The sequence below is a fragment of the Alkalicoccus luteus genome (genome assembly GCF_012034335.1).
GTDB classification, from domain to species: domain Bacteria; phylum Bacillota; class Bacilli; order Bacillales; family Salisediminibacteriaceae; genus Alkalicoccus; species Alkalicoccus luteus_A.
Map to the genome: position 1 here is coordinate 1 of NZ_JAATHJ010000005.1, position 56517 is coordinate 56517.

The window sequence follows — 56517 nt, forward strand, 5'->3', positions numbered from 1 at the left end:
GAGAAGCATGTGTCCGAGTGAAGCCGCGCCATCTTACGTGCCTTTCTTCCCTTCATACAGGGGGTCACCCTGAGAAATAGCTGAAGGCCAGCCCACGGCAGGCTCGGTAAACAGAGGGGAAATACAATCAATCGAATAATCATGTAAGCTGATTGACTTTGTCAACAGCCTGCAAGCCTCTGCCTGACATCAGGCAGAGGCTTTTTTACGATTTCTCATCCTGAAGGAGGAGGAAAAGTTCATGCTGAAAGGTCGTTTAAATGCTACCTGTGAAGAATAGGAAAAAATTCCCGATTATCATATTCTATAAACAGAACATCACACAGCAGCGGGGAGGTGCACAACATGAAGCAGACAGGCAGCTGGATTGTAACAGCCGGAATTTTGGCAGCAGTAATACTAGCGTGGCCGTTCTACATACTGAACGACGATCGAAGCAACCTGTCGTTATTCGGCTATCAGACGCTTACCGTGCTATCAAACAGCATGGAGCCGGAATTTACGACCCAGGATATGATCATTATCAGCGAACAGGAGCAGTATGCGGAAGGTGATATTATCACCGTCAACACCGGATCGGAGCTCGTGACGCACCGGATTGTGGAAACCGTTCCGGAAGGCTTTCACACGATGGGCGATGCAAATGCCACCGTGGATTCCACACTGGCCGAGCCGGGGATGATCGAAGGCGGACATGTTCTGACCATTCCATACGCAGGATTTGTCGTCCATTTCATCACATCACTGCCAGGGTTCCTGCTTCTGATCGTGCTGCCTGTCACCGCTGTCGTGACGATGAGTTTGATGAAGCGGCTCAGCCGCTCAGCTAAAAAGGATGACAATCCGGAAGGAGCCTCATCTACCTAAAAAAACAATACTAGGGGGAAACGAACGTGAACAAAGTACAAAAAGGTCTGATCGGCACAGCCGTCACCGCAACCGTCGTAGCAGCAGTAGGATTTGGGACATATTCAGCATTCAACGATAGTAATGATCTAGGACTCGATTTGATTGAGAGTGAAGCTGCTACAATTAGTGCAGGTATTTATGATGCTGAGGGAAGTAAAATTGAGAGTGGAGCAAGTAGCTCTTTTCAGCTGTTTAGAGACAGAGATGATTTACATTTACTCCCTGGTGAAAGTTGGGAACCTGAAACATTTAGAATTCAAAATGATGGGAACCGTGCGTTTGACATCAAAAACAATCCGTCCGGTAGTCAAACGAATTTCGATTTCGTTAGCTCTTTGTTCGATGGCGTAGATGATTGGGATTATAAACACCCAGATATTAAGTTTGAAAATGTAGAAGTTGAAATTGCTTTAGAATTTTCGGAAGGATCCCTTAACGATGACCAAATCTATACTGCTGATTTTGGTGACAATGGCTTCAAACAAACAGTAACTAAAGGCGGATCAAATCAAGCTTTTAATCTTTTCGGAGCTACATTAAGAGAAGGAGAGTACGTTGACGTATCTCTGAGCCTCGGATTAAACGAAAGCGCAGATAACGAATTTCAGGGACAAACGTTTGGTGCTGGCTTTAATCTATTTGTAGAACAAAACAACGAAGCGGACCGTAACTAATATTCATACCGGGCTGTCTCTTTTAGAGGCAGCCTGTTTGATGCAAAGGGGGCAGGCCAGATGAAAATGGTGACGGCAGTGGTGCTGCTGATTGTAATGATTGCCGCAGCAATTCCGGCTGCTGCAGGCGGTTTTTCTGATTCCTCCTCGACTGCTCTGGGCGGTTTTACGACGGCTTCGTCTGAGGATATCCTCCAAATTGATGTAGAAGAGACGGTATACGAGGAAGACGGTTCAGCTGTCGTTCACGTACTCGTGAAAAACGTCAGTCACGCTTCCGTGCCGGTATCGATTGACGGCGAGAGCGTGCATGCAGAGCCTGGTGAAACGATCGAAACGCTGTTCTCATTTGAAGCGGTGGATAGAACGGAACCGATCGAACAAACCGTAACGATCAAAGCGTTTGATTCGTTCGTGGAAAAGACCGTTTCCTTCACAGTGGACGCCTTCGACGAGCCGGAAGAGAAAGAGCGCGGTAAATCAGAGGAAAAGAAGCCGGATCATGCTGGCGGAGATCGAGGCCGCGAGAAGCGGGAAGAAAACAGTCACCATCACGGCGAAGAGGATGAACCGGAAGAAGATGAAGAAGCGTTAGAAGAAAAAGCAGACAAAGAAGACGAGAAAGAAGAGGCTGCAGCGAAAGAGACTGACTCCAAAGAAAAAGAAAAGACGAAAACGAAGGATGAAACAAAGCAGGAAGCGGAGAGCGAAACAACTTCCGCCTCTGACAAACCATCTGATGAAGAGGAATCCGACGAGCAAGTGGAGGAGGAAGAACCGAAAGAAGAAGCCTCCGATGAACACGAGGAAAAGCTCTCTGATGAAGAAGAGGAAACCGAAGAAGACGTATAGTGCTGCCCGAGCAGAACGCGAAGGCCCTTGGTTAGTATCCATTGCTGATCAAGGGTCCTTCTGTATGGTTTCGCCGTCCGTTCTCTTCTATCTGGGAAATACTCTCCAGTTCTGCTATGCTGAAAGAAAGCGGAAAGGCGGGAGCGCGGATGTACATAGAACAGCTGAATGAAACGCATGCACCGATGCTGGCAGAGGTTATGCATACAGTGGAACACGAAGCAGATTTTATGATGATGGCTCCGGGAGAACGAAACGTGACACCGGAAAAGGTAGCCGATCAGCTGAATCGAATAGAAAAAGAGGCCTCCTCTGCTGTGTTTGCGGCAGTCGGCAATGATCAGTTTGCTGGCTATGGCTTCGTTTTCGGCAGCAGCACAGAGAGAACGAAACACCGTACTTATCTTGTCATGGGTGTAAGAAAAAGCTTTCAGGGACAGGGGATTGGTTCTCGTCTCCTGGAGCGCATGATCAACTGGTGCGGTGAAAACGACGTCATGCGAATCGAATTGACGACCGTCTGCCGGAATAAAGAGGCCATCGGGCTGTATGAGAAGTTCGGTTTCCGGGTGGAAGGAAAGAAGCTAGCTTCCCTTCTGATTGATGGTAAACCGGAGGACGAATATATGATGGCCCGGGTGGAACATGCGGAGAGGAGCGGATTTGAATGATTCTGTGGCCGAGGTTTCAAAAAGGAGATACGATTGCTGTCACCGCACCTTCGTCTGGCGTCCCGGAGGAGCTGCACCATTTACTGACAGATACGAAAAACCGGCAGGAGCAGCGCGGTTATCCGGTGACGATTTATCCGACCGCCTGGAAGCAGGAAAAATCGGTATCTGCCCCGGCAGAGGAACGGGCAGCCGAGTTTAACCGTATCATGCAGGATGAGTCACCGAAAGCGATTATTCCGCCGTGGGGAGGAGAAAGACTGCTCGAAATGCTTCCGCTGCTCGACTACTCTGCTCCAATCCCAAAGTGGATACTGGGCTATTCGGATACGAGCATCCTGTTGTTTGCCTGGACGATCAAAACAGGCATCGCAACGGCCCATGGAACGAACATCGTCGATATAAGAGGGGCGGAGATGGATCCGGTCACAACTGCATGGGAAAACGTGCTCGCCTGGGAAGGCGGAAAGACGATTACTCAGAGCAGCTCGGAGCTTTATCAGCCTGAATGGAAGTTTGATGAGGTTACAGACGTTGTGTTTCATTTAACGGAACCGACAGAATGGAAAACGGTGAGCGGCAAGCCTGAAACAGTGGAAGGAAGGTTACTCGGAGGCTGTATCGATGTGATTACCCACCTTGTCGGTACACCTTATGGGAAAGTACGGGAATTTCAGCGGAACAAGCTGCATGACGAGCCGATCCTCTGGTATTTTGAAAACTGTGACATGAACCCGAATGAAATGAAGCGCTGCTTAAAGCAGATGGAGTATGCTGGATGGTTTGAAAACAGCGCCGGCTTTCTTTTTGGCAGAAGTGCAGCAGTCTCTGAGGCCGACGGATATACCGCAGTCGACGTGTATCAGGACCTTGCCGCAGACATCAGACTGCCGGTGATCTATGATATCGACTGCGGCCACGTGCCGCCGCAGTTGACGTTTGTCAATGGAGCCCGGGCAGCTGCTGCCTGCAGTAACGGAAAGGGTAGACTGACAATGCATGTTCCCGAGGAGGCAGACGATGCTGAAGCATGAAGCAGACTTGATCCGCTTTTTACGATCAGACAGCTGGCTGATGGAGATGCTGGAGGCAGTAGAATCGGAAAGCCTTCCGGATGCCTGGGTGGGTGCAGGCGTGATCCGCAGACTTGTCTCGGACAGACAGACCGGGCGTCACACGACGGAAAGGCTGGATGATGTGGATGTCGTCTGCTTTGATGCATCCGATGTGTCAGAAGAATGGGAAAAAGCTGCTGAACGCCGTCTGTGGCTCAGGCTTCCGCAAGTACCATGGTCGGTTAAAAACCAGGCGCGGATGCATCACAAGAACGGTCTTCCGCCGTTTCGATCGACGCTCGACGGTGTCGCCTCCTTTCCGGAAACATGTACAGCTGTCGCGGTAAGACTCGAACGAGGACAGCTTCGACTGGCTGCGCCCTACGGGGTTGAAGCGCTGCTGAACATGACCATCACGCCGACACCTTTGTATCGAAGCGGGGAGAAGCATCACATATACCGCACGAGGCTGCGGGAGAAAAGCTGGAAATCAGAGTGGCCGGAGGTGAGAGAATGATGCAGGCAGTTTTATTTGATTTAGATGACACACTGCACGACCGGCAAAGAACACTGCAGTACTTTCTGCAGTGGCAGTATGACGAGCACGCGTCCAGTTGGGGAACATTTTCGAAAGAGACCTTTATGCAGCAGTTCGAAGCATATGATCAAGGCGGGATGGTCTGGAAGGATCAAGTATACCGGAAGCTGAAAGAAGAGCTGCATTTTCCGGAGCATCCTGACGTGCTTTTGGAAGAGTATGTGGAGCATGTCGCAGATCACGCTGTTTGGGTGGAAGGTGCAGAAGAAGCACTGGCAGTCTGCAGACGGAAAGGGCTGAAAACGGGATTGATTACGAATGGGAAGAGTGCCTTGCAGCGCCGGGTGATCCGAGAGCTTCAGCTGGAGGAAAGAATGGATGTGATTCTCATCTCTGAGGAAGAGGATATCCGCAAGCCAGAAGCTGCCATCTTTCTCCGGGCGGCGGATCAGCTGCAGCTGGAGCCGGAAGCGTGTCTGTTTATCGGAGATTCTCTTGAAGCAGATGCAAAAGGGGCGGCGTCTGCCGGGATGAGAAGCCTTTGGCTGCACGGGAAAATGAATGGCGGAGTAGAGGTGTTACCTGCTTATGAAAAGCTTATCCCTTATTTAAAGGAGGAACTGCGATGATTTTATCCGGCAAAGAAGTGAAACGACGCGTGGAAAACGGCGAGATGGGTATTACGCCGCTCGTGGACGAGCAAATCCAGCCCGCTTCGATTGATATGCATCTCGGCACGCATTTTTCAGCCATCGAGGAGCACGAACAGCAGCTTATTTCACTGGAAGCGCCGGCGAAAACGAGAGATATTTATACAGAAGACCGGATTGTGCTGCCGCCGCAGTCGTTTCTGCTTGCGACCACCAAAGAAACGATCCGGCTTCCTGCGGACGTAACAGCATTTGTAGAGGGGCGCAGTTCAATCGGCCGGCTCGGCTTGTTCATTCAAAACGCAGGATGGGTAGACCCCGGCTTTCAAGGACAGATTACGCTGGAATTATTCAATGCGAACCGGCTTCCGATCGAACTGATTCCTGGACGCAGGCTGTGCCAGCTTGTGTTTGCTGAAGTCACTCCCGGAGCTGAACCTTACAGCGGCAAATACGTGAACCAAAGGGGAGCTGTCGCCAGTCGCGTTTACGACGACAGCGAAAATATTACTTAAGCTTTTTAAACAGGTCAAAAATGCTGAAGGACGTTTTTTTATACACTTTGTTGTAAACAGCTTTCTTTGGGCTTTTCACGTAGCCCATGCCCTTTTTGCCATATCCGGGAGTGACGGCTTTTTTGACGGTCCGCTTCGCACGTCCGGTCGTTCGCGCCTTTAAAGATCGCTTCAGACTTGGTTTTCGCACACCAAATTTCACAGGAAGGCCCCCTTTTAGTCGTTATAACTGGAAAATGATACCTTATCCCATAGTTTATCATTATTAACGTCGTTTTGATACAGAAGCAGGGAGGTCCATTAATGGATATTCAGCATGTAACAACAGACAAACAGCTGGCTGCCTGCGCTGAACTTGCCGCGAGCTTATATGAACACGAAACGTCAGAAGCGATGAGGACTGAATTTGAGTCACTCACCTCGTCGCACTGCTTGTTTCTTGCAGTAACATCTTCTGAAGCTGCAGGATTTATTCATCTTTCCCTGAGACATGATTATGTCGAGGGCACCGGCTCCTCTCCGGTTCTTTATCTGGAGGGCATTTACGTAAAAGAGCCGTACCGAAAAACCGGCACGGCTTCTGCCCTGCTTAAGGCCGGTGAAGCGTGGGGCCGGGAGCAGAGCTGCAAGGAAATGGGGTCAGATACGGTGCTTACGAATGAGAGCGGCGCTGCCTTTCATGAAAAGGCAGGGTTTACAGAAGTGAATCGCATTATCTGCTTTGCAAAGCGGTTGGACAGGTAAGTTTTTCCGCTGCCGACCAGAGAATAAATCCCGGAGCGGGATGAAGCTCCAGCTTTCGCAAAATCAGGAGCGCCTCAAGCATAAGTTCCTGCCGGACATCTTCGCGGATGGAGCTCCGGCAGTAATGAAGCTGCTGGTCAATCAGCGGCAGAAGCAGTTCAATCGCCTGTTCTTCCGCTTCCCGGCTGCCGGTTTGTATGTCGTACAATCGTTGTTTCCACATGATACCTCCTCCTTTCATTACGAACGAAGCCGCTTCAGCGCTGCCCGATGCGATGCGGAAACAGCCTGCTGCGTGATGCCGAGCCGTTTGCCGGCTTCATGCAAAAGAAGGTCTTCTTCATAGATCAGGCGCAGCACCTGCAGCTGCCGTTTCGTCAGCCGTTTTGCAGCATCCTCAGGAAGCTGAAAGTTCGAATCTGGAATAAGCTCCTGCTCCGGCTCAGGAACGTCAGCAGACGGGATGATGCGCTGTAAATCCCGCCGGTGCTCCTGATCTGCGCGGACGGCCTTCCAGTAAAGGGTTGTTTTCATATAACGGAGGAACTGCCGGTTTTCAACGTGCATACGAAAGGCGTGATCCAGTGCAGCTTCGTGCAAAAAGAGCTCAGAGCAACTACCAAGGTAAAATTGTTCCCGCTGACTGCTGTCCCGAAGAAAGGAAGCAGTCAGCCCGTGACCGAACAGTCGGGGCGAGTCTGTTCTCAGGCTGCGAAGCTTGCTGCAACCGCCCGGAATGAGGCAGAATGGGCATTGATAAGTCATTGTCTCAGCCTCCTTTCATAGAATAGAAAGACAATGTATGTTCGATTATACAACTAAAAAGCGAACATTAGTTCGTATTTACTCATTTTACATGAGAAAGTCCTTTTCTGCGATCATCATTTGTATGAGGCACTCCATTTCTTCTTTCTGTTAACAAGAAAGGAGATGAGGATACCGTGACAGAATGGACTATTTTTGCTGAAAATGTCGGACTGCCGGGCCTTATTGTGATCTATATACTGGCCAGGTTTGAGCGGAAGCTCGACAGGCTGACGAAAGAAGTCCGCAGACAGGGACTATCAAATAAAACGAAATAAGGAGGCGTGATGATGAGCGTAGAGGAGCACAAGAAGCAGGCACCAGATCAGACGACGGTGATGATCGTTACAGTGAGCGATACGAGAACGGAAGCAGAGGATAAAAGCGGAAAGCTGATACGTCAACTGCTGGAACAGGATGGCCACTTAATTGCGAATAAGGTTATCGTAAAGGATGAACAGGAGCAGATCGAACAAGCGGTAGTGGAGGGAATCCACGATCGTTCTGTTGACGCGGTAATCGTAAACGGGGGAACTGGCATTGCGGCGAGAGATGTAACCATTGAAGCGGTTGAACCTCTGTTTGAAAAAGAGATTCTCGGGTTTGGAGAAATCTTTCGCATGCTGAGCTACACGGACGATATAGGATCGGCGGCTATCATGAGTCGGGCTGCTGCAGGCACAGCCAAGGGGACGGCTGTTTTCGCTGTTCCAGGCTCAAGCGGAGCGGTGAAGCTCGCCATGACAAGGCTCATTTGTCCGGAGATCTCCCACATTGTCCGTGAGCTGCGAAAGGATCGTCAATCATGAAGAAGATTCTTCTCTTTGATTTTGATGGAACGCTCGCAGACTCTCTTCCGCTTTGTCTGGATGCATTTGAACACGCATTTTCCGTAACGAATATATCGATCTCCAGAGATCAAATCAAGCAGCTGCTTGGTCCCCCTGAACCGGACGTGATTCGGACACAGACAACCGATCCGCGGGCGATCGAGGCCTACTATACGTATTATGAGGAGCGCCTCGAACAGATGAAAGCTCTTCCCGGCCTGCGCGAAAAATTGCAGGAGCTCAAGCAGGAGGGTTACAAACTGGGGATCGTCAGCGGAAAATCCTCGCACAGTCTGACGATGTCATTAAAGCAGCTTGGTATTGACGAATATATTGATTTTACAGCTGCGGGCGACGTCTACACCCCAAAACCGGATCCAGAATCCCTCTTTGCAGCCGCATCGTATTTTCAAACAGAGCCGGACCGCCTGCTGATGATTGGGGATACGGATGCTGATACAGGAGCGGCGGCTGCAGCAGGATCGATTGGAGCAGCAGTGAAGTGGTTTCCTGATTACGAACCGGAGCCTCTGAAACAGAAACCGGACGTCGTGTTTCATGCATGGGAGGAGCTTACTGAATATTTGAGCGGACATCTATAAAAGAGCACGGTCCGAGGAGACCGTGCTCTTGATTTTTTTGTTTTTTTGCGAACGTTTGTTCTTGTGATAAGGCGGGAATAGCGGTATAGTAGAAGCAGGAGGCATGACAATGAAGAAGACAGAACCGGATATCGTTCATATTGGAGCTTGTTTGTTGAAAAGCCGTGCATTCTCAGTACCGGTCAGGGTGGAACTGAATGAGGGGGGCAGTATTTGCGGAATTGTAGATATGGTCGACCGCCGCAGAGCTGTTTTTGTAATCAACGGCAAGCAGCTAAAGCTTAGGGAAATAACAGGCGTTGAGGAGGAAAAGAGCGATGGATCAGCAGATGAATCAGAACTGCCGCTACTGTGAAGGAAATATGCTGCTTCATAAAAACAAGCGCTATTGCCCGTTTTGTAAAATGTACGCATCCAGTACGGTTGACGAAGCAAAACAGATCAGACCGGTGCGGATGATGGAAACACATCTGACGAAACCGACTCCGGACCTGATGAAGCGGAGCACCTATGAGCTGCTGCAGCTGCTTGCACTTTCACGTAATGAACTTGTAGAGATGGAGCTCTTACTAGAGCAAATCATTCGTTTACAGGAACGGACGGAACTGCCGGAAACCACTGTGCGGACAGCTGTCCGCGAAGAACAGAAAATGGCGAGGAAGGTAAAGGCGGTAGAAACACTGCTGAAGCAGCGCCTCGATTTCGTTCCGGGAATCGTCACCGATGATATGCTCGCTCGTTATGAGGAACGAATTTACCAGGAGGAAACGGCAGCAGCAATTTTGTAGGAAAGGCCCGTCAGGCATGTCTATTTAACCGGGTCCATCAGCTTCCCTGTACCATTGTCCCTGTAAAAAAACAGGGAATGCTTCTATAGTTGAGGCAGGAAGCTGGCTTAGGTAGTCTGTCTTAAGGTCTTTTGAACGCTTTTTTGTTATTCAATTGATATTTCAGAAATGATTCGACAATTTACGACTGAATCTTCGCTGGAAGGATGATTAAAAATAGGAACAATTTTCTAATTTACCTGAAGTGTCTAAATTTTAGGGTGGCGAAAGATGTGGTGCTGTTCCTATAATTAGTATCAGTAGAGCTTTGACTCAGCCTGCGTGCCCGGGACGTGCTGAAGAAGTTCTCATCTTTTCAGGGAGGATGATGCGACATGAGGAAAAAAATCCTGTTAACCTCGATTCTGGTCGGCAGCATGCTTACAGCAGCGACGGCAGCCTATGCACATGATGCGATGGAAGAGGAAGGTATTAATAAAGAGGAAAGAGCTCCTTTTGATCATGAAGCGATCGAACGGCTTGGTGAACCGGAGCAGTCCGGCAGTAAAAATTTGAAGAATCTGCATGAAGTTGCAGCAGAACAAATTGCGGAAATAGACGGAGTCCAGAATAATACTGCCGACGTTTATGCACACCAGGGCTTTGCTTACCTGGGGACGCATACAGCTAACGGCGCAAACGGCGGGGTGCGCATTTTTGATTTGCAGGATCCTACAAATCCGGAGGAAATAGGTCAGATTGCTGCAGATATCCCGTATACGTGGCAGGAGAAAGTAATTGTAAAACGAGTGAATACTCCGGACTTTAAAGGTGATCTGGCGGTGGTCAGTCTGCAGCAGACGTCGCGAAACAATGCCGATCGTCCCGACAGTGTCGGCGGAGCGCTGCTTTATGATGTAACTGACCCTTACAACCCGGAGCGGCTTGGATTTTATGAGCTCGACCGCGCCATCACCGGCACGCACGAGCTGTACTTAACGACGCAAGGTAATCAGGCACTCATGCTGCTCTCCAATCCTTATGCTGATTTTTATACGAACGGTGCGGAAAAAGACTTTCAGATCATTGATGTAAGCAACCCCGCCGAGCCGGAGAAGCTATGGGAGTTTGATCCCCGCATGCTGCCGGAAGTAGACGAGTCGTTTAACGGCTATCACTGGGATGCTCCGGATGGTCACACACGGCCGGTCTTCAACCACAGTGTCATTACAGACAACAATGGCCAGTATGCTTACGTTTCTATGTGGGATCTCGGAACGGTGATCTTTGACATCCGTAACCCGGAAGAGCCTGAATATCTCGGCCGTACCGAATATGCTGATGATCAAAAGGGTGCCGCTCACTCGGCAGCAGTTGCCCGAGGTGGAAATATTCTGATTGAAACCCGAGAGATTGCAAATCCGCATGGTGAAGGATTTGAGGATGCTTACGGATATACAAGAATATTCGATATTTCGGATAAATCGAATCCGGAGCTTCTGAGTGAATTTACGACAGAGCTGACATTCGACTTTATTGGAACAACGTTTGCTAATACAGTGCATGATCCAAAAGTGCACGGTAATACATTGTATCTGTCCTATTATGCAGGCGGGGTTATCGCTGTGGACATCACAAATCCATCAGAACCAGAGGAAATCGCACGATATACGCCGGATGAATCAAACGTATGGGGAGTTTTCGTCGATCGGAATTATGTGCTCGCATCCGATATGGGACAAGGATTGAAAGTTCTGCAGAAAAACAATGGAAACAGTAATCCAGGGAACGCCCAGCGTCAACATTAACAGCATCGTTTACCTGAACCGGTCTTCTATGAAGACCGGTTCTTCACCATGTTAAGTAAGTGAAGTAAATGGTAGTGGCGTTTGATTTTCAGACTTCTTTATGTAAAGGCCGAACAAGGCAGCTGAAAGAGTAAAATAAATTCATAAACATTCTGAATTTTATAAAAAAATAAGTCGATTTATGATAAACTATCTCTACGAGGAGGGAGCTCATGGAAAAGAGATGGGAAATGGAAGCGCGTGATCTGATTGAGCATACCGTACATAATCCGGATAACTGGATGAGAGAGGAAGTCCGTGATCCAGATAAGGCGGCAGCGCTGCTATCTGAAGCGGAAAACCATGTTCCTAAGGATGGAGTCACGGCACTGCTCTGCGCCTCACTGTTAAGAATAAGTGGACGGGCGGAAGAGGCGCTCCCGCTTTTTCATGAGCTTCTCGGCGAGGCACGGCGGCAGGCTTGTCCAAGAAAAGAAAGTGCTGCCCTTATTCGGCTGGGGGAGGCGATGAAATACAGCGGCACGCATGTGGGCGCCGTTACCTGCTTCAAACAGGCTCTTTCATTAAAACGACTGGCTCCTGAGTACGAGGATTTTGCCTGGCAGCACCTCGGGAAGGTACAGTGGGAAATGGGAGAGACGAAATCGGCTGAAAATAGTCTTGAAGAAGCGCTTCGTCTCCGTCGTTTAAAAAAGGATGAGGCACTCATAAAATCAACACTCGCAGCACTCTGTGCACTGCGAAACGACATGTGGTCTCAGGAAGCATAAGCTAAAAAAAAGGTCGCTCCGATTAAATGGAGCGACCTTTTTTTGATACTTATTCCTGCTCGTAGCTGACCATTTCTGCGTCCGGATCTTCTGTTTCCTTTCGCAGTTTTTCTTCAATGAACGAGCGGTCGTTAAACTTATTTTCCGGAATTTCTGTTACAATCACGCCTGGAATGGGGGTGTCCGTTATTTGACCGTCCACTTTTTTACTCGCTTTATAGTCAATTTTTACTCTCATTTGCTACACTCCTTCAATAGTCTTTACGATTCTGATTACCGTTGATCTGCTCTTCTAAACATTTGATTACGAGGCTGTCTGCTGAACGGATTCTTCGTCCGTGCGGGTGTGTGTGCTTCTGACGAGCTTGGCATAACCAGAAAAAGAAAAAACTAACATACATGTGAGAGTAACCAATCTGATCTATGTTTCTTTTACAAACTCGAGGCAGTGAAATAATAATAAGAAAGCTATGTTATGAAGCAAAGCGTTTACCAATCCAAAAAAAGCTTCAGTAGAACGGTGACAGTGGAATATACGAATGCCGCAGACACGAATGTCGGCAGATGAGCCGATTCTTCCGAGGGAAGCTCGTGCTTGATCACGTTAAACATAATGGCGCCAGACACAAAGGAGAAAACAATGGAAAGCGTCACAGCAGAGTAAGGCGTTATCGTCGCAATCAAATAGCCGATAAAGATACCGCCTGCGAGCATAAAACGGCCATATTTTCGGTATTTCGTTTCGTTTTCCCGAAACAGATCATGTGCAACTGTCATGAAGTGAAGACCCACGGCGACGCTGTAAAAGATGAGCTGCTCAAGCGACTGATCTGCAGCAAACATAATGTAGGAAATAAGCATATTGTACATAAAAAACAGACTCGTCTGCACAAAGAAAAAGCGGTCTTCCACGCTCGCTCCCCGTTTGTACCGATCGCGTTCAGCTGCTTTAGTCAGCGTGTAAAAAACAACGATTCCGACAAGACCGAACAAATAGAGCTCCGATTCCATTGCCAGCTCAAACGCTGTATCCCCGAACTCCTCCTGCTCGTGGTGGAGAGACGGCAATATGTAAACGAAGATATACGAAACAGCAATCCCTCCTGCAAGAGAGACCCATTTGATTTTACCGAGTGACGAGCTTGAAATAATTTTATTCGCAAAAACTTGCACAGCAAGAAAAGCGGCAACAACAAACATTGGTCCCAGCATGAGAACACCCCCGTCCCTAGTGTCTATACCCGTAAAGCGGTCTGTTTACAACCATGGATCTGATAGAGCAGCGAACAGCAGAACGAAAACAATAAAGGGCCTATGTTCATGGTACGAAAGTTCTGGTAAAGTCAGCTTATCTGGTAAAAGGAGTGCTGAAGGTGAAACGATTATCGATGAAGTACTGGAAAACAGCTACAAAATTAAATGTGTTAGTATTTACCATTCTGGCCCTCATCACGGGGTTGCTTGCCTTTGTTGTTTATGTTCAAGTCGAGGAAGGAGTGCAGTCTGCGGCAGCTGAAAAAGCTGCTTCTGATCTCCGCACGACCTATGCATATATAGATGCTGCCTATCCTGGAGACTGGGAGCTTACGGATGGAGAACTTCTTAAAGGTGGAAGCGTCATGACGGCCAATCATGAGCTTGTTGACTTAGCTGCGGAATGGACGGATGGGACGGTGACGCTGTTTCAAGGGGATACGCGGACCGCTACCAATGTCATGGCTGATGGAGAACGGGCCGTCGGCACTCAGGCTTCCGATGAAGTGACGCAGGCTGTATTAGAGAATGGTGACGTTTTTTACGGGGAGGCGGATGTACTTGGATCTCGTTATCAAACTGCTTATATGCCGCTTGTAAATGGGAGCGGAGAAGCGGTCGGCATGTGGTATATCGGAGCTTCGGAAGCACTCGTATCTGAAACGATATCGGGTATTATGGTCAGTTTCGGACTTGTCACTGCAGGCGTGGTAGCGGCTGCTGCAATCATGATCAGCTTATTTTCGCGCAGGCTGAAAAAGCAGCTCGGCAGCCTGGAGGAAGTGATGGATGCAGCTGGAAACGGGGATTTTTCCTCAACCGTTGAAACAAAGTCACATGATGAAATAGGCGCTGTTATGAGAAGCTTTAATCAAATGCGTAATCAGTTGAAAGAACTGCTGGAAAATATGCAGACAGCAGCGGAAGAAACGGCAGCAGCGTCCGGTCAACTGTCAGCAAGTTCAAGTGAGACGACCTCCGCGACAGACTTAATATCACAGTCGATTCAGGATATCGCAGCAGATTCCGAAAATCAGCTTGAACTTTCAGAAGAAGCAGCGGAAATGATGAAACAGGTAAAAGAACAGCTTGAAGAAACGGCAGGTCAAGTCATGCAAATGGCAAGTGATTCTGAGGAGATGGGAAAGGCTGCATCAAATGGAACATCGGTAATTGAAACTGGTGTCGTAAAGATGAAGCAGATTGGTACTCAGTCAATAGAAATGGAAGCCCAGCTGGAGGAGCTCGTAGCAAAATCAGAAGAAGCTGGAGAAGTCATCCGCCTGATCACCTCTGTGGCTGAGCAGACTAATTTACTCGCCCTGAACGCCGCAATCGAAGCAGCAAGGGCCGGTGAGCATGGCAAGGGATTCGCGGTTGTCGCTGATGAAGTACGCAAGCTTGCTGAGCAGTCGAGTCAGTCTGCACGGCACATCGAACAGATGATTCATGCCATGCAGGAAAATGTGACGGTTGCAAAATCGAAAATGGACGACACGAAAGAAGTTGTTCTGGAAGGGGAATCATCGATTCAGTCAGCTGGAGAGAGCTTTTCACAAATAGCAGAGCTGATTCAACAGGCAAATGAAAGCACAAAACAGGTGACTGGATCGGTTTACAGTATGGAACAAGCTGTAGAAAAGGGCGCAGCTTCCGTCCGGAAATCTCAGGAGACAGCAGAAGCTTCTGCCGGACACACGCAGAATATTGCAGCCTCCGCAGAAGAACAGCTCGCATCTATGGAGGAAGTATTATCCTCTTCGGAATCTCTCAGCTCAATGGCAGATAAAATGAAAGAAGAAGCAGGCACGTTCCGCTTCAGCCAGGCTTCTGCCACACTGGATCAACATCGAAGAGACTGATACGATATAGAGAAAACAGTTTCCGGGAGGATCTTATGAGAGTAAACGCTTTATACCGGCATCCGGTTAAATCAATGCAGGGAGAGCAGGTAGAACAGACAATGATCATGCCGTACGGCTTTTACGGAGACAGAAGCCACACGTTTAAGCGGGAAGACAACCGGTACTTAACGATTACCCAGCTTCCGCAGATGGCTGTCTTTCAGGCGTCGTTTCAGGGAGAAGAATCATTCCATAAGTATCCCGCCGTACAGGTGGTGTCGCCTTCCGGAAAATCTTATTCGTATGAGGAGGACAGGCTCCGGGAAGAGCTGGAGCAGCTTTGGGGAGGTCCATTGAGTAAAGAAGTGTATCAACCGGGAAACGTGCCACTGGGGGCGATCGAGGAAGAGGCGGTGCTGCTCATTACAGAAAGTTCACTTTCCGAGTTGGAAAAGCGAATTGGAAAACCTGCTGTATCAGGGCGCTTCCGACCTAATATCATTCTGGAAGCAGACCTGCCTCCTTTCTCCGAATCCGATCTGATTGGATTGCGGCTTCAGACAGCTGATGGCGCCTTACTGGAAGGGGTGCGGATGTGTCCGCGCTGCTCGATCATCAACGTCGATCCAGAATCAGGTAAATTCGACAGCGACTACCTCAGAGCCACGGCCAAGGAACTGAAAAATGAATTCGGACTGTATTTACGCGTGATCCGGCCTGGAAAAATTCACAGAAATGAACGGCTGCAACTTGTATCCAGCTGATCAAAGCCTTCTCGGAAAGTATCTGAGAAGGCTTTTTGCTGCGGATTTCTCCTGCTGAAGAAGTAGTGTTCTTTCAAAATAAATAATATTTACAAAATTTCGATTTCTGATAAACTTGGAAGTGGTGCAATGAATAAAAGCGCTTACAAAAAGGAGGGGTTCTATGTCTGCGATTCTGGTTGCGGTATCCGGTCTGATCGTCTTTGCGCTCGGTTATCGCTTCTATTCAAAGTTTATTGCAGAACGTATTTACCGGCTTGATCCTGACTATGTGACACCAGCGCATAAATATAAGGATGGAGTCGATTTTGTACCAACGAATAAATACGTTCTCTGGGGGCATCATTTTACTTCTGTTGCAGGTGCTGCACCAATATTAGGTCCAGCCATTGCGGTTTACTGGGGCTGGCTGCCTGCAGTGCTCTGGGTCGTACTCGGAACCGTGTTTGCAGCCGGTGTACATGACTTTGGTACGCTTGTTCTCTCTGTTCGAAATAAAGGACAGTCGATTGGAACACTGGCGAATAAGCTGATCGGCCAGCGAGGGAAGATCTTGTTTTTATTTATCATTCTTATTCTCGTGCTCATGGTCAACGCTGTATTCGCCTGGGTGATTGCCAACCTGTTTATTACATACCCGGCAAGTGTTATACCGGTCTTTATACAAATACCGCTTGCAATCTGGATCGGCTATGCGGTGTATAAGCGCAACGTAAAGATGCTTGTGCCGTCACTTGTGGCGCTGGCTGTTATGTACGCAACCGCTATTGTAGCGAGCGGAACGGAATTTCTGCAAATTGACCTTGTCCGCTACATGGGCGGCGAGGAAGCAGCAGGTCTGTTCGGTCTTGGTGCGGTATCAACTGCCTTTTTTATCTGGATCTTGATTTTGCTCGTCTACGTCTATATTGCTTCGACGCTGCCGGTCTGGAAGCTGCTGCAGCCGCGGGATTTTATCAACTCCCATCAGTTAGTAGTCGGTCTGGCCATTCTCTATCTTGGACTTTTCCTGACGAATCCGGAAATTACTGCTCCGGCAACGAACCCCGGGGCTGATACGTCCTGGATGCCGTTGCTGTTCATTACGATTGCCTGCGGGGCGATCTCCGGCTTCCACGGTCTTGTTTCATCCGGTACATCGTCGAAGCAGCTGAATAAGGAAACAGATGCACGCTTCGTCGGCTATTTCGGGGCAGTAGGGGAAGGGATTCTCGCCCTTGTATCTATCATGGCTGTCGTCACGCTGTTCGCCAACGCCGATGAGTTCCTCGGTGCGTATGACAGCTTTGAAAGTGCGGGCGCTATCGGACTCGGTAATTTCGTTGAAGGTGCCGGAAATCTGGCACAGGGACTGATGATTCCTCAGGCGGTTGCCACCACCATTGTGTCTATTATCGTCGTCAGCTTTGCTGCTACGACGCTTGATACGTCTGTGCGTCTGATGCGCTACATCATCTCAGAGCTCGGTACCGAGTATAAGGTGCAGGCTCTCACGAAAACGCACGTTGCAACGACAATTGCTGTCGGTTCTACAGCAGCACTCGTTCTGATCCCGGAAGGTCCGCAGGGCTTTGGGTCCGGAGGGTATCTGCTGTGGCCGCTGTTCGGAACAAGTAATCAGCTGTTAGCAGGGATCAGTTTGCTGCTCATCTCACTATGGCTGAAGCGTTTAGGCAGAAACTATATATACACGCTCATTCCAATGGTATTCCTGCTGTTTATGACGATGTACGCATTGTTCCAGCAAGTCGTCTTCCAGTGGGCCTGGTGGGCAGACGGATCCAATACGCTGCTGTTCGTCTTCGGGGCGATTAACTTCGTATTCGCACTTTGGATTGCACTAACAGCGTTCTCTGTTATGGCCAAAACAGGCAATGACCCGATGGATAACGATTAATAACTGGAGGGCTGTCTCAATAGCGAGGCAGCTCTTTTGCTGCAGGGCACAGATTTCTGGACAACATAAATGTTCATAATGATGAAAACTGTCGTACTGGTATTTCCTGCGGGATGGAAAAGTATGCGATAATAAATGTATAAAGAATCAAAGGAGGCGGAGCCAGTGCTGGACAGTGTGAAAAAGCTCATCCGCTACTACGAGGAAGTCATCAGTCTGAATCATCGCCAGGAGATTGCAAGAGAGCTGAGGGATGAAGATGACCTGTTTATGCTGATGCTTTATTCGGAAATGATCGGCATTCCGAATCCGGTGTATTACTACACGCTGGAGCTTTACCCGCATATGCTGGAAGAGTTTCATGAATGGCACCTACGGATGGGGATGGACAAATCGCCGCTGAATGGAATTCGCTGCTGCTGAGGAGGCGGACAATGAGTTTGACAGACAAAGAAATTGTATTCGTAGGGGGGAAGGGCGGTGTCGGCAAATCGACGACGGCTTCCGCCTTAGCTCTGCTTTCTGCATCAGAAGGTCAAAAAACACTGCTCGTATCCACAGATCCTGCACACAATACCGGCGATATTTTTGACAGGGAAATCGGCGGTACTCCCGTCAAGGTGGCTGAAAATCTGTTTGCACTGGAAATTGACCCTGAAAAAGAAACCGAACGGTACATCGATTCAGTCCGTTCAAACATCCGTCATACCGTGCACAGCGGCATGATGGAGGAGGTGAACAGGCAGCTTGATACCGCCAAGGCGTCACCCGGAGCGGACGAAGCGGCCATGTTTGACAAGCTGATCTCTCTCATTCTGGAGGAGCGTGCATCCTATGACCGGCTCGTCATTGACACAGCACCGACCGGTCATACAATCCGGCTGCTGTCGCTGCCCGAGCTGATGGGAGTCTGGATTGAAGGCTTATTGAAAAAGCGAAAGAAAACGAATGAGAACTACAGCCGTCTGCTGCATGACGGCGAACCGATCGAGGATCCAATTTATGACGTGCTGCTTGAAAGGCAGGAGCGGTTTAAGAAGGCCAGGGAGATTCTGTTGAATCCGGATACGACTGGATTCGTCTTCGTCTTAAATCCCGAGCGTCTGCCGGTACTGGAGACGAAAAAAGCACTGGTGCTGCTCGAGCAATATGACCTGCACGTCGATACCCTGGTCGTTAACAAAGTGCTGCCGGAAGCGGCAGACGGTGCTTTTTTGGCAGAGCGAAGAAAGCACGAGGAAACGTATTTACGCATGATCGAAGAAACGTTCCCGAAGCAAAAGCGGATTATTATTCCGCTTCAGCCGAATGATATCAGTGATTTTGACAAACTGAACCTGTTCAGCCGCAGCTTAAAACAGGAAAGCTGAACGGAGAAAGGAGCGGACGATGGGAGGACTTGCAGCACTGCTCGGTCTGATTGCACTTGTTGCCGGGGGAATTCTGCTCGACCAGCGTAAGCAAAAAAAGCACTACACCTCTTACGATGGGCGAACGGAAGAAGAGAAGAAGTTTGAACGAAAGAGGACGGAAATGATTGAAAAAAACCGGGACAAACGGCCGCCTGGAAGCGGCGGGGTTCCCCACTAATAAAGGCTTCAGGACGAAATGACGTCCTGAAGCCTTTTACTAGTGTCGAAAAGGTGTTTAACGGGTTAGCGCTTTCCGTCAAAAAGGGAAATGCCGTTACAGCGGTTAATTAATGAATCGGTCTTTGCCTTCCCAGAACGGCTTGCGAATCTGGACTTTTTGAATTTTACCGGAAGCCGTTTTCGGAAGTGCATGGGTAAACGTAATCCCTTTTGGAGCTTTAAAATGGGCGAGTTTTTCTCTGGAAAACGCAATCAACGTTTCTTCATCAGCCGAAGCACCTTCGCGCAGTACTACTACTGCATGGGGCACTTCCCCCCATTTTTCATGGGGGACAGAGATCACGGCAGCCTCCAGCACGTCCGGATGATCATACAGGCACCCTTCTACTTCAATGGAGGAGATATTTTCACCACCGCTGATAATGACATCTTTTTTGCGGTCCACGATTTCAATGAAGCCTTCTTCATCAACGTTTGCCATGTCCCCGGTATGCAGAAAGCCATCGCGGATCGTGTCCGCAGTGGCCTGCGGATTCTGCCAGTAGCCTTCCATCACGTTATTAGAACGCACGACGATTTCTCCGACGATCTTTCCGTCGCGGGGTACTTCTTCGCCATCTTCGCTTACAACGCGGACGTCAGAACCGATCAACGGCACGCCCTGCTTCGCTTTCATACGATGAAGCTGCTCTGGCTTATGCTGCTGTTGATAGCGGAGCGGCTGGGAGGTCGTGACGAGCGGTGCGATCTCAGTCATGCCGTACACTTGAATAAATTCCCACTTCAAGTCTTCCTCAACTCGTGTCACGAAAGCTGGAGGGGGAGCAGAGCCTGCGATGACAACGCGGACGTTCTGCTGGTTGGAATAGGAGCCTCTGCGCTCAGTGTAGGCCTCGATCAGCATGTTTAACACTGTCGGCGCCATATGGCATACCGTCACCTGATGTTGTTGAATGTTATCGAGAATGCTGTCAGCGTCGATTTTCCGCTGCATCACCTGACAAGCCCCGTTTGCTGTGTAGTAAAAAGGTGATCCCCAGCCGTTTACATGAAACATCGGCAGCACGTGAAGCAGCGTATCTTTGTCTGTCACACGAAGATGATGCATTGTCGTCAGCGCATGCAGATAGTTGCTGCGGTGACTCAGCATGACGCCTTTCGGGTTGCCTGTCGTACCGCTTGTGTAGAGGAGGCTTGCCGTATCGCTTTCTTCAAGTTCCGCGCGCTCAAACGGCTCAGACGGATACGTATTCAGCCATTGCTCATAGGCTAGATCTCCGTCTTCCGGGTGCGCTGATCCGTGTACAATAACCGTATGAACCGTCTCGAGCTCGGACCGGATCGACTTTACCGTATCGTAAAGCGTATGATCCACGAAGAGCACCTTCGATTCGCTGTGGTTTAAGATGAAAATGTAGTCTTCCGGCGTCAGCCTTGTATTAAGCGGCGTCATAACAGAGCCTGTTTGAAATACCCCGTAAAATCCTTCGAACATCTCATGTGAATTAGGAGCCAGATAGGCGGTCCGATCCCCCTTTTGAATCCCGAGATCGTGCAGCCCGTGCGAAAGCTGCTGTACCCGGTCAAAGACGTCATTGTAAGTCAGCGTCACGTCCCCGTCAATGATGGCGGTTTCGTGGCCGTAAATACGTACGGCCCGGTCAAGAAAATCTGTTAAAAGCAAAGGAACATGCATAAGAGAGCCTCCTCCAGAATATGTATACTAAAATCGTAATCGCTTTCATAAAGAAGGTCAAGAATATTCAGACAAGCTGAAGCAAGCAAAGAAGCTCCAGCCAACAGGAGCTTCTTTACCTTATTATGCTCGTTTTTCCTCGTTTAATATTTTCATAATGCCGATGCACATGAAGATCATGATTACAGACAATGGCAGGGCGAGGACGACGATCGCTGTCTGGAATGCGTCGAGTCCGCCGACAAGAAGCAGGATGGACGTGATGCTGACAAAGATAACACCCCACATCACCTTAATGGATGGCGGAGGGTTTAAACGTCCGCCTGTCGACTGCATGCCAAGCACAAACGTAGCAGAGTCGGCAGTGGTGACGAAAAAGATGATCACGATCGCCATGGCTGCAACAGATACGAATGTCGTAAGCGGAAGCTCCTGAAGAGCGGCGAATAAAGCTGTTTCAAGTGATTCATCCGAAATCAGGACTGCTTCGAACAGCTCCAGGTAAATGCCGGTACCGCCAAGCATCGCAAACCAGAAGAAAGTAACGAGACTCGGAGCAAGGATCACTCCGAAAATAAATTCCCGGATCGTTCTTCCTCTGGAAACCCGTGCAATAAACATACCGACAAACGGTGTCCATGAGATCCACCAGGCCCAGCCAGGAAAATAGATACTTTTAAGACAATCGTAAATCTTTCTTTCATACACATCCATCCCTTCTATTCAGTTGTCTCCTAACCAGTTTATCACAAGCTGGTCGTTCCGCCTTTCCGTTGTACCAGTTTCGCAGCAACGATTCCAATCCCTATACCGAAGATCAGACCGGCAAGTGTATCACTTGGATAATGAACGCCTGCGTACAGGCGTGTATAGGCGAAAAGCAAGGCAAAAGGGACGGCAATCCAGGCTGCTTTTGGGTAAAAAAGAATAAGTGCCGTACAGGCTGCAGCCGAGGTCGCTGCGTGAGCAGAGGGAAACGAGCTTGAAGCAGGTGCCTCTACGATGAGGCGGATGCCTTCCTCGACGAGTGGAGGACGCGGGCGGGGGAGAAGCACGTTTATAAGTGCCTGAAACAAAAAAGCAGCACCATTTGCAGCGATCATTGCGATTCCAGCGAGCAGGGCACGACGGCTGCGAACAACCAGCATAAGCAGCAGGGCTGTAGCATACCAGATCAATCCAATATCGCTGGCAAGCGTAGCGAATCGCATAAACGGGTCCAGAGCGGAAGAAGTCCACTGCTGATTAAACAGCTCAAGCAGTTGTCGATCCAATAAAAAAAGCTGTTCCATGAAACCCCTCCAACGAAGCGTAGTAGCTTTTGTAGGAAGGTTCCCTGAAACAGCTGATTATAAACGGCTGTCAGCCTTTGACAGAGCCTGCGAGCAGTCCTCTGACAAAGTATTTTCCGACGAAGATATACACAAGCAGAGTCGGCAGTGCAGCAAGGAGAGCACCTGCCATCTGCACGTTCCACTGTACAATCTGGCTGCCGGACAGATTTTGTAAAGCGACCATAATCGGCTGGGAGCCGGTGCTCGTAATGCTGACGGCAAATAAAAACTCATTCCATATGTTCGTAAACTGCCAGATGCAGACGACGACGAAGCCTGAGATAGAAAGCGGGAAAATAATTTTGCCGTAAATACTCAGGAAACCTGCCCCGTCAATACGTGCAGCCTCGATTAAATCACCCGGGATAGAAGCGTAAAAGTTTCTGAAGATCAGCGTCGTGATCGGAATACCGTACACCACGTGAACAAGGATTAAACCAGGTATCGTATTATACAGGCCGACACCCTGCAAAAATTGAATCAGCGGAATCAAAATACTCTGGTACGGAATAAACATGCCGAAAAGAATGGCGGTAAAGATCCAGTCTGACCCTTTAAATTTCCATTTTGACAGCACGTAGCCGTTCAACGAGCCTAGCATCGCTGACAGAATCGTAGCTGGCACGACCAGGTAAATCGTGTTCATGAAGTTAGGGGCGAGCCGTTCAAACGCGTATCCGTAAGCCTCAAAGGAAATCGAAGTAGGGAGTGCCCACATCTGCGTCAGTGACACTTCATCGAGCGGTTTTAAGCTCGTAATGATCATGACGTAAATCGGCATTAGAAAGAACAGCGACATGACGATTAAGATTGTATAGACAAGAAATTTACTAATAGGACTTTTCAGAACCATTTACGACTCCCCCTTTCTAGCCGAAATGAGGTACGGCACCATGATAACGGCTACCAACGCAAGCATAATCATCGCAATCGCAGCACCGTTAGCAAAAAAGTTTGCGCGGAACGTTGTTTCAAACATATACACACCCGGCACATCGGTTACGAAGTTAGCTCCGGAACCGGTCATCGCATAGATCAAATCAAAAATCTTTAACGACATGTGCCCCATGATAATGACAATGCTCACTGTAATTGGAAGTAACATCGGAAAAATGACTTTCCGGTAAATTTGGAATTCCGTTGCTCCGTCCATGCGCGCGGCTTCTTTAATTTCATCCGGAATGGCACGCAGACCGGCAAGATACATGGCAAGCGAGAAGCCGGTCATCTGCCAGACAGCGGCAATCACGACGGAAAGCATGGCTACCGGCAGACCAAATTCGATGGAGCCCACCGGAAAACCAAACGCAATCGTCGTACTTGTATACCAGGCGGGAACCGAATCAAACCCGAGCATCGCAAATAAAATATTCACACCGGTACTCGGGTTCAGCAGCCACTGCCACACAACCCCTGTTACAACAAAGGAAAGGGCCATCGGAAACAAAAAGACATTCCGGAAAAACCACTCCTGTTTAATATTCGAATCGATAAACGTTGCCAGCATAAAGCCCATAAACAGGACTCCGAAGATAAAGAAAATAGTGAAAAACAGCGTATTTCTCATACCGGACTGAAAGCGGTAGTCCTGGAGAAGAAACGCATAGTTCTGCAGACCGGCAAAGGAGAAATCCGGAGTGAGCGTGTTCCAGTTGGAAAAGGACACATAGCCGGTCCAGCTGATGAAGCCGTAAACAAAAATCGCAATCGCAATAATAGAAGGGAGGATAAACAGAAGGGATATCCATCTGTCCGAGCCGGCCCGATTTGTATTCATTGTGTATTCACACTCCTTCAGCGGACGTTTTCCTGAAAAACGGGAGCGTCTTTCCCGGATGGAAAGCTGCTCCCGCTTAATTTCTCAGCGGCTACTCGATGTTATCGTCCTGAGCCTGCTGCAGCGACTGGATGACCTGTTCTTTGTCACGGGATGAAACGAAAACGTTGACCGCCTGATCAGCCTGGGAAACAAAACCGGCTGGAGCAGCAGAGTTGTGTGCAAGGCTCGGTGTCAGAACGGCTTCCTGGAAATCTTCAATCGTAGACTGTCCATACTCGTTATACTCCTCCGGATCGGCGTCCACACGAGCAGGAATTGATCCTTTCAGCGGATTGAACGTATCCTGAGCTTCTACAGATCCGAGGAAGCGGAGGAAGTCTTTCACCGTTTCCGGATTGTCGACGCCGGACGGCAGGCCGAAGTTATCGGTTACGACCATGAACATGCCTTCTGTATCAGGAGTTGCAGCCCAGCCGAAGTCTTCGTTCGGCTCCAGACCCAAGTCCGTTGCGAAATAGCCAGCGGCCCAGTCGCCCATAATATTCATCGCGGCATCTCCTTCAGCCACCATCTGAGCAGCATCCTGCCAGTTTCGGGCTGCGTGATCATCGTTGATGTAGTCGAGCATGCGGTCAAATTCATCGATCACTTCTTCAAATTCCGGCGAATCAAATGCCAGATCTCCCGTCCAGAGATCGTTGTAGCCTTCCGGACCGAGAACGCCGAGCATGACCGTTTCCAGCAGGTGCAGCGACGTCCAGCTTTCTCTGTCACCGAGCGCAAGCGGTGTGACGCCAGCCTCTTCCAGCTCGTCGGCTACCTCATAAAACTCATCGAACGTCGTCGGGGCTTCCAAACCGTGCTCTTCAAAGATTCCGGTATTATAAAAGACGACGTTGCTGCGGTGAATGTTTACCGGTACGGAATAAATCTCATCATCCGTTGTGACCATGTCGATCAGATCTTCCGGGAACTTATCCATCCACTCTTCTTCTTCATAAATATCTGTCACGGGCTCCATTCTGCCTGCTTCGACCCAGCCTGTATTTAACGCAGCGCCGCCGTGAATCTGAAACGTTCCGGGAGGATCATTCCCCTGCATCCGGCTTGCGAGAACGGCCTGCGCATTCGTACCGGCGCCGCCGGCTACCGCAGCATTCACAACTTCAACATCCGGATTTTCTTCTTCAAACAAATCAATAATTGCCAGAAGTCCGGCTTCCTCACCAGCTCCCGTCCACCAGCTGAAGATTTCAAGCTCTTCTCCGTCTCCTGAGGCTTCGTTGTTCGCTTCATTCGCTTCGTTACCCTCATTCGTTTCTTCAGCATCTGCCGGATCTTCTGCATCCGGGTCGATTGAGTTCATTTCTTCTCCCCCGCAAGCTGCTGTAAACACAAGCGAACCAAAAATAACGCTGAGCCACAAAGATTTTTTCACTGCTCATTACCCCCTTAAAATAATGAAGAATAGTATATCCACGTTTAGTTAAACACAGAATGACTCTCTTAATTATTGTTAAATTCTGATTATTTACAAGATAGACAGGTGAATATTTTACCTAATTGAAAGCGTTTACAAAAAATGCGGTGCGCAGTAGCATTTTTTTGTCGGAATAGGGGATTATCTTATCCGGACGTCACGTTCATCATGTTCTTCTCTGCATCAAATAAAAGCCGGACGCCTTGTTTTCAGCGCCCGGGTGCGTGCTATGTTCTGACTCAGTCTTTATCCGGTTCAGATACGAGTTGCTGTTGTTTTTTCTCCTGCCGGTATTCTCTCGGAGACGTTCCAGTCTGCCGGCGAAATGCTTTACTGAAGTAATTAGGGTCGTGATAGCCGACAGCAAAGCAAATTTCCTTGAGCGGCATCGCAGATACGGCAAGAAGCTCCTTTGCTTTCTCAATTCGGATAGCAGAAAGGTGTTCGATAAACGTCGAGCCGGTCACCTCCTTGAAGCGCCTGCTCACATAGGCAGGGGAGAGGTGGACATAGCTTGAAACAGATTCCAGTGTTACGTCCTCCATATAATGCCGGTGCAGATAGTCGATTAACACAGGGACCGTCTCTGATTCCAGCTCCTGAAGCTGCATAGCACGCTCATGCACCCAGCTCATCAGCACCCGTTCCAGATAATCAGCTGCCTCAGCCGGTTCTTCAGGGACGGGTTCACGGTCCCAGGCAAATACCGGATCGCCGCTGCGCGAGCATACGACGAGCAGCTCCTCCATTAAATATGGCACTGGAGTGGAAGCAGAAACCCTTAATTCCTTCGTGAAATCGGCGATCAGCGTCTCAGCTTCTTTTAGTCTCCCAAGCCTGAACAATTCAGCAAGTTTTTCTTCCGGTAGAATCGCCGGCCGGTCGTCATATGCAGGAACCGATGTTGTAATTGCATAATCACGTTTTCCAGAAGAAGCTTTCCGTCGCGCTTCTTTAATTGATGAAGGAGCAGAGTCGAGGTCTGCCTGCACGCTGCTCATACCGGCGCGGACTGCCAGCTGCTCATCCTCGCACCGCCTGCAGATCCGTTCCCACAGCTCGCGGGCTGTGCGTCCGGGTTCAGCCCCAGGCTCTGTGGCATAAACCAGAACTGTAATAAAGGGAGGAGACATTGGACCATTTAACGCCCGTGATGTCGCAAACACCTCCTGCTGAACGAGACCGTATACGCTGCGGATCGAGTCGGAGCGGATCACGAGTGCACAGATGGATACAGCAGATTCACCGGTAATGTCGAAAAGAGCTTCATCAAACGGTTTTTCGAGCCGGTCTTCTGCAACAGAGGCAGTGAATTCAGTTGCAGCCAGCCGCTGCACTTGCTCCTGACGATCTCGAAGCTCCAGATGATCCATACGTCTTTTTCGATCCTTTTCACGTGTGGCTGTGACTTCCTGCAGAGTCTCATAAAGCTCGGACTCATCGTATGGCTTCAGCAAATACTGCTGAACACCGAGAGAGATCGCTTTTTTAGCATAAGAAAACGTGTCGAAAGCGGACATAATGATAAAACTGATATGGGGCTGTGTCTGCCGGATCGCTTCGATTGTCTGCAGGCCGTCCATGCCGGGAAGGCGGATATCCATCGAGACGATATCCGGATGCAGCTCCTCAGCGAGCTGGAGTGCCTGCCGTCCGGATGACGCTTCACCGGCGATTTCAATTTGCGGAAACTGCTTTTCTATCATTTGCCGGAGTGCCTGCCGCTCCAGCAGTTCATCTTCCACCAGCAGCATGCGGTGTTTCATCGCGGATCACTCCTTTCGGCTCCATCGGGATGAAAAGCGTCACAGCTGTTCCACTACCCGGCTCCGATTCAATCGAGACTAAATCAGGCTGATCAAATAAAAGCTGAAGTCGTTTTTGCACATTCACGAGTCCGATTCCGGTTAAATGTCCGTTAGGAGCTGTGCTGCCGCTGTCTGCATAGGCAGCACGCTCCACCGCTTCCTCACTCATGCCGATCCCCGTATCGCGCACGGTGACGGCGACACCCATTTCCGTGTCCTCTGCTGTAATATAAATACTGCCGCCTTCCTCAAGCGGATCGAGTCCATGTATAAACGCATTTTCGATGAGCGGCTGCAACGTTAAGACCGGCAGTCGCAGGTCGAGGCGATCGGTTCGAATGTCGACCTCGACTGAAACACGTTCACCGAATCGTGCCCGCTGAATATCAGCGTATTTTTGGATGTGCTCGAGCTCTTCAGCTAGAGTAACCCTGGATTCAATCGGCTTCAGGTTATACCGCAGAAGCTTGGAGATCGCAACGATCAGCTTGCTCGTACCGCCGGCGCCTTCGACGTATGCCATCTTCGCTGTCGTATTCAGCGTATTAAACAGAAAATGCGGATTCATTTGATTCTGAAGAGATTTGAGCTCCATTTCCTTGAGCAGCCGAAGTGTCTGCACCTGCTCGATTTCATTGTCCTTCACGATGCGTTCGAGACGGGCTCTTTCTTTCATTTCACCGATCAGCTGCTGCAGGTTATGCTTCATCTGGTTAAAGGTCGCACTTAGCACTCCGACTTCATCGTTCGTTACTTGTATATCCTCTACCGTAAAATTTCCGGCAGATATTTCATTCGACTGATGAATGAGCTTTCGGACCGGACGTAAAATACGTTTCGACATGAAATAGGTGAATACGATACTCGAGAGAAACAGAATTCCCGCACCGTTCAAGGCAAGCGTCAGCTGCGATTCCCGCTCTTCGAGTGCTGCTGCGTGCATATCGTGGTAATCATGCAGTTCAGCATTTATGAGCTGAAGCGTCGTATCATTCAACCAGGAAGCGACTTTTTCTGCCTCATCCCGGTGGAGCAGGTGCATGCCTGTTTCCTGGTTTCGCTGTGTAATGACAGCTGCGTTCATCTCATGATTGAAATACGCAAGCATATGGTAGTAATTTTTATATAAAGAGGAATCGTGCTCTTCCGGCATAATTATTGTAAAAAGCGTTCGGGACTGCTCCAGTGCCTCCTGGCTTTCGCGAAGAGCGTCAAGCTGAGGTTCTGTCTGCAGCAGCAAATACTGCTCAAAATGTCTTCCGGCCTCTGATGTGTGCTGGGAAATTTCATTTAAGACGAGAAACCGGTCCAGTATATCGTCGTACTGCTCCGAGGTTGCTTTGCCGCTCGAATACAAGTACCACGAGATTGCTCCCATTGCACATAGCACCACCACAAAAAACACCATGAACTTCTGATGAATACGCATGCTGTTCATCCCCTTTCCGGTAAATCCGAAAGCGTTTTCAATCTGTATAGCGGATAAAAGGAAGGATGCCCAGCACCTTTGAAAAAACAGCTTTCCGTAATGTCAGCAGTCTGATAAAATGCGTATATGAAAACCTTTTCATGACCACGTACAAATGAATGGAGGATGGGTGCTATGAGCTGGCAGCTGGTAAACAATGACCGCAGGGAAGAACAGCTACTCGTCAATGAAAGTCTTTTCGCTCTCGGCAACGGATTTCTCGGAATCCGAGGAAACTTTGAAGAAGGATACGTACACAGCAATAAGTCTGTCAGAGGCACGTATATCAACGCTTTTCATGACATTACGGATATCACCTACGGAGAAAAGCTGTACGCATTTCCGGAAACGCAGCAGAAGCTGTTAAATGTCATCGACAGTCAGACGATCCTGATTTCGATAAACGGACGGCGGGTGGCAGCTGGAGAAGAAGTCCAGATGGAGCGTACGCTTGATATGGCGAGGGGTCAATCTGTCCGTAAGCTCAGCTGGACGGATCAAGAAGCAGGCCAAACGATAGTCACATTCAGACGCCTCGTTTCATTTACGATGAAGGAACTGTTTGCGCAGCAAGTGGAGATCGAAACAGAGCGGGAAGCTTCGGTTCAAATCAGCACCGTCGTTAACGGAGATGTGTCAAACTTTTCTGATCCGGATGATCCGCGTGTTGCAAGCGGACACGCGAAACGGCTGACGGTCGAGCAGACAGATGCAGGAGACATGCTTTCGGTAACGTGCCGGACGTATGAAAGCAACCTTTCTGTGCACTGCTCTGCTAAATCAGCGCTCAGTACGGCTGCGGAGCGGAAGGTATCTACGGAAGCAGGACGGGCAAAGGAAACGTACACGTTTACGTCATCAGGTAAAACGGTGCTGACGAGATGGAGCGTCTACACCGATACGTACCGTCACGGGGAACAGCTTACCAATCAGGCAGCACAGCTTTTACAAGCCTGCACGTCGTTTGAAGAAACGGCAGAGGCACAGGAAGCGTATCTTCAACAATTTTGGAGCGACTCGCTGCTGGAGATCGACGGGGATCCCGACCTGCAGCAGGGCATCCGATTCAATTTGTTCCATCTACTCCAGTCGGCAGGACGTGATGCGGTCAGCAACATACCTGCTAAAGGGTTGTCCGGAGAAGGCTATGAGGGACATTATTTCTGGGATACTGAAATTTATATGTTTCCGTTCTTCCTTATGACGCGGCCGGATACGGCACGTCAGCTGTTAAAATATCGATTCTCATTGCTTGAGGCAGCGAAGATAAGAGCCAAAGAAGTCGGTCATACGAAGGGAGCTCTGTTTCCGTGGCGTACGATATCGGGTGGAGAGTGCTCAGCCTTTTTCCCGGCGGGAACCGCACAGTATCACATAAGCGCAGACATCGCCTACAGCTTTATCCAGTATTATCTCGTCACAGAAGAGCAGGCTTTCTTAACGGACTACCTGACAGAGCTGCTGACGGAAACGGCGAGGCTGTGGATGGATACGGGCCATATGAAGGACGGCCAGTTCCGGATTGACGATGTAACAGGCCCGGATGAATATACGTGTATCGTCAACAATAACTTTTATACAAATGCCATGGCCCAGTACAACCTGAACTGGGCGGCCGCATGCTGGGAACTGCTCGAGGAGAAGGATGCCGAAGCGCTTCGCGGCAGGCTGCAGCTGGAAGAGGGGGAAGCTGCTTCTTGGAAAAAAGCAGCAGAACACATGTATCTTCCTTATGATGAAAAGCTCAGGATTCATGCACAAGATGATACGTTTTTACAGAAAAAAGTGTGGGATTTGGCATCGACGCCTAAGGAGAAATTTCCGCTGCTGCTGAACTATCATCCGCTTACGCTTTACCGCTATCAAGTGTGTAAACAAGCAGATACGGTTCTGGCCCATTTTTTGCTGGAGGATACCGCCGACGAGGAGACGATGAAGCGGTCATACGATTATTATGAGAAGGTAACGACGCATGATTCGTCGCTTTCATACTGCGTATTCAGTATGATGGCAGCCCGCCATGGAGACGTAGAGAAGGCGTACCGGTATTTTATTGAAACAGCACGACTCGATATCGATAATACGCATCAGAACACGAAGGACGGACTTCATCTTGCTAACATGGGAGGCACATGGCTCGCACTCGTTTATGGCTTTGCAGGCATGCGAATTAAAGCAAGCGGACTCTTATTCCGGCCGGTGCTGCCAAAGGCGTGGAAGTCGATGTCGTTCCGGATCCGCTGGAGAAATGCGCTGCTCGAAGTCCGCCTTGATAAGGACAAGGTCCGTTATGAGGCGCTTGATGGCACCCTCACATTCCGTCATCATGAGGACACGATCAGCCTGAAAGAAGGGGAGTTCAAGGAGATACCTTTGCACGAGGGCTGAGCCTTAAGAACGGTTACAACATAAAAAAAGGAGCCGGCAGCTGCCGGCTCCTTTTCCGTATTGTGGATATAGTCATTTTAAGTGAATATCGTTGCATCTGCCTGTATCTGCGGACACTCGCTTTCCGGAGGGAACGGGCTCGGCTTTCCCTCCTGCTGTCCGCCGGATCTTCGCCTCGTTGTGATCCTCCCGGAGTCGAGATCCTTCGATGTCGGCAGCTGTCAGTGCGTTTCACGTGCCTGGTTAGGACTGCACGATCGGCTTCCCTACGAATAGAATCTTTCCGATGAAACGTTTCGATGTTAAATAAGGATGCCAGACCTTCACAGAATTCATGATAAACGTAAAAAAGCAGTCGCGTCTGCCTCGTGTGACGTTGTTTTCCAAGAAGCAGAGCCGTTTCCCCGATGTGTCCGGCGGAGACGCCAGTGGAAGCCGCGCAGCCTGAAGATTCCGTGCCGTTCAGATCTGCGAACGGCATCAACGCACGAGCGGAGCCGGACTGGGTCTTGAAGGCTTCTTGTAAGAAGCCTGTGTCCGAGTGAAGCCTCATAGCCGTTCGATCCTGAACGGCATGAAAAGCGCGTGCGGAGCCGGACCGGGTCTTAAAGGCTTCTCGTGAGAAGCCTGAGTCCGAGTGAAGCCGCGCTATCCTAAGTGCCTCTCTTCCCTTCATACAGGGATCACCCTGAGAAATAGCTTAAGGCAAGCCCACGGCAGGCTCGGTAAACAGAGGGGAAATACAATCAATCGAATAATCATGTAAACAAGTTGACTTTATCAACAGCCTGAAAAAGGAGCCGGCAGCTGGCGGCTCCTTTTTCCTTTTGTTATCTAGATTAACGGTTGAACAGGAGGGCTGTTGCAACTCCTAATCATGTTAAATGATCAGGGCCTCATTGGCAGAAGGTCAAGCAGCTCCGGCAGTGATTTAATTTCATGATCCGTGCTGATGCCTTCAGGAAGCTGATCGGCTTCCCGGTTCAGCCAGACGGACCTGATTCCGGCCCGATTGGCGCCGAGTATATCGGTTTTTGGATTATCGCCGACCATCCACGTCTGCTCAGGAGAAGTACCGGATTTTTTCAGGGCATGTTCGAAAATAGTGACGTCTGGTTTTCCCTTTCCAAATTCTCCTGAAATAATAACATGATCAAAAAGAGGGGCAATTTCCGGCGTGATCTCAAGCTTCGTCTGCTGCAGCTGAGGTGAGCCGTTTGTCAGCAGGACGAGAATAAATCGGTCCTGAAGCTGCCTGACAACATCTAAAGCATCGTCAAACAAAACCGGTGAGCGGCGTCGCGCATCGATAAACGTCTCCACTAACACGCTGGCGGCATCCGGTTCGTGGATGTTCTGTGCAGCGAGTGCTTCTTTCCATACGCTCAGCTGATAGTCACGTATCATCGCAGCCATTTTCTTAAAGTCGGTGCCTTCATCCTCGAACTTTCCCCAGAGTCCTTCAAACGGATTAATGCCGATCATCTGCGTAAAGGCATATGTATCGTAGCTTGCATACAAAGATCTCGCCGCCTGGCGGGCATCTGTCTCCAGCTGCGCAGCGTCAGCCTGGAACAATTCCTGCGCTTTCCGGCACGTTTCGTCAAATGCCAGCTGAATGCTTTTTTTATCCCATAGTATGGTGTCATCCAAATCAAAAAAAACGGCTTGTTTCATCATCAGATCTCCTTATCATCTTGTTTTTATTGTGATGTCATCTAGTTTAGCGAAGGAATCCTTTTCTGTAAAATGTGAATTTACACAATATTTGACCGCTGAGAGCAGGAGACCGCCTGCAGGAAATCGAAATAGTGACAGTCATTCTATAACAGGAGGCTCGATAACTGATGGGAAAACGAATTGATGAGCAAGGATTGTTTACACAGCTGCTGCATGCAGGACAAGTGCCGGATCCGGCGACGGGATCAAGGGCCGTGCCGATTTATCAAACAACCTCTTATTTGTTTGAGGATTCTGAGCATGCAGAGCGGTTGTTTTCACTAGCTGAACCGGGCAATATTTACAGCCGTATTATGAACCCGACGGTAGATGCATTTGAAAAACGCATGGCGATTTTGGAGGACGGGGTAGGAGCGCTCGGTTTGTCATCTGGAATGGCGGCGATTACGATGACGATTATGAACATCGCGCACAGCGGCGACCACATTGTAGCGGCTTCCCACCTTTACGGTGGAACGTATAATTTGTTTTCGATGACGCTTCCAAAGTACGGCATTGACGTAACGTTCGTTGATATAACCAATCCGGATGAAGTTGCCGGTGCGATTCAGGACAACACGAAAGCTGTTTTCGGGGAGACGATCGGTAATCCCGGGCTGCACGTGCTTGATTTCCATACAATTTCGGATGTAGCTCATGAGCACGGGATTCCGCTTATTGTCGACAGCACGTTCGCATCGCCAGCTGTCTGCAGGCCGCTCCAGCACGGTGCAGATATCGTGATCCATTCGGCTACCAAGTGGATCGGCGGTCATGGAACGACGATCGGCGGTGTCGTCGTGGACGGAGGGCGATTTGAGTGGAGCAAGGAGAAATTCCCTCATTTTCATGAGCCGGATCAAAGTTACAACGGACTTGTCTTTTCTGATCTTGGTGACATGGCTTTCATTTTAAAGCTTCGCGTGCAGCTGCTACGTGATATCGGAGCCTCGTTAAGCCCGCAAAATGCGTTCCTGCTACTGCAGGGACTGGAAACTCTGTCTCTTCGTATGCAGCGTCACCAGGCGAATGCGCTGGCGGTGGCAAAACGACTGGAATCTCATCCGGCCGTCAACTGGGTCAAGTATCCGGGACTGGAAGGTCACCCCGCGCATGATCTGGCAGGCAAGTACCTCGACGGGGGTTACGGCGGAATTGTAAACTTCGGAATTGACGGCGGTGTTGACGCCGGGAGGGAACTGATCCGTCACGTGTCACTCTGGTCTCACGTGGCAAATGTCGGGGACGCCAAAAGCCTGATCATCCATCCGGCCTCAACGACGCATCTTCAGCTGAACGAAGAAGATCAGCAGCGTTCCGGCGTCACGCCTGACATGGTTCGACTTTCTGTCGGCCTGGAAGACGTGGAAGATTTGTTTGCTGACCTTGATTATGCCCTTGCCCAGGCCACCGGACAAGAAGGGCCGGAGGTTGAAGAGGACCTTTACGGGGAAGCGGTGCGGGCAGCAGTCGCTTATACCGAAGAAGGTCCGCGCCGTAAGCACCTGGTCAGCCTGTCATCGGCTGTCCAGTCAACAAAGAAGTGGGAGCGCATCGGCTACAGGGTGAGCAGGGCCGTCGATGAAACGTCGCTCAAAGAGTTGGAGGGGCAGGAGATTGATTACGTGTACGCCCCTGAGAACAGTCAAGAACTGCTTGAAAAAGCCGTTCGACTGCTGAAGCCAAAAGGTATTATTCACGAAGGGCAGTCGACGCTGAATTCTCAGCTTCCTCCGGAAATGCTTTCCTTTCTCGACAGGAAATAGCAGAACCCCCCTCGCTCCTGTATAATCAGGCGTGAGGGGGGTCTTATATGGCTAAACGGATCGCTTTTGCTATGATGGTATGTGTCTCAGCTGCAGCTGTTATTCTGATCGTATCGGCTGACGTGGGGCAAGAAGCAGAGGGAGAGCCGATTCCAGAAGAGGTGCAGACAGCTGCAGAAGAAGGAACCCATGCGCTCGGAGACGAGCAGGCCGTCATGCTGGAAGCTGCAGAATCCTCTCTCCCAGAGCACGTGCCGTCTTTTATTTACATAGAATCAGCGATAATGCGAGCGGCTCTTGCAGGGATGAGGGAGTATGACGAGTTTTTGGATGCTGAAGAGATGACAGAAGAGACAGCCGTCATCATCCGCTTTCCGGATAATGAAGCGTTTATTTATGATATATACATAGACCGCGGTGATGGGGAAGAGGCACTTGAAGCGAAAAACAGCTCGGGAGGTGCGGTGATGAGGGCCACCCTACCGGAATCGATTCCGGACGGAAGCACGCTGATTATCCGCGACCCTCTGGACAGAGAAAATCCTCCGCAGGCTGTATACGAGCTTCCCGCGGAGGAGGAGTGATGCTTATTCCGGCTCACCTTCCATAAACGTCGGGTTGGAGTCAGCGATACGCTCGAACACGCGCTGTTCGATTTCGAAATAAAGCTGATTCCACTCCGATGTTTCTTCCGGACTGACGCCGGCATCGGCAGCTGCCTCGTCCTGGATTTGCGACCATATGTATGGCCTTGCGTACTGAAATTCCAGCTGCTGAGAAGCTGCTGTGCTGCTGACTGCTTCCAGTTCTTCAACGAGAATACGGACGTCTGCTTCTTCCACGGGTGACGATTCCTGCTCACCTTCTACATACTGAAGGAAGTCCTGCTCATTAAACGTAAATCCATATTCTTCAACAGCATAGTCATTCCAGCCTTCAAGCTCGAGAGCAAGCAGCTCGGAGTTGGACTGGATGGCATCCTGTTCGATGACGCTGTCTTCCGCCTGCTGCTGATAAATCGTATACAAGTAGGCGTGGCTCTCAAACGCCTCGTAGCTGAATGATTCATAATCTGAAGGCGTGTACTCATCAAGCGCGTCTTCCGCCCGGGAACGATATTCTTCTTCCTCTTCTTCATCCAGTGAAGCGGCTGCGTTGTTCTCTGTGCTCTCCACACTGATGGAGCCACCTTCTGATCCAGTTGCGTCATCGGGGCTGTCGTTCTCCTCCTGCACCGCAGTTTCAGAACCGGCACCGTTTGAAACCTGATCAGACTGGATCACCTGCTGATCACTGTCCATCATAAATAAAACAGTGGAGAGAATGAGAAGAACCACTGCTCCCGCACCTAATATTAGTAATTTTTGTTTTTGCATGCACTCACCTCATCAGGGAAACTAAAAACCTTTACCAGTATACCATGTCCATCGATTAAAGGGAGCAGCTGACATAAACTTGTCTTCAGATCGAAGCAGAATGGGATGATTTTCAGGTTAACTCTTACTGTCAACTAAGGGGAAATATACCTTTGAATCAGGACGATCTTTATTCTCTTTACCCGGACAGTCGTCTGAAAAAAGCATAAATTCCATATAATGCGCTTTCAATATTCATAAAATTCGGTATGATAGATAGTGCACTTATGTGAAAGCAAAGGAGATGACGCGTTTGACACAAGTAAAACATCTATGGGAAAAAGCATGGTACAGCCATGACCGCATCAAAGAACTGCTTTTGTTCCAGGCCCGTATCGGCGGTGACGGACCGAAAAGCGATGAACCAGGCCGAATGGCCAAGGCATCAGGGAAAATGACAGGGACGTACCGTGAACCTTCTCCGGACGGCCGGGATTTTTCACCGAAACAGAAAGTCGGACTTATATTGGGACCGCTTCTATTTTTCATTATTTATTTTTTGTTCCAGCCGGAGGGACTCGCGCCTGAAGCACGGGGTGTCCTGGCAGCAACCGTATGGATCGCGACCTGGTGGATCACCGAAGCGATTCCTATTCCTGTCACCTCCCTGTTGCCGATCATTCTCTTTCCACTAGTAACCGATATCGGAGTAGGAGATGTGACACCAAACTATGGTGACGATATTGTCTTCCTGTTCCTCGGGGGATTCATCATAGCACTGGCATTGGAGCGCTGGAACCTGCATAAACGGATTGCTCTCAGCATTATTTACGGTGTCGGCACAAGTACCAGCCGGATTCTGCTAGGCTTTATGGCTGCCACAGGCTTTCTTTCCATGTGGATTTCCAATACGGCTACTGCGATGATGATGGTGCCGATCGGAACTGCCATTATCTATCAGCTATCCTCACTGGTGGATGACGATTCGGTAAAAAATGCAGAACAGCAGCGGGACAAATTTGCGAAAAGCCTGATGATCGCCATTGCATTTTCCGCTTCGATCGGCGGTCTCGGAACGATTATCGGAACCCCGCCAAACACGATTCTAGCTGGACAGCTCAGGGAAATATTCGATTTTGACCTTTCCTTCGCTCTGTGGATGATGTTTGGCGTACCTCTCGCAGTCGTACTGATCGTTATCGCCTGGATTTACTTAATTAAATTTGCCTTTCCGATGGACATGAAACAAATCCCCGGCGGGCGTGAAGTCATTCAAAAGGAAAAGCAGGCTCTTGGGCCAATGACGGGTGACGAAAAGCTCGTCGCGCTCGTTTTCTCTCTGACAGCACTTGCTTGGATTCTGCGTGTATATGTGCTGCAGGAGTACGTCAGTGAAAGCATCAACGATACGATGATTGCAATCACCGGTGCGGCCTTGCTCTTCCTGATCCCGTCTGTCCGCTATCAGGGAGTCAAGCTGATGAACTGGGAAACTGCAAAAAACGTTCCGTGGGGTATTCTGATTCTCTTCGGGGGCGGCCTTGCGATTGCCGGAGCATTCGGTGACAGCGGTCTGGACGTGTGGATTGGGGAGCAGCTGTCCGTGCTCGTCGGCGTTCAGTTCTTTATCATTATTCTGAGTGTGACGCTGCTCGTGACGTTCCTTACAGAGATCACGTCGAACACGGCTTCTGCAACGATGCTCATGCCGATCATGGCATCACTTGCCTACGCAATCGACGTGCATCCGCTGGCGATGATGGTGCCAGCTGCGGTTGCTGCTTCCTGCGCATTTATGCTGCCGGTCGCCACTCCGCCGAACGCCGTCGTATTCGGTTCAGGATATTTAAAAATGATCGACATGATCAAGGCCGGATTCTGGATGAATCTCATTTCTGTGCTGATGATCACGCTGTTTATTGTACTTTTGCTGCCGGTTGTGTTCGGGATTGACTTGACCTCCTTTCCGCAGTAAATGACACAGATTAATTTCAGCTAAAGCCAATGTATAGACCGGTACGGGTAATCCGTGCCGGTCTTTTTTTTCATGAAAAGAAGTGCTTTCACTGCTTATAAAAAAGTTCTTCCGGGAATAGAAGCGTATGCAGTCGGACTGATGGAACAACTTGTTGCGCCAGTTTCCAATATGTGTGATAGTGAAGAGCATAAAGGCTAAAGGGGGCGGGGAAGAATGGATGTTTCAGTCGTGCTGGCGTGGACACTGAATACGGTTATATTGATGAATATACTGCTGGCATGCTTCGTCATATTTGTTGAACGCCGGGACGCCGGATCGACGTGGGCCTGGGTGCTCGTCCTGTTCTTCCTTCCGATTCTCGGATTTATCATCTATTTGTTTCTCGGCCGGCAGCTGAAAAGCGATAATTTTTATAATCTCAGTGTCGACGAGCAGACCTATTACTCGCATCATATACAGGGGCAGCTGGAGCGATTGCATAACGAAGAGATGGATATACCGCCCGCTGTTCAATACAAATACCGGCAGCTGATGGAAATGAACCTGCGCGCGCCAAAATCCCTGATCGGGTTATCAAACAGCCTGATGATCCTGCACGACGGTCATCAGAAGTTTGATCAGCTGATTGCAGACATTGAGAATGCGCAGTCTGAAATCAATATTCAGTATTATATTATCCAGCGCGATGCGCTTGGCAGAAGATTGCTTGATCGTCTTGAAGAACGGGCGGCTTCTGGGGTGAAAGTAAGGCTGCTCTATGATGGGGTCGGTTCCAGAAGTTTGAAGGAAAAAGATTTTAATGTTCTGCGGGAACACGGCGGGGAAGTGCACATTTTCTTTCCGGCGCTATTCGGACCGGTTAACCTCCGCATGAATAACCGGAATCACCGGAAAGTCTGTATTATTGATGGGAAAATCGGATACATCGGCGGCTTTAATGTTGGAAATGAATACCTTGGCATTGATAAAAAGTTTGGCTACTGGCGAGATACGCATCTCCGTATGGAGGGAGATGCCGTTTCTTTAATTCAGGACCGTTTTATTTTGGACTGGACGTACGCCGGGGATAAAAAGCACTGGGAGGAAGAGTCGTTTGCGTTTGCCTCTCATAAAATCCGTTCCATTAAACCGGTGCAGATTGTCACAAGCGGACCGAATTCCAAAACAGAGCATCTGAAAAATATGATGATCAAAATGATCATGAGCGCAGAGCACGATATTTATATTCAGACGCCTTATTTCATCCCGGATAAAAGCTTTATGGATGCATGCAAAATGGCAGTGACATCAGGCGTGAGAATGCATATTATGATTCCTGGTGTACCCGATCATCCTTTTGTGTTCTGGGCATCGAGGCTGTTTTTGGGAGAGCTGCTTCAATATGAGGGAGTAAACGTCTACCTGTACGAAGAAGGGTTTCTCCACGCAAAAATGATGACAGTGGACAGTGAGATTGCGACTGTCGGAACGACCAACCTTGACGCTCGGAGCTTCCGTCTGAACTTCGAGATTAATGCGCTTGTATTTGACACACATACAGCAATGACGCTGGAGGAGCTGTTTGAATCAGATAAACAGCGGTGCCGGGTGCTGACGAAAAAAGAATACGACCGAAGAAGCGCCGGAGTAAAAATAAAAGAGGGTGTATCCGGATTGTTAAGTCCAATTTTGTAGCCGGAACGGGAGGAAACAGCAATGGAGGTTTTTACAGCAGGAGTCCTTCTGGCAGGGGGGCGCTCAAGCCGGATGGGAGAAAATAAAGCGCTCCTCCAGATTAAAGGCGTGACCGCAGCTGCAATGACAGAGCGGGCCCTTCAGGGTACGGATGAGCAGCTTTGTATATCGAATGACCCAAATGTGGAAAGAGAACTGGGCAGTCCTGTATTTGCGGATAAGCGCCCGTACGAAGGCCCGCTGGCGGGTCTTGAAACGGCAATGGAACAGACGAAGGCAGCCTGGTGTATCGTTGCTGCGTGTGACATGCCGCTTATAAGCAAAGAGGTCGTCGAGCTATTGATCAGCCGTGCACACGCAACCGCGGCTGATGCTGTCGTTCCGGAAGCAGGAGGCAGGAGGCAGCCGCTCCTTGCTGCATACAGACGAAAACTGCTGCCGCTTATTTCAAAATGTCTCGATGAAGAAAAGCGGTCCATGGCTGCACTGCTTAACAGCATAAAAGTTGACACCATATCTGAGGCCGATATGATGGAAGCAGGCATAAAAAAGGAAACGATCAACCAGTCCTTTTTTAACATGAACAGGCCGGAGGAATACGAATGGATTCTCCGGCGGGCAGAGGCTGAAGGAGATGTCACAGATGAGTGAACACGTTTTTAAAGATTTTTACCGAAATACCGTTACTTACTCCACGGAAAAAGATCCGTTTTCAAACGATCCAAAGCACGTCTGGGTCGTCTGCCGTTATCGTGAGAGCTGGCTCCTGACGCGTCATCCTTCCAGAGGAATTGAGTTTCCCGGGGGAAAGGTTGAAAAAGGCGAATCCGCAGATGAAGCGGCTGTGAGGGAAGTGCATGAGGAAACAGGCGGCCATGTGTCGACGCTCTATTACGTTGGGCAATACATGGTGGAGGGAAGAGCCGAAACCGTTATCAAAAACGTTTATTTTGCAGAAGTGGACCGTCTGGAGAAAAAGGACAGCTACTTTGAAACGGAAGGACCGCTGCTTCTGGAACGTCTTCCGCATCAGCCGAAAAAGAAAAAGAACTACAGCTTCATTATGAAAGATGACGTGCTTCCGCTCAGTATGAAAGAAATTGAAGCACGCTTTTTGAATACAGCATCCAGTTGACGAAGGGAAACGTTAAGAAGCCCGAACTGCTTTTGGGAGCAGTTCGGGCTTAGTTGTATTAAACGACAGGTCCTCCGCGGAGGATGTCTGCAGTGATAGATGAAAATCTGGTGAAATTGGATTTGAACTGATTGGCAAGATCAACGGCGGCCTGTTCATATTCATCGAGGCTGTCCCAGACAAGTCGTGGCTGCAGTACTTCAGAAGGAACTCCTGGGCAGCTGGCCGGTACATCCAGACCAAAGACAGGGTCAGTGATAACAGCCGTGCGGGCAAGATCGCCTTTCACAGCGGCATCTACCATGGCGCGAGTAAACTTCAAGTCCATGCGGCGGCCGGTTCCGCACGGGCCGCCTGTCCAGCCGGTGTTGACGAGGTAAACGTCTGTCTGATGCTGTTTCATGCGTTCTCCGAGCATCTCAGCGTAAGAGGCTGCCTGGCGTGGAAGAAACGGCGCTCCGAAGCATGGGGAGAAAACCGGCTGAGGAACCGTTACGCCGCGTTCTGTGCCTGCGAGCTTGCTCGTATAGCCGGACAGAAAATGATACATCGCCTGCTGAGGCGTCAGACGGCTGATCGGTGGCAGTACGCCGGTTGCATCAGCCGTAAGAAAAAGAATCACGTCTGGATGGCCGCCGGTGCTCGGGAGCTTAGCAGACGGAACAGCCGTTAATGGATAAGCGGCCCGCGTATTTTCTGTAAGCGATCCGTCATGAAAATCAGGGGAGCGGTCCTCCTGCAGAACAACGTTTTCAAGGACTGAACCGAACGTGACCGCCTGATAGATTTCAGGTTCCTTATCTTGTTCCAGCCCGATACACTTCGCATAGCAGCCGCCCTCAATGTTGAAAATGCCTGAATCAGACCAGCCGTGCTCATCGTCGCCGATCAGCAGCCTGTCAGGTGAGGCAGAGAGGGTCGTCTTTCCAGTGCCGGAAAGACCAAAAAATAAAGCCGTTTTGTCATCGTGGCCGGCATTTGCCGAACAGTGCATTGGCAGGACATCCAAATCAGGTAGCAGATAGTTCATGACAGAAAAGATCGATTTCTTCATTTCTCCAGCATAGGCGGTCCCACCGATGAGGATCTTTCGCCGGCTGAAAGAAATCATCACAAATACTTCTGAGTCGGTGCCGTCGACAGCGGGATCAGCCTGAAAACCAGGGGCAGATAAAATCGTGAAGGGCTCCAGCGCAGCTTCTCCATCCAGCTCTTCCGGTCGCAGAAATAATTGCATGGCAAACAGCTGGTGCCAGGAAAGTTCGTTAACGACCGTGATTGGCAGCCGGGCTTTCTCATCGGCACCGGCAGCCGCCTCCCGTACATACAGCTCCGGCAGTTCAGCTAAATAAGCAAGGACCTTCTGCTCCAGCTTTTCAAAAACTTCCGGTGTGACCGGCCGGTTAATCTCATTCCAATCTACATCAGACGATGCTTCCTCCTGCACAATGAACCGGTCTTTCGGCGACCGTCCCGTAAATTCACCGGTTAATGCACGAAAAGCACCAGCGCTTGAAAGCTGTCCTTCTTCTTTTTTGACAGCTGTTTCTACCAAAGCCGCTGCACTCAGTTGTTTCCGGACACTTTTTTGCTTCAGTATAGAAGCAAGCCGGAGATCATCGTAAATCATGCTCATGATTCATCCGCCCCCTCTTCAATTAGTATGTCATATATATTATTTATAACATACTAATGAAGGAAATCAATGAATTTGGAGAGATTTTTACAATCATTTTGAAGCGGTTTTGTACCAGGGTGCGTATCGTATTCAGCACTCTGTCCATTGCCTGGTTTGTTTCCTGATAGCCGGCAGTTGACATTCGCATCGATGTTGGGTATCATTCTCAAAAGCGGATACTCTTATCCCGAGCTGGCGGAGGGACAGGCCCTGCGAAGCCCGGCAACCATCACTTGAGTAAAAAAGGTGAACGGTGCCAACCTGCAGAACACACGGATTGTGTTCTGACCGATAAGAGGTGAAAGGAAACGAGACAGCCTTCTCCTCAACGGAGAAGGTTTTTTGTTTATGTAACCGGACAGCCCTCATCTGTGGGATTGATGGCTGGGAAAATGAGTGCCGTAATATTGTTCGAGGAGGATTCCTACCATGGCAGGAAAAACACGCTTGTTTACATCAGAATCAGTGACGGAAGGTCACCCGGATAAAATCTGTGATCAGATCTCAGATTCTATTCTGGATGAAATTATGACGCACGACCCGAACGCGCGGGTCGCCTGTGAGACATCTGTTAATACCGGTCTTGTGCTGGTTGCAGGTGAGATTACAACGTCTACCTATGTGGACATTCCGAGAGTTGTGCGGGAAACACTGAAGGATATCGGTTATGTACGCGCGAAATACGGCTTTGATTATGAAACATGTGCGGTGCTAACGTCCATTGACGAACAGTCAGCGGATATTGCAGCCGGAGTTGACCAGGCGCTGGAAGCTCGTGAAGGTCAAATGACAGATGAAGAAATTGAATCGATTGGTGCAGGGGACCAAGGGCTGATGTTCGGCTATGCAGATAATCAGACGCCTGAGCTGATGCCGCTGCCAATCTCTCTTTCCCATAAGCTTGCCCGCCGTCTGACAGAGGTGCGGAAAGAACAGATTGTCGACTACCTCCGGCCGGATGGGAAAGTACAGGTTACAGTGGAATACGATGAGAATCAGCAGCCGCTGCGTGTAGATACGATCGTTATTTCAGCGCAGCACCATCCAGAAATAACGCTGGAACAGATCAAGCTGGACCTCACTGAGCACGTTATTAAGCCGGTCGTTCCGGCTGAGCTGCTTGATGAAGAGACGAAGTACTTTATCAACCCAACCGGCCGTTTCGTTATCGGCGGTCCCCAGGGAGATGCCGGTCTGACCGGACGGAAAATCATCGTCGATACGTACGGAGGCTATGCAAGGCACGGAGGCGGTGCATTCTCCGGAAAAGATGCAACGAAGGTCGACCGTTCTGCGGCTTATGCAGCCCGCTACGTTGCCAAAAATATCGTCGCTTCCGGCCTCGCCGACAAGTGCGAAGTGCAGTTGGCCTATGCAATCGGCGTAGCCCAGCCGGTTTCCATCGCTATCGATACGTTCGATTCCGGAAAAGTGTCCGAGGACGTGCTTGTGCAGGTGGTGCGGAATAATTTTGATCTGCGCCCGGCTGGTATCATTAAAATGCTCGATCTGCGACGTCCGATTTATAAGCAGACTGCTGCCTACGGTCACTTTGGGCGTACGGACATTGAACTGCCGTGGGAAAAGACGGATAAAGCAGAAACATTGGAAGCAGAAGCGATGCAGCTCGTCGGAAAATAATGAGCCGCAGAATAAAGGAAACAAAGCTGCACCGACATGATGTCGGTGCAGCTTTCAGAGTGTTGATAAATTCATTTTAAGTGAATAACGTTGCATCTGCCTGTATCTGCGGACACTCGCTTTCCGGAGGGAACGGGCTCAGCTAACCGATTCCTCCTGCTGTCGGAAGCGCTGGATCTTCGCCTCGTTCTGATCCTCCCGGAGTCGAGTTCCTTCGACGTCGGCAGCTGGCAGTACGGTTCATATGTGTGGTTAGGCCTGCACGATCGGCTTCCACACATATGAACCTTCCCTATGCGACGTTTCGATGTTGAATAGGGATGCCAATTCTTCCTACAATTCAGTATAAAAGGTAAAAAAAGCGGTCGCACCTGCCTGTCGTGACGTTGTTCTCCATGAATCAGAGCCGTTTCCCCGATGTGTCCGGCGGGGACGCCCGTGGGATCAGCGCAGTCTGAAGATCCTTTCTCAGGGGTCGCCCTGAGAAATAGCTGAAGGCCAGCCCACGGCAAGCTTCCGCCGGTAAACAGAGGGGAAATACAACCAAACGAATAAACATGTAAGTTGTAAGACTTTTTCAACAGCCTGGAAAGCTGCACCGACATGATGTCGGTGCAGCTTTTGTTTTTTTATAAATCCGTGATTATCCCGATTGTTTAAAATGAGGCAGAAAAAAACAATCATAGATTTTCACATAAACTGCCCGTTTTAACGTACCATAAAAAAGGAAATGTGAGGGTTACAAGATACTTTGCAGGCTTACAACCGCTTGGAGCCTGCGGGTTTTCTTAGATGTAATTAGGAGGAATCAATCATGAGGATTGAAGCAGACAAGCGGACAAGAGAATGGCTGCAAAAGCAGGGAGGAATGTGCACGGTAGAGGTTTTTCCATTTCCGGGAGAGTACAAGAACAAGCGAATTTTTGTTGATTTTCACTGTATTCCGCAGGAGCCTGCGAGAGAAGATCATTATGCCAAATATGAGGTAGAAGGATGCATCGTTTATATTCATCAGGATCTAAAACCAAAACGCGATACGATTAAGCTCCATCTATCTGGAAACACAGCATTTCAGCACTTGGAAGTAAAGGGCTTGAAACGGCTGATGACAGAAAAAACCACCATCTGAAGGAGAGAGACAGTCATGGAAATTAAATAGATAGCTGCCGGCCTAAATGAACAGGAAACCGGCAGCTTTTTTTGTGTTCGGTAATGATTTTACGACTGCCGCTTTCGTTTTTCTGAAATTTGTTCAGCGCCGAGTCCGTAGTTATCCATGTCAATCTCTTCAATAATGACCACAGTCGAAGCCGGATTTTTCTGCAGCTTCTCTTCTAACAGCCCCGTTACACCTTCAATTAAGTCTGCTTTTTGTTCTTTCGTCAATCCGCCGTGTTCCTTCGTTACTTTAATGTTTACATATGGCATCGTTTAACCTCCTCTGTGGATATTTCCCGGGAAATGATATTAGCGGCTTTCCTGCATCGCTTTATACGTGCGCCCTTTTTCGACATAGCTTTCACGGATTCGCTTCATTTCCGAGGTATCTTGCTCTGTCAGATCCCGGATGACACGCGCAGGTCTTCCGAGTGCAAGTTTGCCTGCAGGAATATCAGTGCCGGGAGTCACGAGGCTTCCAGCCCCGATAAAGGCTCCTTCCCGGATGACGGCTCCGTCCAGAACCGTGCTGCCCATACCGATCAGCGCATTCCTCTCAATCGTACAGGAGTGCAGCATGCACTGATGTCCGACAGTGACCCCTTCTTTAATGTGAAGCGGCAGGCCAGGGCTTTGATGAAGCAGGCTCTGGTCCTGAATATTAACATCCCGCTCGATAATTGTCGGCGCAACATCGCCTCGGATCACCGTATGATACCAGATGCTGACGCCTTCATGGATTTCGACATCACCTGTCACGACGGCGTTCTCAGCAATATAAGCTCCGGCGTGAATATCCGGCGTTTTCCCTTCATATGGGTAGTGAATCATGGCTTCCTCTCCTTCCATCATTTTCTTTATCGTACCTTACTTAACCGGTCGTTGCACAGCATCTTTGTTGACGGCGGAGTCAGAAAAAGCGAAGATGAAGAAAATACCATCTGCGGCTTTAAGCCGCAGTGAGGAGTGACGGCAGTTATGTGGACGTGGGAAACTGATCAGAACGCGGAAGGAACAGTTGTAATCGTGCATGGAGCAGGGGAATATCACCGGCGCTACGACTGGTTGATCCGCCGGTTTAACGATATTGGATTTGATGTGATTATGGGGGACCTTCCCGGACAGGGAACAACGCCAGGTCCCCGGGGACACATCGACAGCTTTCGGGAGTATACAGATACGGTTGCCGGCTGGCTCGATGAAGCAGGGAAGCGAAAAGGACCGCTGCTTCTGTTCGGCCACAGCATGGGCGGGCTCATTGCGTCGACTGTTATACGAAAACGTTCGGGGAGGCTGCCGGATATGCTGCTGTTATCATCGCCGTGCTTTGGACTCGTGCAGCGGCCATCGGTCTGGAAAAAAGGAGCTGCCGCAGTTCTGAATCGGACAGCGCCGAAAACGATGTTCCCAAATGGGCTTGAACCAGGATCGGGAACTCGTGAAGAGGGGATGCGGACGAGAGATGAAGGGGATGAGCTGCTTGTGAAAAAAGTCAGCGCCAGGTGGTATAGAGAGCTGCTTAAAGCGATGGAGGAAGCGCATCGCACGACAAACGAGATGCCGCCGGTTCCTGTTTATACCGCCCAGGGCGGAGAAGACCGGATTGTCGACCGGATGGCGGTGAAAAGCTGGTTTGACAACCTGGACGTTGCAGAGAAGCACTGGCGCGAATGGCCGTCCCTTTACCATGAGGTAATGAACGAGCCGGAGCGTGAAGAAGTGTTCGCTCACATGGCCGGATTCATCAAAACGACGCTCAGCCTTTCCACCGGCGCCGCTTCTCGATCGCACAAATAAACGGTGGATCGTTTTTCTGATTGATGAAACCGTATTGCAGCACTTGATAAGCGTGCTGCGGGAGGGACTGCAGAAATGGAAGCAGTTCCTCTTTTTCTGCTTTGCCTTCCTCGTGACCGTGATAGACAACGAGAATGATCCGTCCGCCCGGAAGCAGTTTTTCTAAAAAGAAGGTTAGCGCACCAATGGTTGAATCGGCATGCGTTGTGACGTCTTTCGGGCCTCCTGGCAGGTAGCCGAGATTGAACATGACGACGTGCACCCCTTCTTCCTCTACATACTTCTCGGCATGTTCATGTCCATCATGGATCAGCTCAGCCTGCAGCTGTTCTTGCGCCAGTTTTTCCCGGCAGCTGTCGAGAGCCTGTTTCTGGATATCAAAGCTGTATACTTTTCCATTTGACGCGAGCCGTGCCAGAAAGACAGTATCGTGGCCGTTTCCTGTTGTAGCATCGATGGCGATACCGTCTGCAGGAAGGACGTCTGCGGCTAATTTTTTTGCGTAGTGAAGCACGTTATCCACCGATCAGCTCCCCCTTTCTGTTAAAGGTTCGGCATAGATGCCCTGCCAGGTTTTTCTCCGGTTCAGCTCCGTATCAATTCCATTTAATGCAGCCCATTTGTGCGAGCTCCACATCGGTCCGATAAGAAGTTCAGCCGGTCCGTCACCAGTGAGCCGGTGGATGGAAATCGAGCTTCGGACCCGCTCGAGCTGGTCGCAGACAACTTGAATGTAGGCCTCCTGATCAAGCAGCTGGACCTCTCCCTGCTCAAACTGCTTGACCATCGGCGTTTTTTTCAGCAGATGAAGCAGATGAATTTTCATTCCTTGAATATCCAAAGCTGAGACGGCTTCAGCAGAACGAACCATCATCTCATGCGTTTCCCCCGGCAGGCCATTGATTAAGTGAACGCAGACGCGGATGTTATGTTTGCGCAGCTTCTCCACTCCTTCCCGGAAACACGCGAAATCGTGAGCTCGGTTGATTCGTTCACCAGTCTCATCAAACGCAGATTGAAGACCGAGCTCTACCCATAGATAGGTTCGCTCATTCAGCTCTGCCAGGTAGTCAACGACCTCATCCGGAAGGCAGTCAGGACGTGTGGCAATCGACAAAGCTTCCGTTTCCGGCAGCTGCAGCACCGCTTCATATTTCTCACGCAGTGCGTTGATCGGCGCATGTGTATTCGTAAACGCTTGAAAATAGGCCATACAGGCGGCTCCGCTCCATTTTCGTTCCATAACAGCTTTCCGGTCGTAAAACTGATCAACCAAATCATCGGCACGATTTCCGGCAAAATCCCCGGAGCCGCGCTGGCTGCAGAATGTACAGCCGCCATAGGCCACAGTACCGTCGCGATTCGGACAGTCGAACCCGCCGTCGAGCGTAATTTTCATTACTTTTCTTCCAAAGTGATCCTGAAGCTGCCGGTTCCACGGGAAATACCGTTTCTCGCCAAAATGAGGCGGAATAGAAGAGCTTACTGGATCTCTGCCAGTTTGCGGCATACGGTCTCCACCTCTTCTCGTGACACGTCGCTGTTCGTCGTGAAGCGAAGTGCTTCTGGCTTATATTGGATGATTCGGATGCCTTCCTGTTCAAGTCGGGCGACCCATTCTTCTGCACTGAGGCTGGATGTATCGGTATCTGCCACGACGATGTTAGTCTGCACGTCGTGACGAATGGTTAAATCAGTCGAGGACTGAATCGCTTTGGCAAGGAGGCGGGCATGCCCATGGTCATGCTTAAGCAGGGCACGGTGCTCTTTCAGTGCATGCAGCGCCGGAGCGGCAATGACGCCTGCCTGGCGCATGCCGCCGCCGAGCATTTTCCGCTTTTTACGGGCGGTGCGAATAAATGAAGCACTGCCGGCCAGCATGGAACCGACTGGGGCACCGAGCCCTTTTGACAGACAGAACTGTACGCTGTCCGTATAGGAAGCGATCCGGGCAGCGCTCATTCCGGAAGCTTCTGCTGCGTTGAACAGCCTGGCACCGTCCATATGCACCGGAACACCAGCTTCATCCGCGATTTTACGGACTTCCTTTAGATACACTTCAGGCAGATATGTTCCACCGCCGCGGTTGTGCGTATTTTCAAGCCAGATCAGGCCGGTTTCGGGATAATGGATATCATCAGAGCGAACCGATTTTTTAAGAAGCTCCGGGGAAATGCGGCCTCCGGTATGAGGCAGCGTTCGGGACTGAACCCCGGCGAACGCAGAAATTGCAGCGCCTTCATAAATAAAAACGTGGGCTTCTTCATCCATCAGAACCTCCTGACCTGGCACGGTGTGGGTAAGCAGAGCCGCCTGATTTCCCTGGGTGCCGCTTGTCGTAAATAAAGCTGCTTCTTTACCGAGAAGCTCAGCTGCATAGGCTTCCAGTTCATTAACGGTAGGATCTTCTTCATATACATCATCACCGACAGCTGCTTTGGCCATCAGCTGCCGCATCGTTTCGGTCGGTTTCGTAACAGTATCACTGCGGAGATCGATCATAAGAGTGCTTCACGCCTTTCCTGATTGTCTGCCGTAATCTTATCACGGGAAGCGACGATGGAAAAGGTTGCCCGAAGCAGTGGAATAAGCTACCATCTATTTTGGGAGTCTAACGAATAAAGGTGAAGGCGGGAGGTGTCACGGTGCCGAAAGCAATTTGGATTCTGGTGATTGGCATGGCGATTAATATCACCGGAGCGTCTTTTATTTGGCCGCTTAATACGATTTATATGTCCCGCGAGCTTGGTCAGTCGCTGACGGTAGCGGGGTCCGTGCTGACGCTGAATGCCATGGCCGGAGTCACAGGAAACCTGATTGGAGGGCGTCTCTTCGATCTGATCGGCGGCTTCCGGACCATTATTGCCGGTCTATTGATTGCAATGACTGCTGCTTTCAGTCTGGCCGCGCTGCATTCGTCTCTTACGGCCTACATCATCTGTCTTGTCTTTCTCGGATTCGGCGGAGGCATGATGATTCCGTGTATGTATGCATTGGCAGGATCGGTCTGGCCGGAGGGAGGCAGAAGGCCATTTAATGCTATGTATGTGTCTCAAAATGTCGGAGTTGCACTTGGTTCTGCACTTGGAGGGCTGCTGGCAAGCTTCCGTTTTGATTTCGTGTTTTTAGGAAACGGCATGTTATACGTTGTATTTCTCGTTCTTGCCGTTGTTTACATCAGGCAGCTGCAAGGGGGCGGGCAGGCGGCTTCCACTTCCAACGTATTTGAACAGGCCGAAAAACTGGAGCACAAGCGAAGATTTCGGGCACTCGCTCTGTTATGTGCGGGATTTCTCATTTGCTGGATTGCCTATGCGCAGTGGGCGTCCACCATCGCTGCCTATACGCAGGATCTTGGCATTGCGCTTCCTTATTACAGTCTGCTTTGGACGATCAACGGAGCGATGATTATTTTTTGTCAGCCTCTGATCCGGTTTTTTATTCAACGATGGGTTCATTCACTGAAAGCGCAGATTTACACCGGATTGTTCATCTTTATGGGGGCTTTCTTTCTGCTCTCGCAGACAGATGTTTATACAGGTTTTGTGGCGGCAATGATCATCTTAACAATCGGTGAAATGTTCGTCTGGCCGGCTGTCCCGACGATCGCTCATCAGCTTGCACCAGAGGGGAAAGCTGGCTTCTATCAGGGAATTGTCAACAGCATTGCAACTGGCGGACGATTGATCGGTCCGCTTTTCGGCGGGCTGATGGCAGATCTATTCGGGATGCAGGTTCTGTTTCTCGTTATCACCGCGCTGTTTATCATTCCGTTTGTCATGACTGCGGTGTTCGATAAAGGAGTTCCGCACATTCGTTTTACCCGCGACAACGCTTGACACACGCGGGAAGTGGTGCATACAATGGTATCGATACACGTCTATAGACAATGAAGTCTGGAAGGGCATCGGCAGCCTGCTCCACGACCGCCGGCACGATGGACCGGAACCCTTTGGCAGGCAGGTTGCAAAAGCAGATTCTGGTAGGCTCCTGTCCCGGCATATACCCCGGGATGAGGAGCTTTTTCTTTCCTATTACATATACTGAATTTACAGGAGGTTGTTTCGTTGGCATTTGAACACCAGGAAATCGAAGCAAAATGGCAAAAGCACTGGGAAGATAATAAGACATTTAAAACATCGGAAGATCCGTCCCGCAAAAAGTTTTATGCACTCGATATGTTTCCATATCCATCCGGGGCAGGACTTCACGTCGGCCACCCGGAAGGCTATACGGCAACGGATATTCTTTCCCGCATGAAGCGGATGCAAGGGTATAACGTGCTTCATCCAATGGGATGGGATGCGTTTGGCCTTCCGGCGGAGCAGTATGCGCTCGACACCGGAAAACACCCTCGCTCCTTTACAGAGCAGAACGTGGATACATTCCGCCGCCAGATTAAAGCGCTCGGTTTTTCCTACGACTGGGACCGTGAAATCAATACGACGCACGAATCCTACTATAAGTGGACGCAGTGGATTTTCATTCAGCTCTACAACAAAGGACTAGCTTATGTAGACGAGGTTCCGGTTAACTGGTGCCCGGCATTAGGAACGGTCCTTGCAAATGAGGAAGTCATTGATGGGGTGAGCGAACGCGGCGGTCATCCCGTTGAGCGCCGTCCAATGAAGCAGTGGATGCTTAAGATTACGGAATACGCAGACAGGCTGCTGGAAGATCTGGAGGAGCTAGACTGGCCGGAGTCGATCAAGGATATGCAGCGTAACTGGATCGGCCGTTCAGAAGGGGCCGATGTTGATTTTCGCTTAAAGGAAACCGGCAAGGAAATCACCGTGTTTACAACGAGACCGGACACGCTTTACGGGGCCACTTATCTTGTATTAGCGCCTGAGCACAGCCTTGTCGATGAAGTGATGACCGAAGCCCAGAAAGAAAAAGTAGAAGCGTACCGCAAAAGTGTGGCGCTGAAGAGTGATTTAGAGCGAACGGAGCTCAATAAAGATAAAACGGGTGTATTCACAGGCGGATATGCAGAGCACCCGGTCACCGGTGAAGACGTCCCGGTCTGGATCGCGGATTACGTGCTGGCGACATACGGAACGGGAGCGATTATGGCTGTACCGGGTCATGATGAACGGGACTACGAGTTTGCACAGGAGTTCGGTCTGCCGATTAAGGAAGTTGTTGCCGGCGGCGATTTGTCGAAAGAAGCATACGCGGGCGACGGCGAACACGTGAACTCCGACTTCCTGAACGGGCTGCATAATGAAGAAGCTATTTCCGCTATGTGCGACTGGCTTGAGCAGAATAAAAAAGGTAAGCGCCAGATTACGTACCGCCTGCGCGACTGGCTTTTCAGCCGTCAGCGCTATTGGGGCGAACCGATTCCGGTCATCCACTGGGAGGACGGCTCCATGACGACCGTGCCGGAAGAGGAGCTTCCGCTGACCCTTCCGGATATGAGTGAATTTAAGCCATCAGGAACCGGAGAATCGCCGCTTGCCAATAACGAAGCGTGGCTGCACGTGACCGATCCGGAAACTGGAATGAACGGACGCAGGGAAACGAATACGATGCCGCAGTGGGCAGGCAGCTGCTGGTACTATCTCCGTTTTATCGATCCGGATAACAATGAACAGCTGGCCGACCCTCAGAAGCTGAAGCAGTGGCTCCCGGTGGATATTTATATCGGCGGAGCTGAGCACGCTGTGCTGCACCTGCTGTATGCTCGTTTCTGGCATAAAGTGCTTTATGATATCGGCGTTGTGCATACGAAAGAGCCTTTCCAAAAGCTATATAACCAAGGCATGATTCTCGGTGAAAACAATGAAAAAATGAGTAAATCCAAAGGGAATGTCGTGAATCCGGATGTCATCATGGATTCTCACGGAGCGGATACGCTGCGCCTGTATGAAATGTTCATGGGGCCGCTGGACGCTTCCATTGCCTGGAGCGAAAACGGACTCGACGGTGCACGTCGATTCCTTGATCGTGTCTGGAGGCTCTTTGTAGAAGATAACCATTTACGTGATGTCGTTGTGGATGAACAGAGCAGCGATTCGCTGACGCGGGTGTACCATCAGACGGTCAAAAAAGTGACCGAGGACTTTGAGGCGCTTCGGTTTAACACCGGTATTTCTCAGCTAATGGTGTTTGTCAATGAGGCATACAAGCAGGAAAAGCTGTCCCGAAGTCACCTTGAAGGCTTTCTCAAGCTGCTTTCGCCGGTAGCGCCTCACGTCAGTGAGGAACTTTGGCACAAGCTTGGGCATAATACGACGATTTCCTATGCGACATGGCCGGTCTATGATGAAAGCTGGCTGACAGAGGATGAGATTGAAATAGTCGTGCAGGTAAACGGCAAAGTCCGTGCCAAGCTGCAGGTTGCAAAGGATGCTTCGAAGGAAGACCTGGAGAAGGCAGCGTTTGACGACGCGCGTATCAAGGAAGAAACAGACGGCAAAACAATCCGCAAAGTGATTGCAGTGCCCGGCAAGCTCGTCAACATTGTGGCAAATTAATTAATAAAGATAAATAGGGCCCTCACAATGCTGTGAGGGCCCTATTTGTCTGTTGACAATGTCAATCAGCTTACATGATTATTCGATTGATTGTATTTCCCCTCTGTTTACCGAGCCTGCCATGGGCTTGTCTTCAGCTATTTCTCGGGGTGACCCCTGTATGAAGGGAAGAAAGGCACGGCTTCACTCGGACACAGGCTTCTTACAAGAAGCCTTCAAGACCCAGTCCGGCTCCGCTCGTGCGTTGATGCCGTTCGCAGATTGGAACGGCACGGCATCTTCAGACTGCGCTGATTCCACGGGCACGCCGGACACATCGGGGAAACGGCTCTGCTTGTTGGAGAACAACGTCACAACAGACAGACACGACTGTTTTTTTACGTTTATCATGAATTCGATGAAGGACTGGCATCCCTATTTAACATCGAAACGTCTGATCTTGGGGGCTATCCATATGGAACCGGATCGTGCCTTCATAACCAGCACATGAAACGCACTGCCAGATGCCGGCATCGAAGGATCTCGACTCCGGGAGGATCAGAACGAGGCGAAGATCCAGCGCTTCCGACAGCAGGAGGAATCGGTTAGCTGAGGCCGTTCCCTCCGGAAAGCGAGCGTCCGCAGATGCAGGCAGATGCAAGGTTATTCACCTGAAATTACGTTATCAACACTCTGAAGAAGGCCCTCACAATGCTGTGAGGGCCTTCTTGAATAGTGATCCGAACAGTTACAGGGAGGCGGCCGCAGTTTCAGCTGCAGCGGAACCGGCCGTGTAGCCTGTGGAGAATGCAACGGTTATATTATAGCCGCCGGTATACCCATGCAGATCCATGACTTCGCCGCAGAAGAAGAGACCCTGCTGCAGCTTGGATTCCATACGCTTTGGATATACCTCTTTCACGCTGACGCCGCCACCGGTTACAAACGCTTTTTCAATGGAAAGCGTTCCGTCAGCAGTCAGTGGAAATCGTTTCATAACGGCTGCAAGTTCCCGCAGAATCTCCTGCGATGTTTCGGAGCCGGTAGCAGACGGCTCAGCTCCTGCGAGCAGCATAGCCGGAGGAAGCAGCCGCTCCGGCAGAACTCCCTGCAGCGCATTTTTGATCGCTTTTTTAGGAGCCCCCCTGACAATTGTCTGCAGCCGCTGAAACACGTCTTCCAAAGATTCTTCTGGAAACAGATCAATCCACAGTCCGACGGATCGGACGTCGTGCTTTTTCTTCATTTTTATCACGTACTGGCTGCATCGGAGACCGATTGGACCTGAGATGCCGAAATGAGTAAAGATCATATCGCCCCGATGCGTCTTCATCGGCTTTTTCTTTTTAGGATCAATTACACTCAGTGCCACGTCCCGCAGTGAAAGACCTTGCAGCTCTTTCGACCGGATAAAGGAATCGGTCAGCGTGATCGGCACTTCCGTTGGATACAGCTCGGTGATTGTATGTCCTGCTTTACGGGCCCAAGGGTAGCCGTCCCCGGTCGAGCCGGTATGCGGTACGGACATACCGCCGGCTGCAACGATAACCGCGCCTGCTTCAAGCATGGTTCCATCCGCTGTTTCCACTGATTTTACCCGGCCGTCTTCAAAGTGAAGGTCGCGCACTTCTGTTTTCGTGCGGATTACCACTTTGTGCCGGCGAATGTGGTCCAACAGCGCACGGACAACATCGATCGCTTTATCGTTAACCGGAAACATGCGGCCATTGTCTTCTTCCTTAAGCTCAATTCCCAGTGATTCAAAGAAGGCGATGATATTCTCATTATTAAAGACAGAGAAAGGGCTGTACATGAACCGGCCGTTGCCGGGGATATGCCGAATCAGCTCTTCTGCATCGACACGGTTCGTTACGTTGCAGCGCCCTCCGCCCGAAATTGCGAGCTTCCGGCCCAGTTTATTTCCTTTATCAAGCAGGAGCACCCGCGCTCCGTGTTCTGCTGCAGCAGCGGAAGCCATAAGCCCGGCCGGACCTCCTCCTATTACAATTACATCGTGCATACATCATGCTCCTTTTCGTTCAATCTCAACTGATTGTAAGGCAGCCTGAAGGAAAACACAACAGGCCCGCTGTTGATGGGGTGAAACAGCCCCATCAATCTCACATTACAGTGACGAGCACGCTCAGGTAATAACAAAGCAGATAAGTTGATTCAACTGTTGTATATCCCTATAATCAGGGATATGAGAAGATTATTTCTACTGAGCAGGACTGAGAAGAGGTCAACCTGCTAAATTGTATCGATTTTTCGCAAAAACGCTGTTTTATTTACACTGGGGATGTGCTACACTGCTCTTTGGAGATAATAGATTAAAATAGATAACTTAGAAATCGGGAGGAGGATGTCACATGTTGACAAGCCTTAAAACTAAAATTTCACAGAAGCGTGCCGTATGGATGCAGGAAACACAGGAGCGGATCGAGCAGTTTGCGCAGTTTGAACAAAAGCGATCTCTTGAGGAACTGGAGCGTTCCCAGTCCCAGCAGTTTATTTTAAATCAGGAAGTTGGACGGTATCTTAAAACTGTTCATCCGACATTTCTGCTTAAGCCGGAAGTGCACCGGGCACTTCTGAATCTGCTTTATGCACGGGCAGAAGGACGATTCAGTATGAGCATCTCGATGACAGAGGAAATGCGGA

The 56517-nt window shown here is 49.9% G+C and carries 59 protein-coding genes and 1 riboswitch (1 of these 60 only partly in view); of the genes, 36 read left to right on the forward strand and 23 right to left on the reverse strand.

Features of this window, described 5'->3' with window-relative positions:
- Nucleotides 1–345: 345 nt before the first annotated feature.
- From HCN83_RS04690 to dcd, 8 genes are all read left to right on the forward strand, one after another.
- The gene (locus tag HCN83_RS04690; RefSeq protein WP_168005168.1) at nucleotides 346–867 is read left to right on the forward strand and encodes a signal peptidase I; all 522 of its coding nucleotides are present in this window, start codon (nucleotides 346–348) and stop codon (nucleotides 865–867) included.
- Nucleotides 868–893: 26 nt separating this feature from the next.
- Nucleotides 894–1583 (forward strand): hypothetical protein, encoded by a 690-nt coding sequence (locus HCN83_RS04695; RefSeq protein ID WP_168005169.1) that lies wholly within the window; start codon nucleotides 894–896, stop codon nucleotides 1581–1583.
- Nucleotides 1584–1643: 60 nt separating this feature from the next.
- Nucleotides 1644–2435 (forward strand): hypothetical protein, encoded by a 792-nt coding sequence (locus HCN83_RS04700; protein WP_168005170.1) that lies wholly within the window; start codon nucleotides 1644–1646, stop codon nucleotides 2433–2435.
- 149 nt (nucleotides 2436–2584) lie between these two features.
- On the forward strand, nucleotides 2585–3106 hold the full coding sequence (locus tag HCN83_RS04705) for a GNAT family N-acetyltransferase (protein WP_168005171.1): 522 nt from the start codon (nucleotides 2585–2587) through the stop codon (nucleotides 3104–3106).
- A complete protein-coding gene (locus HCN83_RS04710; RefSeq protein ID WP_168005172.1) occupies nucleotides 3103–4140 on the forward strand; it encodes a S66 family peptidase in 1038 nt (345 codons plus the stop codon). Before HCN83_RS04705 ends, HCN83_RS04710 begins: the two co-directional genes overlap by 4 nt.
- Nucleotides 4127–4678, forward strand: coding sequence for a nucleotidyltransferase family protein (locus HCN83_RS04715; protein WP_168005173.1), 552 nt, complete (start codon nucleotides 4127–4129; stop codon nucleotides 4676–4678). The genes HCN83_RS04710 and HCN83_RS04715 overlap by 14 nt, the downstream gene beginning before the upstream one ends.
- Nucleotides 4675–5328 carry an HAD family hydrolase gene (locus HCN83_RS04720; protein WP_168005174.1) on the forward strand — a complete coding sequence of 218 codons (654 nt, stop codon included), beginning with the start codon at nucleotides 4675–4677 and terminating at the stop codon, nucleotides 5326–5328. Before HCN83_RS04715 ends, HCN83_RS04720 begins: the two co-directional genes overlap by 4 nt.
- The gene (dcd, locus tag HCN83_RS04725; protein WP_168005175.1) at nucleotides 5325–5864 is read left to right on the forward strand and encodes a dCTP deaminase; all 540 of its coding nucleotides are present in this window, start codon (nucleotides 5325–5327) and stop codon (nucleotides 5862–5864) included. Before HCN83_RS04720 ends, dcd begins: the two co-directional genes overlap by 4 nt.
- Here the strand turns inward: dcd and HCN83_RS04730 are convergent.
- The gene (locus HCN83_RS04730) at nucleotides 5857–6066 is read right to left on the reverse strand and encodes a hypothetical protein (protein WP_168005176.1); all 210 of its coding nucleotides are present in this window, start codon (nucleotides 6064–6066) and stop codon (nucleotides 5857–5859) included. The genes dcd and HCN83_RS04730 overlap by 8 nt on opposite strands.
- A gap of 101 nt (nucleotides 6067–6167) precedes the next feature.
- On the opposite strand from HCN83_RS04730, the gene aac(6') reads away from it, so the two are divergent.
- On the forward strand, nucleotides 6168–6608 hold the full coding sequence (aac(6'), locus tag HCN83_RS04735; RefSeq protein WP_168005177.1) for an aminoglycoside 6'-N-acetyltransferase: 441 nt from the start codon (nucleotides 6168–6170) through the stop codon (nucleotides 6606–6608).
- On the opposite strand, the gene HCN83_RS04740 is transcribed toward aac(6'), so the two are convergent.
- Nucleotides 6577–6831 carry a hypothetical protein gene (locus HCN83_RS04740; protein ID WP_168005178.1) on the reverse strand — a complete coding sequence of 85 codons (255 nt, stop codon included), beginning with the start codon at nucleotides 6829–6831 and terminating at the stop codon, nucleotides 6577–6579. The genes aac(6') and HCN83_RS04740 overlap by 32 nt on opposite strands.
- 17 nt (nucleotides 6832–6848) lie before the next feature.
- Complete coding sequence (locus tag HCN83_RS04745) at nucleotides 6849–7373, reverse strand: sigma factor-like helix-turn-helix DNA-binding protein (RefSeq protein WP_168005179.1); 525 nt, start codon at nucleotides 7371–7373, stop codon at nucleotides 6849–6851.
- A 176-nt stretch (nucleotides 7374–7549) separates the two neighbouring features.
- On the opposite strand from HCN83_RS04745, the gene HCN83_RS04750 reads away from it, so the two are divergent.
- The 7 genes from HCN83_RS04750 to HCN83_RS04780 all read left to right on the forward strand — a co-directional run bounded on the left by HCN83_RS04750 (nucleotide 7550) and on the right by HCN83_RS04780 (nucleotide 12189).
- Nucleotides 7550–7690: a YvrJ family protein gene (locus tag HCN83_RS04750; RefSeq protein WP_168005180.1), complete on the forward strand. Its 141-nt coding sequence runs from the start codon at nucleotides 7550–7552 to the stop codon at nucleotides 7688–7690.
- Between the two features lie 12 nt (nucleotides 7691–7702).
- Nucleotides 7703–8221: a MogA/MoaB family molybdenum cofactor biosynthesis protein gene (locus tag HCN83_RS04755; RefSeq protein WP_168005181.1), complete on the forward strand. Its 519-nt coding sequence runs from the start codon at nucleotides 7703–7705 to the stop codon at nucleotides 8219–8221.
- Nucleotides 8218–8844: an HAD family hydrolase gene (locus HCN83_RS04760; protein WP_168005182.1), complete on the forward strand. Its 627-nt coding sequence runs from the start codon at nucleotides 8218–8220 to the stop codon at nucleotides 8842–8844. The genes HCN83_RS04755 and HCN83_RS04760 overlap by 4 nt, the downstream gene beginning before the upstream one ends.
- 109 nt (nucleotides 8845–8953) lie before the next feature.
- Nucleotides 8954–9199 carry a hypothetical protein gene (locus tag HCN83_RS04765; protein ID WP_168005183.1) on the forward strand — a complete coding sequence of 82 codons (246 nt, stop codon included), beginning with the start codon at nucleotides 8954–8956 and terminating at the stop codon, nucleotides 9197–9199.
- Nucleotides 9162–9632 carry a hypothetical protein gene (locus HCN83_RS04770; protein ID WP_168005184.1) on the forward strand — a complete coding sequence of 157 codons (471 nt, stop codon included), beginning with the start codon at nucleotides 9162–9164 and terminating at the stop codon, nucleotides 9630–9632. The genes HCN83_RS04765 and HCN83_RS04770 overlap by 38 nt, the downstream gene beginning before the upstream one ends.
- 374 nt (nucleotides 9633–10006) lie before the next feature.
- Nucleotides 10007–11419, forward strand: coding sequence for an LVIVD repeat-containing protein (locus HCN83_RS04775; protein WP_168005185.1), 1413 nt, complete (start codon nucleotides 10007–10009; stop codon nucleotides 11417–11419).
- A 212-nt stretch (nucleotides 11420–11631) separates the two neighbouring features.
- The gene (locus tag HCN83_RS04780; RefSeq protein ID WP_168005186.1) at nucleotides 11632–12189 is read left to right on the forward strand and encodes a tetratricopeptide repeat protein; all 558 of its coding nucleotides are present in this window, start codon (nucleotides 11632–11634) and stop codon (nucleotides 12187–12189) included.
- Nucleotides 12190–12238: 49 nt separating this feature from the next.
- Here the strand turns inward: HCN83_RS04780 and HCN83_RS04785 are convergent, their stop codons facing one another.
- Both HCN83_RS04785 and HCN83_RS04790 read right to left on the reverse strand, forming a co-directional pair.
- A complete protein-coding gene (locus HCN83_RS04785; protein WP_168005187.1) occupies nucleotides 12239–12427 on the reverse strand; it encodes a hypothetical protein in 189 nt (62 codons plus the stop codon).
- A 251-nt stretch (nucleotides 12428–12678) separates the two neighbouring features.
- Nucleotides 12679–13401 (reverse strand): hypothetical protein, encoded by a 723-nt coding sequence (locus tag HCN83_RS04790; RefSeq protein ID WP_168005188.1) that lies wholly within the window; start codon nucleotides 13399–13401, stop codon nucleotides 12679–12681.
- A gap of 161 nt (nucleotides 13402–13562) precedes the next feature.
- On the opposite strand from HCN83_RS04790, the gene HCN83_RS04795 reads away from it, so the two are divergent.
- The 6 genes from HCN83_RS04795 (at nucleotide 13563) to HCN83_RS04820 (ending at nucleotide 19538) form a co-directional block, all read left to right on the forward strand.
- Nucleotides 13563–15305 carry a methyl-accepting chemotaxis protein gene (locus HCN83_RS04795; RefSeq protein ID WP_168005189.1) on the forward strand — a complete coding sequence of 581 codons (1743 nt, stop codon included), beginning with the start codon at nucleotides 13563–13565 and terminating at the stop codon, nucleotides 15303–15305.
- 35 nt (nucleotides 15306–15340) lie between these two features.
- Nucleotides 15341–16051 carry an MOSC domain-containing protein gene (locus HCN83_RS04800; RefSeq protein ID WP_168005190.1) on the forward strand — a complete coding sequence of 237 codons (711 nt, stop codon included), beginning with the start codon at nucleotides 15341–15343 and terminating at the stop codon, nucleotides 16049–16051.
- Nucleotides 16052–16214: 163 nt separating this feature from the next.
- Nucleotides 16215–17948: a carbon starvation CstA family protein gene (locus HCN83_RS04805; RefSeq protein WP_168005191.1), complete on the forward strand. Its 1734-nt coding sequence runs from the start codon at nucleotides 16215–16217 to the stop codon at nucleotides 17946–17948.
- 135 nt (nucleotides 17949–18083) lie between these two features.
- Nucleotides 18084–18371, forward strand: coding sequence for a cory-CC-star protein (locus HCN83_RS04810; protein WP_205774502.1), 288 nt, complete (start codon nucleotides 18084–18086; stop codon nucleotides 18369–18371).
- Nucleotides 18372–18382: 11 nt separating this feature from the next.
- On the forward strand, nucleotides 18383–19318 hold the full coding sequence (locus HCN83_RS04815; RefSeq protein ID WP_168005193.1) for an ArsA family ATPase: 936 nt from the start codon (nucleotides 18383–18385) through the stop codon (nucleotides 19316–19318).
- Nucleotides 19319–19337: 19 nt separating this feature from the next.
- Nucleotides 19338–19538 (forward strand): hypothetical protein, encoded by a 201-nt coding sequence (locus HCN83_RS04820; protein ID WP_168005194.1) that lies wholly within the window; start codon nucleotides 19338–19340, stop codon nucleotides 19536–19538.
- A gap of 105 nt (nucleotides 19539–19643) precedes the next feature.
- Here the strand turns inward: HCN83_RS04820 and HCN83_RS04825 are convergent, their stop codons facing one another.
- The 8 genes from HCN83_RS04825 to HCN83_RS04860 all read right to left on the reverse strand — a co-directional run bounded on the left by HCN83_RS04825 (nucleotide 19644) and on the right by HCN83_RS04860 (nucleotide 29067).
- Nucleotides 19644–21236 carry a long-chain-fatty-acid--CoA ligase gene (locus tag HCN83_RS04825; RefSeq protein ID WP_168005195.1) on the reverse strand — a complete coding sequence of 531 codons (1593 nt, stop codon included), beginning with the start codon at nucleotides 21234–21236 and terminating at the stop codon, nucleotides 19644–19646.
- Between the two features lie 123 nt (nucleotides 21237–21359).
- Complete coding sequence (locus HCN83_RS04830; RefSeq protein WP_168005196.1) at nucleotides 21360–21944, reverse strand: BCCT family transporter; 585 nt, start codon at nucleotides 21942–21944, stop codon at nucleotides 21360–21362.
- 38 nt (nucleotides 21945–21982) lie between these two features.
- Nucleotides 21983–22528: a phosphatase PAP2 family protein gene (locus HCN83_RS04835; protein ID WP_168005197.1), complete on the reverse strand. Its 546-nt coding sequence runs from the start codon at nucleotides 22526–22528 to the stop codon at nucleotides 21983–21985.
- 70 nt (nucleotides 22529–22598) lie between these two features.
- Nucleotides 22599–23423, reverse strand: coding sequence for a carbohydrate ABC transporter permease (locus tag HCN83_RS04840; RefSeq protein WP_168005198.1), 825 nt, complete (start codon nucleotides 23421–23423; stop codon nucleotides 22599–22601).
- Nucleotides 23424–24347 carry a carbohydrate ABC transporter permease gene (locus tag HCN83_RS04845; RefSeq protein WP_168005199.1) on the reverse strand — a complete coding sequence of 308 codons (924 nt, stop codon included), beginning with the start codon at nucleotides 24345–24347 and terminating at the stop codon, nucleotides 23424–23426.
- Nucleotides 24348–24438: 91 nt separating this feature from the next.
- A complete protein-coding gene (locus tag HCN83_RS04850; RefSeq protein ID WP_168005330.1) occupies nucleotides 24439–25716 on the reverse strand; it encodes an ABC transporter substrate-binding protein in 1278 nt (425 codons plus the stop codon).
- 353 nt (nucleotides 25717–26069) lie between these two features.
- Nucleotides 26070–27596 (reverse strand): response regulator transcription factor, encoded by a 1527-nt coding sequence (locus HCN83_RS04855; RefSeq protein ID WP_168005200.1) that lies wholly within the window; start codon nucleotides 27594–27596, stop codon nucleotides 26070–26072.
- Nucleotides 27565–29067: a sensor histidine kinase gene (locus HCN83_RS04860; protein WP_168005201.1), complete on the reverse strand. Its 1503-nt coding sequence runs from the start codon at nucleotides 29065–29067 to the stop codon at nucleotides 27565–27567. Before HCN83_RS04860 ends, HCN83_RS04855 begins: the two co-directional genes overlap by 32 nt.
- Nucleotides 29068–29241: 174 nt before the next feature.
- On the opposite strand from HCN83_RS04860, the gene HCN83_RS04865 reads away from it, so the two are divergent.
- Complete coding sequence (locus HCN83_RS04865; protein WP_168005202.1) at nucleotides 29242–31494, forward strand: glycoside hydrolase family 65 protein; 2253 nt, start codon at nucleotides 29242–29244, stop codon at nucleotides 31492–31494.
- Nucleotides 31495–31507: 13 nt separating this feature from the next.
- On the opposite strand, the gene HCN83_RS04870 is transcribed toward HCN83_RS04865, so the two are convergent.
- Together HCN83_RS04870 and HCN83_RS04875 are read right to left on the reverse strand one after the other, a co-directional pair.
- Nucleotides 31508–31975: a hypothetical protein gene (locus HCN83_RS04870; protein ID WP_168005203.1), complete on the reverse strand. Its 468-nt coding sequence runs from the start codon at nucleotides 31973–31975 to the stop codon at nucleotides 31508–31510.
- Nucleotides 31976–32382: 407 nt separating this feature from the next.
- On the reverse strand, nucleotides 32383–33171 hold the full coding sequence (locus HCN83_RS04875; protein WP_168005204.1) for an HAD family hydrolase: 789 nt from the start codon (nucleotides 33169–33171) through the stop codon (nucleotides 32383–32385).
- Between the two features lie 170 nt (nucleotides 33172–33341).
- On the opposite strand from HCN83_RS04875, the gene HCN83_RS04880 reads away from it, so the two are divergent.
- The gene (locus HCN83_RS04880) at nucleotides 33342–34979 is read left to right on the forward strand and encodes an O-acetylhomoserine aminocarboxypropyltransferase/cysteine synthase family protein (RefSeq protein WP_168005205.1); all 1638 of its coding nucleotides are present in this window, start codon (nucleotides 33342–33344) and stop codon (nucleotides 34977–34979) included.
- Nucleotides 34980–35026: 47 nt separating this feature from the next.
- The gene (locus tag HCN83_RS04885; protein WP_168005206.1) at nucleotides 35027–35563 is read left to right on the forward strand and encodes a hypothetical protein; all 537 of its coding nucleotides are present in this window, start codon (nucleotides 35027–35029) and stop codon (nucleotides 35561–35563) included.
- A 3-nt stretch (nucleotides 35564–35566) separates the two neighbouring features.
- Here the strand turns inward: HCN83_RS04885 and HCN83_RS04890 are convergent, their stop codons facing one another.
- Nucleotides 35567–36355, reverse strand: a complete 789-nt coding sequence (locus HCN83_RS04890; protein WP_168005207.1) for a hypothetical protein — start codon at nucleotides 36353–36355, stop codon at nucleotides 35567–35569.
- A gap of 283 nt (nucleotides 36356–36638) precedes the next feature.
- On the opposite strand from HCN83_RS04890, the gene HCN83_RS04895 reads away from it, so the two are divergent.
- From HCN83_RS04895 to ytkD, 4 genes are all read left to right on the forward strand, one after another.
- A complete protein-coding gene (locus tag HCN83_RS04895) occupies nucleotides 36639–38309 on the forward strand; it encodes an SLC13 family permease (RefSeq protein WP_425483585.1) in 1671 nt (556 codons plus the stop codon).
- 216 nt (nucleotides 38310–38525) lie between these two features.
- Nucleotides 38526–39986 (forward strand): cardiolipin synthase, encoded by a 1461-nt coding sequence (gene cls / locus HCN83_RS04900; protein WP_168005209.1) that lies wholly within the window; start codon nucleotides 38526–38528, stop codon nucleotides 39984–39986.
- 21 nt (nucleotides 39987–40007) lie between these two features.
- A complete protein-coding gene (locus HCN83_RS04905) occupies nucleotides 40008–40637 on the forward strand; it encodes a molybdenum cofactor guanylyltransferase (protein WP_168005210.1) in 630 nt (209 codons plus the stop codon).
- Entirely contained in the window at nucleotides 40630–41121 is a 492-nt protein-coding gene (gene ytkD / locus HCN83_RS04910; RefSeq protein ID WP_168005211.1) for an RNA deprotection pyrophosphohydrolase, read from the forward strand. Before HCN83_RS04905 ends, ytkD begins: the two co-directional genes overlap by 8 nt.
- 58 nt (nucleotides 41122–41179) lie before the next feature.
- On the opposite strand, the gene pckA is transcribed toward ytkD, so the two are convergent.
- Nucleotides 41180–42757, reverse strand: a complete 1578-nt coding sequence (pckA, locus tag HCN83_RS04915) for a phosphoenolpyruvate carboxykinase (ATP) (protein WP_425483586.1) — start codon at nucleotides 42755–42757, stop codon at nucleotides 41180–41182.
- Nucleotides 42758–42978: 221 nt separating this feature from the next.
- Nucleotides 42979–43097: riboswitch (SAM riboswitch) on the forward strand.
- A 131-nt stretch (nucleotides 43098–43228) separates the two neighbouring features.
- On the opposite strand from pckA, the gene metK reads away from it, so the two are divergent.
- Both metK and HCN83_RS04925 read left to right on the forward strand, forming a co-directional pair.
- A complete protein-coding gene (gene metK, locus HCN83_RS04920; RefSeq protein ID WP_168005212.1) occupies nucleotides 43229–44440 on the forward strand; it encodes a methionine adenosyltransferase in 1212 nt (403 codons plus the stop codon).
- Nucleotides 44441–45254: 814 nt separating this feature from the next.
- The gene (locus HCN83_RS04925; protein WP_168005213.1) at nucleotides 45255–45569 is read left to right on the forward strand and encodes a CC/Se motif family (seleno)protein; all 315 of its coding nucleotides are present in this window, start codon (nucleotides 45255–45257) and stop codon (nucleotides 45567–45569) included.
- Between the two features lie 89 nt (nucleotides 45570–45658).
- On the opposite strand, the gene HCN83_RS04930 is transcribed toward HCN83_RS04925, so the two are convergent.
- Both HCN83_RS04930 and HCN83_RS04935 read right to left on the reverse strand, forming a co-directional pair.
- Entirely contained in the window at nucleotides 45659–45868 is a 210-nt protein-coding gene (locus HCN83_RS04930; RefSeq protein ID WP_168005214.1) for a tautomerase family protein, read from the reverse strand.
- Between the two features lie 39 nt (nucleotides 45869–45907).
- Entirely contained in the window at nucleotides 45908–46429 is a 522-nt protein-coding gene (locus HCN83_RS04935) for a gamma carbonic anhydrase family protein (RefSeq protein WP_168005215.1), read from the reverse strand.
- Nucleotides 46430–46576: 147 nt separating this feature from the next.
- On the opposite strand from HCN83_RS04935, the gene HCN83_RS04940 reads away from it, so the two are divergent.
- The gene (locus HCN83_RS04940; RefSeq protein ID WP_168005216.1) at nucleotides 46577–47395 is read left to right on the forward strand and encodes an alpha/beta fold hydrolase; all 819 of its coding nucleotides are present in this window, start codon (nucleotides 46577–46579) and stop codon (nucleotides 47393–47395) included.
- Here HCN83_RS04940 and HCN83_RS04945 read toward each other — a convergent pair.
- The 3 genes from HCN83_RS04945 to HCN83_RS04955 are packed head-to-tail and all read right to left on the reverse strand — an operon-like array spanning nucleotide 47355 to nucleotide 49897.
- Nucleotides 47355–47918, reverse strand: a complete 564-nt coding sequence (locus HCN83_RS04945) for a class I SAM-dependent methyltransferase (protein WP_168005217.1) — start codon at nucleotides 47916–47918, stop codon at nucleotides 47355–47357. The genes HCN83_RS04940 and HCN83_RS04945 overlap by 41 nt on opposite strands.
- A gap of 3 nt (nucleotides 47919–47921) precedes the next feature.
- Entirely contained in the window at nucleotides 47922–48905 is a 984-nt protein-coding gene (locus HCN83_RS04950; RefSeq protein WP_168005218.1) for a TIGR01212 family radical SAM protein, read from the reverse strand.
- The gene (locus HCN83_RS04955; RefSeq protein WP_168005219.1) at nucleotides 48878–49897 is read right to left on the reverse strand and encodes a threonine aldolase family protein; all 1020 of its coding nucleotides are present in this window, start codon (nucleotides 49895–49897) and stop codon (nucleotides 48878–48880) included. The genes HCN83_RS04950 and HCN83_RS04955 overlap by 28 nt, the downstream gene beginning before the upstream one ends.
- A gap of 143 nt (nucleotides 49898–50040) precedes the next feature.
- Here HCN83_RS04955 and HCN83_RS04960 point away from each other — a divergent pair, with 143 nt between their 5' ends.
- The 3 genes from HCN83_RS04960 (at nucleotide 50041) to HCN83_RS04970 (ending at nucleotide 54367) form a co-directional block, all read left to right on the forward strand.
- The gene (locus tag HCN83_RS04960; RefSeq protein WP_168005220.1) at nucleotides 50041–51234 is read left to right on the forward strand and encodes an MFS transporter; all 1194 of its coding nucleotides are present in this window, start codon (nucleotides 50041–50043) and stop codon (nucleotides 51232–51234) included.
- A 228-nt stretch (nucleotides 51235–51462) separates the two neighbouring features.
- The gene (leuS, locus tag HCN83_RS04965; protein WP_168005221.1) at nucleotides 51463–53877 is read left to right on the forward strand and encodes a leucine--tRNA ligase; all 2415 of its coding nucleotides are present in this window, start codon (nucleotides 51463–51465) and stop codon (nucleotides 53875–53877) included.
- A gap of 247 nt (nucleotides 53878–54124) precedes the next feature.
- Nucleotides 54125–54367, forward strand: a complete 243-nt coding sequence (locus HCN83_RS04970; protein WP_168005222.1) for a hypothetical protein — start codon at nucleotides 54125–54127, stop codon at nucleotides 54365–54367.
- A 237-nt stretch (nucleotides 54368–54604) separates the two neighbouring features.
- On the opposite strand, the gene HCN83_RS04975 is transcribed toward HCN83_RS04970, so the two are convergent.
- Entirely contained in the window at nucleotides 54605–55876 is a 1272-nt protein-coding gene (locus HCN83_RS04975) for an NAD(P)/FAD-dependent oxidoreductase (protein ID WP_168005223.1), read from the reverse strand.
- A 349-nt stretch (nucleotides 55877–56225) separates the two neighbouring features.
- Here HCN83_RS04975 and HCN83_RS04980 point away from each other — a divergent pair, with 349 nt between their 5' ends.
- On the forward strand, nucleotides 56226–56517 hold the start of the coding sequence (locus tag HCN83_RS04980; RefSeq protein ID WP_168005224.1) for a hypothetical protein. 401 nt of this gene lie beyond the right edge of the window; 292 of the gene's 693 nt are visible here — the first part of the coding sequence; the start codon lies at nucleotides 56226–56228; its stop codon lies beyond the right edge, outside the window.

Bases quoted from the DNA above. Each gene is read 5' to 3' on its own strand.
- HCN83_RS04690 (WP_168005168.1), top strand. From the start codon at position 346: ATGAAGCAGACAGGCAGCTGGATTGTAACAGCCGGAATTTTGGCAGCA.
- HCN83_RS04700 (WP_168005170.1), top strand. From the start codon at position 1,644: ATGAAAATGGTGACGGCAGTGGTGCTGCTGATTGTAATGATTGCCGCA.
- HCN83_RS04705 (WP_168005171.1), top strand. From the start codon at position 2,585: ATGTACATAGAACAGCTGAATGAAACGCATGCACCGATGCTGGCAGAG.
- HCN83_RS04710 (WP_168005172.1), top strand. From the start codon at position 3,103: ATGATTCTGTGGCCGAGGTTTCAAAAAGGAGATACGATTGCTGTCACC.
- HCN83_RS04715 (WP_168005173.1), top strand. From the start codon at position 4,127: ATGCTGAAGCATGAAGCAGACTTGATCCGCTTTTTACGATCAGACAGC.
- HCN83_RS04720 (WP_168005174.1), top strand. From the start codon at position 4,675: ATGATGCAGGCAGTTTTATTTGATTTAGATGACACACTGCACGACCGG.
- dcd (WP_168005175.1), top strand. From the start codon at position 5,325: ATGATTTTATCCGGCAAAGAAGTGAAACGACGCGTGGAAAACGGCGAG.
- HCN83_RS04740 (WP_168005178.1), bottom strand. From the start codon at position 6,831: ATGTGGAAACAACGATTGTACGACATACAAACCGGCAGCCGGGAAGCG.
- HCN83_RS04745 (WP_168005179.1), bottom strand. From the start codon at position 7,373: ATGACTTATCAATGCCCATTCTGCCTCATTCCGGGCGGTTGCAGCAAG.
- HCN83_RS04755 (WP_168005181.1), top strand. From the start codon at position 7,703: ATGAGCGTAGAGGAGCACAAGAAGCAGGCACCAGATCAGACGACGGTG.
- HCN83_RS04760 (WP_168005182.1), top strand. From the start codon at position 8,218: ATGAAGAAGATTCTTCTCTTTGATTTTGATGGAACGCTCGCAGACTCT.
- HCN83_RS04765 (WP_168005183.1), top strand. From the start codon at position 8,954: ATGAAGAAGACAGAACCGGATATCGTTCATATTGGAGCTTGTTTGTTG.
- HCN83_RS04770 (WP_168005184.1), top strand. From the start codon at position 9,162: ATGGATCAGCAGATGAATCAGAACTGCCGCTACTGTGAAGGAAATATG.
- HCN83_RS04775 (WP_168005185.1), top strand. From the start codon at position 10,007: ATGAGGAAAAAAATCCTGTTAACCTCGATTCTGGTCGGCAGCATGCTT.
- HCN83_RS04780 (WP_168005186.1), top strand. From the start codon at position 11,632: ATGGAAAAGAGATGGGAAATGGAAGCGCGTGATCTGATTGAGCATACC.
- HCN83_RS04785 (WP_168005187.1), bottom strand. From the start codon at position 12,427: ATGAGAGTAAAAATTGACTATAAAGCGAGTAAAAAAGTGGACGGTCAA.
- HCN83_RS04790 (WP_168005188.1), bottom strand. From the start codon at position 13,401: ATGCTGGGACCAATGTTTGTTGTTGCCGCTTTTCTTGCTGTGCAAGTT.
- HCN83_RS04800 (WP_168005190.1), top strand. From the start codon at position 15,341: ATGAGAGTAAACGCTTTATACCGGCATCCGGTTAAATCAATGCAGGGA.
- HCN83_RS04805 (WP_168005191.1), top strand. From the start codon at position 16,215: ATGTCTGCGATTCTGGTTGCGGTATCCGGTCTGATCGTCTTTGCGCTC.
- HCN83_RS04810 (WP_205774502.1), top strand. From the start codon at position 18,084: ATGTATAAAGAATCAAAGGAGGCGGAGCCAGTGCTGGACAGTGTGAAA.
- HCN83_RS04815 (WP_168005193.1), top strand. From the start codon at position 18,383: ATGAGTTTGACAGACAAAGAAATTGTATTCGTAGGGGGGAAGGGCGGT.
- HCN83_RS04820 (WP_168005194.1), top strand. From the start codon at position 19,338: ATGGGAGGACTTGCAGCACTGCTCGGTCTGATTGCACTTGTTGCCGGG.
- HCN83_RS04825 (WP_168005195.1), bottom strand. From the start codon at position 21,236: ATGCATGTTCCTTTGCTTTTAACAGATTTTCTTGACCGGGCCGTACGT.
- HCN83_RS04835 (WP_168005197.1), bottom strand. From the start codon at position 22,528: ATGGAACAGCTTTTTTTATTGGATCGACAACTGCTTGAGCTGTTTAAT.
- HCN83_RS04840 (WP_168005198.1), bottom strand. From the start codon at position 23,423: ATGGTTCTGAAAAGTCCTATTAGTAAATTTCTTGTCTATACAATCTTA.
- HCN83_RS04845 (WP_168005199.1), bottom strand. From the start codon at position 24,347: ATGAATACAAATCGGGCCGGCTCGGACAGATGGATATCCCTTCTGTTT.
- HCN83_RS04850 (WP_168005330.1), bottom strand. From the start codon at position 25,716: ATGAACTCAATCGACCCGGATGCAGAAGATCCGGCAGATGCTGAAGAA.
- HCN83_RS04855 (WP_168005200.1), bottom strand. From the start codon at position 27,596: ATGAAACACCGCATGCTGCTGGTGGAAGATGAACTGCTGGAGCGGCAG.
- HCN83_RS04860 (WP_168005201.1), bottom strand. From the start codon at position 29,067: ATGCGTATTCATCAGAAGTTCATGGTGTTTTTTGTGGTGGTGCTATGT.
- HCN83_RS04865 (WP_168005202.1), top strand. From the start codon at position 29,242: ATGAGCTGGCAGCTGGTAAACAATGACCGCAGGGAAGAACAGCTACTC.
- HCN83_RS04870 (WP_168005203.1), bottom strand. From the start codon at position 31,975: ATGCCGTTCGCAGATCTGAACGGCACGGAATCTTCAGGCTGCGCGGCT.
- HCN83_RS04875 (WP_168005204.1), bottom strand. From the start codon at position 33,171: ATGAAACAAGCCGTTTTTTTTGATTTGGATGACACCATACTATGGGAT.
- HCN83_RS04880 (WP_168005205.1), top strand. From the start codon at position 33,342: ATGGGAAAACGAATTGATGAGCAAGGATTGTTTACACAGCTGCTGCAT.
- HCN83_RS04885 (WP_168005206.1), top strand. From the start codon at position 35,027: ATGGCTAAACGGATCGCTTTTGCTATGATGGTATGTGTCTCAGCTGCA.
- HCN83_RS04890 (WP_168005207.1), bottom strand. From the start codon at position 36,355: ATGCAAAAACAAAAATTACTAATATTAGGTGCGGGAGCAGTGGTTCTT.
- HCN83_RS04895 (WP_425483585.1), top strand. From the start codon at position 36,639: ATGACGCGTTTGACACAAGTAAAACATCTATGGGAAAAAGCATGGTAC.
- cls (WP_168005209.1), top strand. From the start codon at position 38,526: ATGGATGTTTCAGTCGTGCTGGCGTGGACACTGAATACGGTTATATTG.
- HCN83_RS04905 (WP_168005210.1), top strand. From the start codon at position 40,008: ATGGAGGTTTTTACAGCAGGAGTCCTTCTGGCAGGGGGGCGCTCAAGC.
- ytkD (WP_168005211.1), top strand. From the start codon at position 40,630: ATGAGTGAACACGTTTTTAAAGATTTTTACCGAAATACCGTTACTTAC.
- pckA (WP_425483586.1), bottom strand. From the start codon at position 42,757: ATGAGCATGATTTACGATGATCTCCGGCTTGCTTCTATACTGAAGCAA.
- metK (WP_168005212.1), top strand. From the start codon at position 43,229: ATGGCAGGAAAAACACGCTTGTTTACATCAGAATCAGTGACGGAAGGT.
- HCN83_RS04925 (WP_168005213.1), top strand. From the start codon at position 45,255: ATGAGGATTGAAGCAGACAAGCGGACAAGAGAATGGCTGCAAAAGCAG.
- HCN83_RS04930 (WP_168005214.1), bottom strand. From the start codon at position 45,868: ATGCCATATGTAAACATTAAAGTAACGAAGGAACACGGCGGATTGACG.
- HCN83_RS04935 (WP_168005215.1), bottom strand. From the start codon at position 46,429: ATGATTCACTACCCATATGAAGGGAAAACGCCGGATATTCACGCCGGA.
- HCN83_RS04940 (WP_168005216.1), top strand. From the start codon at position 46,577: ATGTGGACGTGGGAAACTGATCAGAACGCGGAAGGAACAGTTGTAATC.
- HCN83_RS04950 (WP_168005218.1), bottom strand. From the start codon at position 48,905: ATGCCGCAAACTGGCAGAGATCCAGTAAGCTCTTCTATTCCGCCTCAT.
- HCN83_RS04955 (WP_168005219.1), bottom strand. From the start codon at position 49,897: ATGATCGATCTCCGCAGTGATACTGTTACGAAACCGACCGAAACGATG.
- HCN83_RS04970 (WP_168005222.1), top strand. From the start codon at position 54,125: ATGCCGTTCGCAGATTGGAACGGCACGGCATCTTCAGACTGCGCTGAT.
- HCN83_RS04975 (WP_168005223.1), bottom strand. From the start codon at position 55,876: ATGCACGATGTAATTGTAATAGGAGGAGGTCCGGCCGGGCTTATGGCT.